Source organism: Nonomuraea sp. NPDC049607 (assembly GCF_040675375.1).
Lineage (GTDB): Bacteria > Actinomycetota > Actinomycetes > Streptosporangiales > Streptosporangiaceae > Nonomuraea.
Window position 1 is genome coordinate 1 of record NZ_JBFAOV010000031.1, and the last position, 57,671, is coordinate 57,671.

The following is a 57,671-nucleotide window of genomic DNA, read 5'->3' on the forward strand; positions in this document are numbered from 1 at the left end:
CCCGACTGGCCCGCGTCTGTTTCGCCCTTGCGGTGTCCGTCACGCCCCCCCCACGACAGGAGATACTCAGACCTCGGACGTCAAGGTGGTGCGATGAGTGAACCCGAGGTGACGCTGCGGCTCCCGGACGCGATCGAGCTCTTCAGCGATCTGAACGAGTTCGTCGTGTCGCTCGACCGGATCCGCTCCAGGATCGCCTTCGCCGACGCGAGCCCGCAGATCCTGGTGGACTACATGGTCGACCGTGAGCTGTTCCAGCGTCTGGCCAAGTGGCGGGGGCTCCTGGGCGACGCCGTGGAAGCGGTGATCGGGGACGAGAGACTGGAGGAGATCGCCGAAGAAGGGTACGTGTACCCCGGCAATCCTTGATCCCTCGAAGGGGGACGGCACCTACGGCGAGCACACCACGGTCGAGGGCCTGACCGGGTACCGGCCATCACCAGGCGCAGGCGACAGGGCGTCGTCACGTCACTGCACCAGGGTTCCTCTGACGCCGGAGACGATCAAGTCGAGGCCGGCCTGGAAAGCGCGGTCCCGATGCTCTCTGGGCCAGCCGTCGGCTCCCGTCTTGCGGTTCTGTTCCTCGATCGTGTAGCCGTTGGCGTAGGCCAGGACGGTGTCCACGGCGACGGCGGCGACGTCAGCGGGGATCCCCGCGGCGACCAGTGCCGCGATGAGACGCTCGAAGGTGCTGACGGCCTCGTCGCCCGGGTGCTGGAAACCGGATATGAGACGGGCGCCGTCGCGGTGGGCCAGCATGATGTCGCGCACGCCGGACGCCACGCCGCGCAACAGCTCGTCCCAGGGCGCGTCGGCGAGCGGCGCGACGTCGTCCGCCACGCTGACCAGGTGCGCGACCATGGCGTCCAGCAGGGCCTGCTTGCTGGGGTAGTGCCGGTAGAGGGCGCTCGCCCGCACCCCGAGCCGGCTCGCCAGCAGCCGCATGGTGAGCGCGTCGAGGCCCACCTCGTCGAGCAGCCCGATCGCCGCCTGCAGCACCTCGGTGCGCCGCTGCCCCATCGTGTCCTCCTGAAATCGGGGTTGACAGTCCTGCCCGAGCTACGTGAACAATGTACACGTGAACGTTGTTCACCTGCGAACGGAGGACCAAGATGACACGTGTCCTGGTGATCGGCGCAGGGCTCGGCGGGCTGACGCTCGCGCACGCCCTCATGCGCGCCGGCCTCGACGTGAACGTGTACGAAGCCGACGACGGCACCGGCGAGCGGGCTCAGGGCTACCGGCAGGTGCTGCGGCAGGTCCTGCTCGGCGACCTGGACGGCCGGGTCGCCTTCGGCAAACGCCTGAAGGACCACACCGAACAGACGGACGGAACCGTCACCGCGCACTTCTCCGACGGCACGCGGGCCACGGGCGACGTGCTGGTCGGAGCCGACGGCGGCAACTCCGCGGTGCGGCGCCGGCTGGTGCCCGAGGTCCGGCTCATCGACGCCGACCTGTGCGGGGCGATGGGCCGTACCCCGGCCACCGACCGCTTCCTGGAGCTCGTGCCAGGACGCGGCACGATGGTCAAGGGGCCGGGGATCACGCTGATGCTGGGACGCATGCAGTTCGGCAGGGAGCCCGGCGAGGCCGCCGCCGAACTCGTACCCGACCTGCCCATGCCCCGCCGGGAAAGCTACGTGCGGTGGGTGCTGCTCCTGCCGCCGGACCATCCGGCGACCGCCACACCGGACCGGGGGGACGCTCGCGACCTGGTGCTGGAGCTCATCGAAGACTGGCATCCCGACTTGCGGGACCTGGTACGCGGCGCCGAGCTGAGCGGCGTGGGCCGCTCCAAGGTCCACGACCGTCCGATGCCGTCGTGGCCGGTGGGCCGGGTCACGCTGCTGGGCGACGCGGCCCACCTGACGCTGGCCAGCGGCGGCAACGGCGCCAACACCGCACTGCTGGACGCCGTACGGCTGAGCGCCCGCCTGACCGAAATCGATCAGGGCCGACGGGACCTGATCCCGGCTCTGACGGAATACCAGCGCGACCTGCTGGAACGCGGGAACGCGGCAGTGGAGGCCGGCAAGCAGGCGGCGCACAGGTTCGTCCCGGCCGGGGGCGAGGCGCGATGAGGAATGAGCCGCGCATCCTGCACGATCAGGTTCTTTCTGCCGACGGAACCACGATCGGCTACCGCCGCCGTGGCCGCGGACCCGGGCTGATCCTCGTCCACGGCGCGATGCAGGCGTCGCAGCACTTCACGAAGCTCGCCGCCGCCCTGTCGACAGACTTCACCGTCTATGTGCCCGACCGGCGCGGACGCGGGCTGAGCGGCCCGCACGGGGCCGACTTCAGCGTCATGCGGGAGGTCGAAGACCTGCAGGCGCTCGTCACGGCGACCGGCGCGTCGCAGATCTTCGGTCTGAGCTCGGGCGCGCTCGTCGTCCTGCGTACGGCCCTGACCACGCCCGCCCTTGACCGGCTCGCCCTGTATGAGCCCCCGCTGTCCATCGACGGCTCGGCGCCGATGGACTGGGTGCCGCGCTACGACCACGAGGTAGCCGCAGGAAAGAGCGCATCAGCGCTGGTCACCGCACTGAAGGGGCTGGACGCCGAACCGTCGCTGTTCAGCAGGATCCCCCGCTTCGCCCTCGTACCGCTCCTGGCGATCGGCGCGCGGTTGCAGGGCGATGGGCCCGCCGACGAGGTGCCGGTCAAAGCGCTCATCCCGACGCAGCACTACGACATGCAGGTGGTCAGGGAGATGGCCGACACGATCACGGACTACGCGACGCTCGATGCGCGGGTCCTGCTCCTCGGCGGCACGAAGAGCGCCGACTACCTGCGCCTGGCACTCCGGAAACTGTCCGAGACGCTGCCCCGCGCCCGACACATCGACCTGCCAGGAATCGGACACTCAGGCCCGGAGGACGACGGATCCCCACTCGTCGTAGCCCAGGCCCTACGAGACTTCTTCAGCGAACAGTGACGAGGTCACGAATGCCGCTGCTCGATGGTCGACCTCAACAAGCCACCTCCATTCGTCACGAGCCCATCACCATGCGTACGCATGGGGAAGCTCCTGGACGTGAAGATCCGATGTCCCATCGGACAAGGGAGCAAGGAGATGAACAGAATCCAATCCGGCTACGCCGTCATCGAATCCCTGGAGCCGTGATGTTGGAAGACCCTCTTCACCTGTCAGGACGCCTACGGCTGGGCAGGCAGGAAGACTGCCAGCGTCTCCTGACCATGCTCATCGTGGGCGGCCCCTATCCCCCGATTACGCCGTACTGTGGGCCGATCGTCTCTGGATGATCGAGTTGAAGACGGAGACGTCGAGCCACCGACGCGGTCAACTCACCTCGTACTTTGCTCTCGCCGGCCATCACCATCCCGGTCTGAGCGTGGATCTCACCTCCTTGACACCGCCCTTCACCTTCACGCCGCCAGCCGGCCAGGACGACATCAGGTTCGCGCACGTCACCTGGGCCCAGATCTTTCCGCTGTTGCGCGAGGTGTGGGGCAACGGCACGGACACGGAACGTCAGGTCCTCACCATGCTGCTTCAGGCACTGGAGAGCATCGGATCGAACTGGTCCGACTGGCGGGCTCAGCGAGTCGGTACGCAAAAGGACGAGCCGCCGGCGATCGAGGACATCGCCATGGCGTTGGCCGAGGCCACCGCCCACGACGGACGGCAGCGGGCCGTGAACCACCCGACGGCAGACCTGGACCTGCTCCAACGTCTCCGCATGACCCTACGAGAAGCCATCTGCGTCGAGCCGGAGCAGTCCCCTCTCCGGTACGTGAAGCCATGGCTCTGGAACGCCGCAACCAGCGGCGGGATCGCGCTCTCACCCTCCGGCCGAGACGTCGGCTTCGAACTCCGCCTCTCCCGATACCGCAAGCCGGTGTGCTGAGGTCAGGGTGGCGCGATGAGCGAACCCGAGGTCATGCTGCGGTTGCCGGACGCGATCGAGGCTTCCCTTCCTACGCCGACTCCTCGACGACAACGGCCTGTCGCGACTTCGCCGCCACCTCTACGAATTCAACGTGCGTATTCGAGCATGCAAATTGTCGATGCGCCGGTACAGCGCTTGGTGGTCGGGCGGTTGAGTGCTCTTCCACAACCGCACCTTCCTGTCGGCACCTGCAGTGGCGAGCAAATGGCCGTGGGGGTGGAAAGCGACGGCCCGGACCGGACCTGTATGGCCGCCGAGAGGCCGCCCCACTTGCTTCCCGGAATCGACATGCCACAACCGGACCAATCCATCATCGCCGGCGCTGGCCACCAAGTCCGCTCCCGGGTGGAAGGCCACCGACCGGACCGGGCCGATATGGCCGATGAACGGACCGGCCATGGCGCGCCCGGACAGGGGATCCCACAACCGCACCGTTTCGTCGTCGCCGCCGCTGGCCAGCAAGTGCCCGTCCGGATGAAAGGCCACCGTCACGACTGCGCCGTTGTGACCCGCCAAAGGCTCACTTGCCGGCTGCCCGGACGTCGCCTTCCACAAGCGCACCATGCCGTCGTCCCCGCCATTCGCCAGCAGGTGTCCGTCGACGTTGAAGGCGAGGGCCCAGCCGGCGCCGTCGAGGTTGATCAGAGGCCCCTTCAACGGCCTTCCAGTTTTGGTGTCCCACAACCGCACGGTCCCGTCTATGCCACCGCTGGCAAGGATGTGCCCGTTCGGGTGAAAGACCACCGACCAGACACTGCCGGTATGGCCGTACAGCGGTTCCCTCGCTGGTTTCAGGCCGTCAAGATGCCACAGGCGGATCGTCTTGTCGCTTCCACCACTGGCCACCAGATCCCCGTCGGGATGGAAGGCCACAGCCACGACGGCACCTGCATGGCCTGACAGAGGCTCCCGCCACGGCTTCCCCGTCACGGTGTCCCACAGCCGCACGGTTCCGTCGCCGCCGCCGCTTGCGAGGATGTGCCCGTTCGGATGGAAGGCCACCGACCAGACGGCGCCGGAGTGACCTTGTGCCGGCGATCCCTCCTCCGGCCGATACAAATCCTCCTGCTCATGCAGGAGGTCGAGGGCCGGCCCTTGAGCGTCTTCGTTCCGGACCGTGGGCTCGGCCCCGGAATCCGGAAGGCTATTGCTCTGGGCACGCATATTGTGGGCGGCGATCCACAGAGCTTTGAACTCGGTGACGTCGCCCTTCAACGCCTCGACCACGAGCTCCAGATTGCCCCATCGAGGCAGGTTGACGCAGCGGATCACACCGTGCGCGGTGGAGTGGCTCATCGCTCCCGTCTGCTTCGCCAGAGTCCGGCTGCTGGGCTCGCCTGCGTGCAGATGCAGGTCCCGCAGGCGCTCACGTAGAACGGCCAGGGGATCCTCCGGCAGAGGGGCTTGCGGAGACATGGTGATGTCAAGATTCCAGAATTCTCGAGAACGTAAACCACATGTGGCACATCTCCCCACAGCGTCACCTGGGCTGGGGTTGTCAGTTTCTGTCAGCCGACGTACGGGTTCATCGGATCGCGTAAGACCTTGGCACGGATCGTCAACGGCTATTCGGCACGCCGCATCCTGAAATCGCACCCTCGGCGTCGGCCGAGGTGATGCCGAACTCCAGAAGGGAAGCTCCATGATGATGCTGCCCCACCTCGTCGCACTGGTCGTGGCAAGCGCCGCGTTGCTGACACTCCCCGCCGTCATCTACATGTTCTCGGCCGACTCCGGACGCCGATCCCGTGCGCTGCGCCTGCTGCGCCTGCTGCTGCGCCGTTAGCATCCGCTTGCTCCGGCGAAGGCCGTGTCGCCTCGACCAGTTCTCTCGGGTCCTGGTCACCACCGGCGGGCCCGTCACCTCCCGTGTCGAACAATCTGCGGGCATGGATTCCGCAAGACGCGCTGTCACCACGGAAGTCCTGACCACGCCGACCTACGCTTCCCCCATGGCTTTTGTTATCCCAGAGATCAAGGTCGGCCTGGCCGAGCTCGGTGGCGGGCCTGACGCCTGGTGCTCAAGATGCGGCAAGCGTGCGAGCCTGTACTACGTTGATCCGGCGACCGGTAGACCCACGTACGTCTGCACGGCCGACGCCGGCGCCGAGGTGGAGGCAATGCTCTTGCGCTCCCCCGACTAGGCGGATCACCACCGCGATGCCGGCTCTTCGAGCCTCCGCACCGAAGAGCCGTCGGAACAAGGCGTTCGTCGACGCCATCCCCACATGAACAGGGCGTCACTCTGCGACACGAAAGCCGTCGCGCGCTACCTGACGCCGAAGCAGCTCCGCCTCCTTGAAGATGCTCCTCCACAGCGGCAGCCCAGGCACGCGACGCCATGACCTCGGCCGTCCCGAGCAGGCCCCCGCGTAGGCGAAGGAGGGTTCTGCACCCGCAATCCTTGAGCCCCACAGGTCGGACGCTTACGCTCACGCCATGCCCGTGATCGCCGCATTCGCCGCCCTCCTGGTCATTGTCGTGTTCCTGGCCAGGCGCCGGCTGGCAGTGGTGACGGTACGCGGGGAGAGCATGGTGCCGGCGTTGCGGCCCGGCGACCGGTTGCTGGTGCTGCGCGGCAAGGCGGTCAGACGTGGGCAGATCGTGGTGCTTGAGGCGATCGGGCCGGGGATGCGGTGGCGCGAGGGGCCGCTGCCCGAGGTCACGTCCGCCGAGTGGGTGGTCAAGCGGGTCGCGGCGCTGCCGGGTGAACCGGTGCCGCCGGAGTGCTCCGGGCTGCCCTCGACGGTCCCGCCCGGAAAGCTCGTGGTGCTGGGCGACGGGGAGGTCAGCGCGGATTCGAGATTATGGGGACTTGTACCAGCTGACCGCGTGCTGGGGGTCGTCCTACGCACCCTTGTTAGTACGTCCTAACAGTCTCATACTCCATTATGTCCGGACATTTCCTGACAACGGGGCTGGGATATGCGTCTGGTCTTTTCTGCCGCAGGACTGGCCACGACGACCTTCATCATCTCCCCCCTGCACCACACCCTGTTCGCCGCCCTGTGCCTGCATCATCCCGGTTTCGCCGTACCCGGATCACCGTGGCGGGACCTGGCGCGCAGGACGCCCGCCAGAGCCATGCCGTTCGTACGACGCGTCCACCACGCGCCGCACAGCGTGTCCGGCTTCCTCTGGGCCGACCTGCCACTGCCGTCCGGAGCAGGCACACTCAACGACGAACTCGACGTCCAACCCGGTCTCCGCGACGTCGCCGACGCGCTGCGCGCCTTCTACGTCAGCTGCGTGGCCCCGGAATGGGACGCGATACACCGCCGCCTGAGCGCGCACGTGAACCGATACTCCGAGCTGATCTGCGTACGAGGCTTCGGCCGTACGCTGCCCAGACTCACCCCCAGGCTGAGCTGGTACGGCTGCGCCCTGCAGATCGACACGTCGGACATGTGCCCGTCACCGGTGGAGCTCGGTGACGGGGGCGTGGCGTTCTCGCCGCTGATGTGCGCCAGCCGCTGCTTTCTCGCGCTGTCGCCGCCCCGCGGCGACAGCAGGGCCGTCATCGCCTATCCGGTCAGCGACGAGGGCACCCGGCCCCCCGTGTCGGTGGACGCCCTGGCCCAGGTCGTCGGGCAGGCCCGCGCCAGGGTCCTGCGCTCGATCGGCGGCGGGTCGGCGACCGGCGAGCTGGCCAGGTCGCTGGCGGTGAGCGCCTCGACGGTGTCCGAGCACGTGACGGCGTTGCGGCTGGCGGGGCTCGTGAACACCTACCGCGAGGGCCGGGCGGTGCGGCACGTGCTCACCTCGCTGGGGCACGAACTCCTCGAATACAGCGCCTGATTTGTCGCATTTCGGTGGCGGTCCGAAAGGATTGCCCCTCCCCTGACCCGATGGTGATGATCAGGCGAATACAGCCCCTCTCACCCAGGAGGTCGGATGACTCGCACACTCAAGGCGTTGGGCGACCGGATGCTCGGCGCCCTGCTGCCCGCCAGCACCGCGGACGCCAGGGGGTGCCCCTACGAGTGCTGGTGCTACCACTGGCTCGACCACACCGCGTGGACCTGCGTGCGGCCGGACTGCACGACCTACGTGTCCTGCTACGAGTGCTGCTGACCCTCCACACCCCGCCCACGACCCCTCCGCGAGGGGCGTGGGCGGACCCCACCTGCGCAGGAGTGCCATGCCGTACATAGAGCTGGGCTGCAGGGCCGTGCTCTGCCTCGTCTTCCTGGCCGCGCTGGCGGGCAAGGCCAGCGGCTGGCGCGCCTTCGTGTCCTCCGTCCCCGGTCTGGCTCCCGGACTGCCCGCCGCGCCGGTCGCGGTGGCCGTACTGGCCGGTGAGAGCGCCGCCGTGGCGCTGCTCGCCACGGGCGAGCGCGCGGGATTCGTGCTGGCCGCCGCGCTGTCGGCGGCCTTCGCCGCCGCGATCCTGCTGGCCCTGCGCCGCGGCTCCGCCGCCACCTGCCGGTGCTTCGGCGTCACCGCCGCCCCGCTGAGCCGGGCCCAGGTCGTGCGCAACCTGCTCCTGATCGCGGTCGCGGTCACCGGCTGGGCGATGCCGGGCGGGCGTGTCGAACTCGCCGGGGTCGCGCTGGCGCTGGTCGCCGCCGCGGTGCTCGCCGCCGTTCTGGTGCTCTTCGACGACCTCGCCGACCTTCTCCTGGAGAGGAACCTCTGATGCCGTACGTCATCGCAGCCCTGGTCATCGTGGGCGTCGTGAGCGCGCTCAACCTGGTGCTGACGCTCGCGGTGATCCGCAGGCTGCGCCACGCCGAGCAGCACGCCGCGCCCTCGGGGCCGCCGCTGCTGCCGGTGGGCTCGACCGTCCCCGACGTGCGCGGGATCGGACGGCCCGCGGTGATCGGCTTCTTCGACACCGAGTGTCAGGCCTGCCCCGGGCAACTGCCGCCGTTCCTCCAGCTCGTCGCCAACGCGGGCTACTCCCCCTCGCAAGTGCTCGCCGTCGTGTCCGGACCCGACGGGGAGAGCTACGCGGACGCGCTGCGCGGCAGCGCCACCGTGATCACCGAGCCCGCCAACGGTCCGGTCTGCCTGGCCTTCCCCAACTCCGCCTTCCCCGCCTTCTACCTGCTCGACGACTCCGGCCGGGTCAGGTCGCGCGCGGTCACCGTGGCCGGGCTCGGCGCCCCCGTCACCGCATGACCCACGACGTCTCGCCCGGCGTGCTGCGGCTGGCCGGGAGGGCCGTGACGGTGTGGGGGCTGGCCTGGCGGGCCGCTCCGCTCGCCGCCGTCTGCTCGGCGCTCGCCGTGATCGTCGGCGGCACGACGCCGGTGGCCGCCGCCTGGTGCACCAAGCTCATCCTGGACGGTCTGGCGGGCAACCGGGCCGTCCTGGTGCCCACGATCATGCTCGGTGTGGTGGGCCTGGTCGCCGCGCTGCTGCCGCACCTGACCGAATACACCGACGGACGGCTGCGCCGCGGCATGGACCTGCTGACCCGCGAGCGCCTGTTCACCTCGGTCAACGCCTTCGTCGGACTCGGCCCGTTCGAGAACCCCCGCTTCCGCGACCGCCTCAGGCTGGCCGAGCAGGCGGGGACGGGCGCCGCCAACCAGATCCTGGCTCCCAGCCTGGCGCTGGTGCGCGGGCTGGTCACGCTGGCCGGGTTCGTCGCCGCGCTCATGGCGCTGAGCCCGGTCATGACCGGGATCGTCCTGCTGTCCGCGCTGCCGTCGCTGGGGGTGCAGCTGTCGCTGAGCAGGCGCAAGGTACGTCTCGGCTGGACGCTCAGCCCGGCGATGCGCCGCCAGATCTTCTACGCCGACCTGCTCACCGAGGTCGAGCCGGCCAAGGAGGTGCGGCTGTTCGGGCTCGGCACGTTCCTGCGCGACCGTCTCCTCGGCGAGATCCGCGCGGTCAACCACCAGGAGCAGGCCCTGGAACGGCGAGCGCTGGCGGGACACGGGCTGCTGGCCCTGCTCGGCGCGGCGATCGGCGGCGCCGGACTGATCTGGGCGATCGCCGGCGGCCGGCTCGGCGTGGGCGACGTGGCCGTCTTCGCCGCCGCCGTCGCCGGGGTGCAGGGCGCGTTGTCCGGCGGGGTCACCCAGCTCGCCCGGCTGCACCAGGCGCTGCTGGTCTTCGGTCACTACCGCGCCGTCGTCTCCGCCGCCCCCGACCTTCCCGTACGCCTCCCGCCGCGCCCTCTGCCCGCGCTCCGCTCCGGGATCGAAGTACGGGACGTCTGGTTCCGCTACGGCGAGGAGCAACCATGGGTGCTGCGCGGAGTGGATCTCACCATCCCGCACGGCGCCAGCGTCGCGCTCGTGGGACTCAACGGCGCCGGAAAGTCGACGCTGGTCAAACTGCTGTGCCGGTTCTACGACCCGACCCGCGGGGCAGTGCGCTGGGACGGGACGGACCTGCGTGACGCCGACCCCGCCGAACTGCGCTCCCGGCTGACCGCGGTCTTCCAGGACTACGTCGCCTACGACTTCACGGCGGCGGAGAACATCTCACTCGGCTCACTGGGCGCCTCCCCCGACCAGGTCAGGGCGGCGGCACGCCTGGCGGGGGTGGACAAGGCGCTGGACAGCCTGCCGCACGGGTACGACACGTTGCTGAGCAACCGCTTCCTCGACGCCGCCGAGGCCAGCGGCGTCGTCCTGTCCGGCGGCCAGTGGCAGCGCCTCGCCGTGGCCAGAGCGTTGATCCGGGGCGAACGCGACCTGCTCATCCTGGACGAGCCGAGCGCCGGACTCGACGCGGAGGCCGAACACGCCATCCACCAGCGGTTGCGCGAGCACCGGGCCGGCCGCACCAGCCTGCTGATCTCCCACCGGCTGAGCGCCGTCAAGGACGCCGACCTCATCGTGGTGCTGACGGACGGCAGAATCGCCGAACAGGGCACCCACACCACCCTGATGGCCGCAGACGGCGAATACGCCCGCCTCTTCACCCTCCAGGCCAGCGGCTACACCGTCGACATCCACTGAAGACTGTCGCCACCACCTCGCAAGAACTGGTAGCCGGATGGCGCTTGGCACCAAAGCCGAGAATAGGCTCGTGGAGTACCTGCTGCCTGACGAGGGACTTCAGTGTCGGCAGCTTAGTGGGACGGGGTCGCTGGGCGCTGCATTCGTCCAGGGAATGGGATGGCATCGTGATCGTGACAAGAGAGGGGGAACGACTCATCGAGCTCTCCGTCCTCAGCGTTCCTGGAACTGAGAACTGGGTCGCCGAGATCTGGGATCTAGCGCCGGACGGTGGAGAGCTCATGCACGTCCACAAGTCGACAACCGGAGAGATCCACGTGGCCGTGCTCGAGGAAGGGCTGGATCCTGCATTCATTGCGCGGTGGTCACGACGCGCGGCGGAAGAACTGCGCGACTACTGCCCCACACGCACCGGCGAGCTGCGACCGCCACCGGGAATCATCCGGCATTCAGGTATCTCCTGACGGACCTACAAAGGGCCGACCGCCAGGCGCGCGTCCTGCTCCGAGAACGAGACGGGGAGTTCCAGCCGTCACGGACGGGAGCGTCACCGGCGCCGCAGTCAGGTGTCGAAAGACGCTCAGATCACAGGCAACGCTGCGGCAGCAGGTCGGACGGCCCAGCCGAACTTGGCAGACCCGGGCGTCCCAGGAACTTGCCAGGAGCCTGAGGATCTGATCATTCGCCTGGCGCGGAGGAACCCGGTGTTGGGCCATCAACGGGTGTACGGCGAGGTGATGCGGCTTGGCACCCGTCAGCGACGGCCACCGTGCGCCGTACTCTGCGCCCCTCCTCCGCGATCAAAGTGTCCAGGTTTGCCCCCACAGGTAGTAGTGACGGGCGTGCCCGGGCATCCTTTGGCCTTCCCGGCGCCCTGGCAAGCGGACGGGAATCCCATGGATCCGGACAGCGCGCTCCCCGGTTCGATCCGGACAAGGACACGAACTGCTTCGATCTGGTGAGAAAGCGAAAGCCCGGTGTCCCGAACGGAGGGAACTGCGGGGGGTCGGAGCCGGCGATGAGGGCGTCGGGGTGTGAATGGGCGGTCGTAGGGGTGACCGCCCGGCGCGTGCGATAAAGCCCGGCCGGAGTCGGGGAAGCCACGCTCAGGTGGCCTGGAAACGTCCGGCGGTGGTCCTGGTGCGGCGGTTCCGCATGTCTGCGATCTTACGGGGCGACTTTGTCCGGGCTCCTTTGTCTGCATGGAAACAGAAAGGGCCGTGGCATGAAAGTCACAGAACAACGTTGGCATGTCCTGATGGCGTACCGGCCGCGACTGCTGGCCTTGGCGAAACGTATGGGGGCCGGGGCGGACGCGGAGGACGTCGTCCAGGACGCGTTGCTGCGTACCGCCACTTTCGCAGGACTGGAGGAGGAGCGGGCGTGGCCGTTCCTCGCCACCGTCACGACGCGACTCGTCGTCGACCACCACCGCCGGACGGCCCGTGAACAGGCGTTATGCCGCCATGCGGCGCTGATGCCGCGCCCCCACGGCTTCGAGGACGCCGTGGCCGACGGGGACGAGGCCAGGCGCGCGGCCCCTCTGATCGCGCTGCTCGACCCCGAGATCCGCCATGTGGTCCACCTGCGGATGGAGGGCGCCACCTGGGGGCAGATCGGCGTCGCGCGCGGCGAATCGGCCGCCGCCGTCGAGATGCGGTATCGCCGTGCGACAGCCCCCGTGCGGCGGGCCGTGAACCGCCCGGCCGGAAAACGGCGATGAATTCCGTCGAGCTTCCCGCCCAGGAACGTATTACCGATGAAAGGCTCGTTCAGGCCGATGTGCGATTCTCGGGAATCGCGGAAAAGGACAGCAATGAGAAGCCTGCGAAGGCGTATTCCGCTCGTACGGCATGCGTTTGTCGTGCTGCTGGCGGCGGCGCTCACCTGCTTGATGCTCGCGCCCGCGGCGGGAGCGGAGAGCAGGACGTCCCAGAAGGTCTCGTCGTCTCTGACGGATCCCGACACCGAACTGGCCACCACGGAGAACGGCGAGGAACCGCTGGACTCCATCTCCAGCGAGGATTATCTCGCGAAGCTCGCCCAGAACGATGTCGTCGTCTCGGCGGAGGAACGGACCCAGATCATGGCGAGTTCCTGCTGGATCTACACCGGCTACCGAGGCGGCAAGAACCGCGTCGGCCAATGGCTCTGGAAGTATTTCCAGAGAATGGACTACTGCCGCGACGGCTCCCGGATCACCAGCGCCCACTTCTACACCAGGTGGGCCGAGGTCTACATGGTGGGCTGGTCGTTCAAGGCTCACGAGTCGCTCGTGAGCAACGGCGGCCGGGGAGCGGCCCAATGGCGCAAGCGGACCCAGGGCGTCTTCTGCCTTGTGCCGTACTTCTCCTGCATCCAGGAATCGCACCCCTGGGTGGACATGACCGTCTACGGTAACGGCGCGAGGTCCTTCAGCGCCGGAGGCTGACATACGAGAGCGCCGGTCCGGGAAGAACCCCGGGCCGGTGCTCTGTGCCGTCGGCGGCGAACGGGAGCGTCATGATCTCTCACGGTAACGCGACGGTGAGATCCCGGCCCACGCCACGAACGCCTGCCGTAAGGACTCGGCGGAGGCGAACCCGCACCGCCGGGCGATGGCCGCGACCGACTCGCGAGTGCCGGTGAGCAGCTGGGCGGCCGCTTCGAGCCGCGTCTCGCGGACCAGCCGCGAGGGGGTCCGGCCGACGCACTCGACGAACAGCCTGCTCAGATGCCGCTCGCTCACCCCGGCGAGCGCGGCCAGACGGGCGACGCCGAGATCCTCGTCCAGATGGCTGACCACATGGTCGACGACCCGCCGGACCAGGACCTGGTCGGCGTGCGCGATCCGGTTGAACATGCTCACCTGCGCCTGGTCCCCCGGCCTTTTCAGGTACGTGACCATGCCCATGGCGACGCGGCGGGCCAGCTCGGACCCGTGGTCCTCCTCGATGAACGACAGCGTGAGATCCAGAGAGGCGGTGACCCCGCCTGACGTCGCGACCGTGCCGTCCCGTACGAAGATCGGCGCGGGGTCGACCCGTACGTGCGGGTATCGGGTGGCCAGCCGTCCGGCCTCGTACCAGTGCGTGGTGGCCCGGCGGTTGTCGAGCAAACCGGCTGCGGCCAGCACCGTCGCCCCGGTGCACACGGACGCGACCCGCCGCGACAGCCCGGCCAGCCGTACGACCTGACTGACGAACCGAGGGTTGGCGGCGGCGGTCTCGTGCCCTTGACCACCCGAGACGATCAGCGTGTCGATCGGGCCGCCCATCGTGTCGATCCGCCCCTGCCCGGGCAGCTCCAGCCCGGAGTCGCACCGTACGGGCCGGCCCATCGGAGTCGCGAACACGACCCGGTACGCCGGGTCGGCGCCCTGCCGGTTGGCGTAGTCGAAACCGGTCGTCACGCACGCGACGTCAACGAGCTCGATGCCGTCGAAACCGATGACGACCACCAGCCGTCCAGTCATGACTACACGGTACGAGCGAGCGACGGAACACGCACTGCCGACTTTCTCACCGTGGGCTCCGGCAGCACGGCGGCTCCGACGGCTGCGGGGACACGAGCACCGCCGTCGAGCGAGAAGTGGGTTGCCCGACGATCACTTCACACCTCGTGTCGAGGCCGGCCTGCTCATGAAGCTCCCAGGTGTCCGCCTTGACCCACTTCGTACGCCTCGCGGATCCAGCCGGCGAACCCCTCGTCAAGCTCGGCGAGATCAGAGATCCGGAAGGTATGAACGTACAACCGCTTCGTGTACGGGGACACGCTGCTGATACGAGCGTCGTCGCCGATCGTGCGCTGGATGTCGAAGTACCCTCGGAGCCCCCGCGTGTCCGGCTTCGCTCCGGCGAATCCTCGACGTGTGCCCTTGACGGTGATCATGCTCTTGGACACCGCGTACGTGAAGGGCCCGCATGCCTCGACCAGGCTGACAAATTCGTGGTACAGGGCTACCGATGCGTCGGGCTTGCCCTCAAGGTGATCGTCGATCGTCCATGTCCGCTGGCTCATGGACCGAGAAACTAGCAAGCGGTGGCGACAGTTTTCGGACTGCGGAGCCGTACTGATCGGGACGCGGGCCATGCAGCCGACGCTCCAGCCACAGACATGCTGCGGCGCGGACGGTCCGGTCCGTACGGCGGTGCATGCGCGCAGAGCCCGGCCCGGAGCCCCGCACCGGCCGGGACCGGCCGGGGCGCGGCCGTCATGGGCCGAAGCCTTGCGCGGAGGGGTGGGGACGCGGGCCCCGGGCGGATCGCGAGGCCGCATGGCGTGACCGCTCGGTCCACGTGCCCTCCAAGGGCTCTCTTGCCAGCAGTCCCATCTTGGTGACCTTCACGGCCGCCTGGAATCGGGTCTCCACGCCCAGGCGGTCCAGCAGGGTCGAGATCACGCGGCTGAGCGTCCTGGGCGATACGTTGAGCCTTCGTGCGATCGCCTCGTCCTTGGCGCCGATGGCGAGCATCCGGATGATCACCCTTTCCTGGGTGGACAGGATTCTGTCCACGCATTCCGCGTGATCCAGCACGTTCGCTATCGGGACGGCCTCGGACCAGTGGTATGCGAACACCGCGTACATGGACCTGACCACCTCCATGCTGTGGATGGCCACGACGCCGAGAGAGGTGTCCTGCGGGTCGATGGGCAACAGGGCCAGGTCGTCGTCCATGAGGGTCATGCCGAGCGGCAGATAACCGCCGACCCGGATGTCCGCCCCGTGACGCATCACCTCCATGCAGTAGTCACGCATCACGGGGTGCGCCACCACATGATCGGAATAGAGGACCCGCATCTTGACGCCGCGGGACAGGGCCCGCACCGTCCTCGACAACATCTCGTTCGTGGCGTCGATCGCGGGCGCGCTGGGATGGATGGCCAGCTCCTGCTGCTTCACCTGGGAGGATCGATGATCGAGGAACTCGCTCAGCTCCGTCGAGGTTCGCAGCAACTCGACGTTCACGCCGTTCCCGTGCCGCTCGCCGGGCGAGAAGTCCCGCAGCAGCATGTGCAACGCCTCGCGGAAATGACCGAGCCGCCGGTGGTAGCTGGCCGCGAGACTCCGCTCCAGGTCGAGCAGCCGGGAGAGCGCCACGTCGGGATTTACGATGATGTATCCCGTTGTGGCCTGCGTGGAAGGGACGAGCAGTCCGAGCTGTTCCAGGCACATGATGGCTGCCTCGATATCGACTGTCTCGGCACCCACCTCCGCCGCCACGGAGGGCGCGTCCCATGTCGCCCGCGATCCCGCGGTCCGGTAGAGCAGCGAGGCCAGCCCGTTGCGCACGTCCGACATCGTTGAATCTTTCACCAGACCCTCACCTTTCCAGGAACGGGTGTAGCGCAGGGTGGCCCGACTCACCCCGCCGATTCCGCACCTCTCCTGAAGAGGCGCCCATCGCTCCAGTTGTTCTCGATGAACTCCAGGCATTCGGCACGTCCGCCGGGCCCGAACGTGACCGTCCAGCCATCGGGCACCTCGATGTCCACCGGCCACAGGGAATGTTGTCCGGCGGCGTTGACGAGAGCCTCGTACTCGCGGCCGTGGTCCTCGAAGGGATTGGTCATCACGCTTCCTCCGTTGTCGTGCCGATACCCTCACGCATCCGTCTCCTCGGCGGCGGACGCATGTGCGACGAGCCCCCGCAGCGCCTGGAACCAGCGCTCGGCCAGTGATCGGACGGCCTCTTCCGAGACCGCCTCCGCGGCCCAGGTCCAGATCGCCACCAGCCGCGGCCCGTCGGCCGAGTCCTGGGTGATGGCGTTCAGCTCGACCTGGTGGGGCAGGGGCAGGTCCGCGGCGCGCGTGCCCTGGATGGCCTGCGTGCCCGGAGCGAGGGCCCAGCTCTCCTCCTCGTCGCCGAGCGTGATCCGCCCGAGATAGTTGAAGCCGATCCGCGGCCGTGGACGGCCGGCCAGGCTCGATGAGGTCCGTTCGTTCAGATGGCGCAGCAGGCCGAACCCGATGCCGTTGTCGGGGATCGCCCGCAGTTGCTCCTTGACCCGCTCGAAGGCGGTTCCCACCGCGGCCGCGCCGGCGCGCACCGCCTCCCAGTCCACCTGGCCAGGGTCGAGCCGGACGGGGAACATGCTGGTGAACCAGCCGACCGTGCGTGACAGATCCACATCCGGGACGATCTCCTCGCGCCCGTGCCCCTCGACGTCGATCAGGACGGCCGAGCCGGCGGCGCCGCGTTCGGGCCAGTGTCCGACGGCGAGCGCGAGTGCTGTGAGCAGTGCCTCGTTGACCCTTCCCCCCAGGGCGGCGGGCACCTTGGCCAGCAGGTCGCGGGTGGCCGCCGGGGAAAGGGTCAGTGTCAGATGGCGCGCGGTGGCGACGGCCTCGGCGTCGTGACCGCCGCCGAGCGGCGGGTCGGCGGTCTCCAGGACGTCGCGCCAGAGCTCCAGCTCCCCTTCCCGCGCCGGACTCGCCGCCTCGGCGCGCAGCCTCTCGGCCCACTGCCGGAAGGAGGTGGCCACGGGTGGCAGGGTCACCGGCCGGCCGGCGCCGACCGCCTCGTACGCGGCCGCCAGGTCCGGGAGCAGGATGCGCCACGAGACCCCGTCCACCGCGAGGTGGTGGACCATGATCAACAACCGGCCGGGGCGGGACGGACCCGCGGCGAACCAGACGATCTCGACGACGGCACCGGCCCGGACGTCCAGGCGGCGGGCGGCTTCCGACCGGTGTGCCGTGATCGTCCGCGCGAGCTCGTCGTCCGGGAGTCCCGCCACGTCGACCCGCCGGACACAGGACTCGCCGGGAAGCCCGTCCGGCGGATTCACGCGGAGTGACCATGCGCCGCCGGCTTGCGAGAGTTGCAGTCGCAGCGCGTCGTGATGTCTACGGACATGCCCCACAGCGGTGCGCAGGTGATCGAGATCGAGATCGGCCGGCACGGTCACGACGACGCTCTGGCTGAACTCGTCGACGGATCCGCCGAGATCGCGAAGCCAGTGCATGATCGGTGTGAGCGTCACGGGGCCCGTCCCGTCGTCCGCGGAGGGCGTCGACGGTTCGCCGGCGTCCTCCACGAGGGAGACGAGCCCTCTCACCGTCTGCTGTTGCAGCAACTGCCGCGGACTGAACGTCAGCCCTTCCTTCTTGATCCTGGCCAGCAGCTGGATCGCGATGATGGAATCGCCGCCGAGGTCGAAGAAGTTGTCGTCGACGCCGACCCGCTCCAACCCGAGCACCTCGGCGAACAACCCACACAACAACTCCTCCCGCTCACTCCCCGGCCCACGCCCCGACACCCGATAATCCGGAACCGGCAACGCCCGCCGATCGACCTTCCCATTCACCGTCACCGGCAACCGATCCAAAACCACCACCGCCGACGGCACCATCGCCTTCGGCAACCCCTCAGCCGCCCCCCGACGCACCCACCCCCCATCCAGCCCCACCCCAGCACGCGGCACCACATACGCCACCAACCGCCGATCCCCCACCCGATCCTCACGCACCACCACCGCCACCTGCGCCACCCCCGGCAACCCAGCCACCACCGCCTCCACCTCACCAAGCTCGATCCGCACCCCACGAACCTTCACCTGGTCATCCACCCGACCAACAAACTCCAAATCCCCATCCACCCGCCACCGCACCACATCACCCGTGCGATACATCCGCTCACCCGAAACAAACGGACACGCCACAAACCGCTCCGCCGTCAACCCCGGCCGATTCACATACCCCAACGCCAAACCCACCCCAGCCACATACAACTCCCCCGCCACCCCCACCGGCACCGGCCGCAACCACTCATCCAACACAAACGCCCGCAAATTCTCCAAAGGCCGCCCCATCGGCGGCACACCCTCCACCACCCCCAAAACCCCACTCAACGTCGCCACCACCGACGTCTCCGTCGGCCCATACGCATTGAACAACGCACGACCCCCAACCCAACGCCGCAACAAATCACCACCCCACGCCTCACCACCCACCACCAACACCCGCAAATCCACCAACTCCATCTCCGGCACCGTCACCAACGCCGCCGGCGGAATCAACCCATGACTCACCCGCTGCTCCACCAAAAACCGCCCCAACTCCTCCCCACCAAACACACCCACCGGACACACCACCAACGCCCCACCCCCACCAAAAGCCCACAACAACTCAAACACCGACGCATCAAAACTCGGCGAAGCAAACTGCAACACCCGACACCCCGGCCCCACACCAAAACGCGCCACCTGCACCGCAGCCAAATTCACCGCACCCGCATGCGACACCACCACACCCTTAGGCCGCCCCGTCGACCCCGACGTATAAATCACATACGCCGGATCATCCACCCCCAAAACCCCCAACCGCTCCCCCACCACCAAATCAGCCGACGAACAACCCCCCACCGGAAAATCAGCCAAATCCCGAATAACCAACCCCGCCCCCGAATCCGCCACCATAAACTCCACCCGCTCCACCGGATACGACGGATCCACCGGCAAAAAAGCACCCCCCGCCTTCACCACCGCCAAAACCGCAACCACAAACTCCACCGACCGCGGCAACACCACCGCCACCACACACCCCGGCCCCACACCCCGACCCACCAAAACCCGAGCCAACCGATTAGCCCACCCATTCAACTCCCCATACGACAACTCCACCTCCCCCACCACCAACGCCACCTCACCACCAAAACGCCCAGCCACACCCTCGAACAAACCACCAAAGGTCTGCTCGGAAACGGCGAGCTCGTTCTCGTTCTGATCGGTCACGAGGCGGCGCCATTCGTCGGCGTCCAGCACGTCGAGCCGGCTCATCGGCGTGCCGGGGGCGTCCGCCACCTGCGCCAGGACCCGCAAGAACCGCGCGAGGAGCATGTCCGCCGCGGGCCTGCCGAACATGTCGGCGGCGTATTCCAGCGTGCCGTGCAGGCCCGCCGGCCGGCCGCCGTCGTCGAACCGTTCGGCCACCTCCATCGACAGGTCGAACTTGGTGGTGCCCGTGGGGAGGACTTCCGTCTCGACGGCGAGCCCGTCCAGGTTCGAACGGGGTGCGGCGTTGTTCTGGAAGGCCAGCATCACCTGGAAGAGCGGATGCCGTCCCAGCACGCGCGCGGGGTTGAGCATCTCCACCAGATACTCGAACGGAAGGTCCTGGTGGGCGTAGGCCTCCAGGTCCACCTCGCGCGTCCGGGCCACCAGCTCCCTGAAGCTGGGATCGCCGCCGGTGTCCACGCGCAGCACCAGGGTGTTGACGAAGAACCCGACCAGATCGTTCAGCGCTTCGTCGGTGCGGCCGGCGATCACCGTGCCCACCGGGACGTCGGTGCCCGCGCCCATCCGGGTGAGCAGCGCCGACAGGGCGGCGTGCACCACCATGAAGACCGTGGCGCGGCTCTGCCTGGCCAGGCGCAGCAGGCCGGCATGCACCGAGGCGTCGCACTCGAACCGGAGCACGTCGCCTCGGCCGCCGGAGCCTTCCGGCCGGAGCCGATCAGCGGGGAGCGTCAGCTCCTCGGGAAGGCCGGCCAGCTTGCCGGCCCAGTACTCCCGCTGCCTGCTGATCAGGCTGCCGGGGTCGTCCTCGCCGCCGAGCAGCTCGTGCTGCCACTGCGCGTAGTCGGCGTACTGCACGGGCAGGGGCGCCTGGGCGGGGTCGCCGCCGCGGCGGCGCGCGACGTAGGCGTGGGACAGGTCCTGGACGAGGGGAGCCACCGACCAGCCGTCGCAGGCGATGTGGTGAAGGACGAGCAACAGCACGTGATCGTCAGGGGACACCGTGAAGAGGGACGCGCGCAGCGGCGGCTCGGCCGACAGGTCGAACCCGCGCGTCGCCGCCCGCCTGAGCGCCTCGGCCAGCGACGCCTCCTCCACCGCGACCTCGGCCAGTCGCGGGCCGGCTTCGGCCGGGCTCAGGATCCGCTGGGCCGGGACGCCGTCGAGATCGGGGAAGATCGTCCGAAGGCTCTCGTGCCGGGCCACGACGTCACGCAACGCCGCATCCAGCGCGCCCACGTCCAGCCGCCCCTTCATCCGCAGCGCGATCGGCACGTTGTACGTCGCGGCGTCCGCCTCCAGACGGTGCAGGAACCAGAGCCGCTGCTGGGCGAACGACAGCGGCACGGCCCCGGCACGCGAGGTCGGGGCCAGCACGGGCCCCGAGGTCGCGTCAGGCGCGAGCCCTCGGGCCAGTTCGGCGGCGGTGGGCCGGTCGAAGACGGCTCTGACGGAAAGCGCCGTGCCCAGCTCGGCGCGTACGCGGCTGATCAGCCTCGTGGCCAGGAGTGAGTCTCCACCGAGGTCGAAGAAGTCGTCGTCGACGCCGACCCGCTCCAACCCGAGCACCTCGGCGAACAACCCACACAACAACTCCTCCCGCTCACTCCCCGGCCCACGCCCCGACACCCGATAATCCGGAACCGGCAACGCCCGCCGATCGACCTTCCCATTCACCGTCACCGGCAACCGATCCAAAACCACCACCGCCGACGGCACCATCGCCTTCGGCAACCCCTCAGCCGCCCCCCGACGCACCCACCCCCCATCCAGCCCCACCCCAGCACGCGGCACCACATACGCCACCAACCGCCGATCCCCCACCCGATCCTCACGCACCTCCACCGCCACCTGCGCCACCCCCGGCAACCCAGCCACCACCGCCTCCACCTCACCAAGCTCGATCCGCACCCCACGAACCTTCACCTGGTCATCCACCCGACCAACAAACTCCAAATCCCCATCCACCCGCCACCGCACCACATCACCCGTGCGATACATCCGCTCACCCGAAACAAACGGACACGCCACAAACCGCTCCGCCGTCAACCCCGGCCGATTCACATACCCCAACGCCAAACCCACCCCAGCCACATACAACTCCCCCGCCACCCCCACCGGCACCGGCCGCAACCACTCATCCAACACAAACGCCCGCAAATTCTCCAAAGGCCGCCCCATCGGCGGCACACCCTCCACCACCCCCAAAACCCCACTCAACGTCGCCACCACCGACGTCTCCGTCGGCCCATACGCATTGAACAACGCACGACCCCCAACCCAACGCCGCAACAAATCACCACCCCACGCCTCACCACCCACCACCAACACCCGCAAATCCACCAACTCCATCTCCGGCACCGTCACCAACGCCGCCGGCGGAATCAACCCATGACTCACCCGCTGCTCCACCAAAAACCGCCCCAACTCCTCCCCACCAAACACACCCACCGGACACACCACCAACGCCCCACCCCCACCAAAAGCCCACAACAACTCAAACACCGACGCATCAAAACTCGGCGAAGCAAACTGCAACACCCGACACCCCGGCCCCACACCAAAACGCGCCACCTGCACCGCAGCCAAATTCACCGCACCCGCATGCGACACCACCACACCCTTAGGCCGCCCCGTCGACCCCGACGTATAAATCACATACGCCGGATCATCCACCCCCAAAACCCCCAACCGCTCCCCCACCACCAAATCAGCCGACGAACAACCCCCCACCGGAAAATCAGCCAAATCCCGAATAACCAACCCCGCCCCCGAATCCGCCACCATAAACTCCACCCGCTCCACCGGATACGACGGATCCACCGGCAAAAAAGCACCCCCCGCCTTCACCACCGCCAAAACCGCAACCACAAACTCCACCGACCGCGGCAACACCACCGCCACCACACACCCCGGCCCCACACCCCGACCCACCAAAACCCGAGCCAACCGATTAGCCCACCCATTCAACTCCCCATACGACAACTCCACCTCCCCCACCACCAACGCCACCTCACCACCAAAACGCCCAGCCACACCCTCGAACAAACCACCAAAGGTCTGAATCGCGCCCTCGTTCATTTCCAGCTCCGTTCGTCAGAGTAAAAGGTGAATCGGACGAGAAAAGGCTGCTACGGGGCCCGCACGGCTCCGGTCTCGGGATCAGGCATCGGCACGGCGGAGGAAGATCTGAGAACGCTCATCGCCGAGATCATCGCGACCACGCAACAGGCGGCGCCGATCACCAGGGTGAGCGACATCCCGGACAGGAACGCGGACTTGGCCGCCGCGACCAGCGTGGCGTCGCCCGTGTCCAGGGCGCCGGCGATGGACTCCCTCGCCGCCGCCGGGGCACCCGCCGGCATCGAGGACGAGTATTTCCAGGCCAGCACGCTTCCCAGCACCGCCACGCTCAGGGCCATCCCCAGTTGCTGAACGGTGTCGTTGAGAGCCGATCCGACCCCGGCGTGCTCCTCCGGCACGACCCCCATCAGCAAGGTGTACGCGGCCGGGCTCGCCAGCCCCGCACCGACCCCCATGATCACCAGGCCGGCGGGGAGCAGGCCCCCGTCCGCGCCGCTGTCGATGAACGCCAGCAGGACGAATCCCGCCGCCGCCCCGGCGAACCCCGCGGCGATGAGGGACTGGTTGCTGATCCTCTTGCCCAGCGCCCCGCTCGCCACATTGCCGAGCACGGACGCGACGACGTAGGGCAGCAGGTCCAGCCCGGCGGCGACCGGGCTGATCCCCCGTACGAACTGCAGGTACTGCGCGAGGACGAGCAGCAGCGCGCCCGAGCCGAAGACCACCAGGACGATCGTGAGCGACGCGCCGCTGAAGCGCCGGTCGCGGAACAGCGACAGAGGGAGCATCGGATGATCCGTGCGCCGCTCCCACCAGATGAACGCCGACAGCGAGGCGACGGCGAGCAGCGCCGCCACGAGTGAGCGCGGCGCCGCCCATCCCTCGCGCGGCAGCGAGATGACCACGTAGATCAGGGCGGTCATCCCCAGGGCCGATGACAGCACGCCGACCGGGTCGAGCCGGCGGGCGGGCCCCTTGGACTCGGGTACGAGCCGGACCGCAACGGCGATGACCAGCCCGGCGACGGGCAGGTTGAGCAGGAAGATCATGCCCCAGGGCGCGTGTTCCAGCACGAATCCGCCGACCAGCGGCCCGACGATGAGCCCCATCATGGCCGCCGCGCTCCACGCCGCGAACGCCTTGCGGCGTTCCCCGGCGTCGAAGACGTTGACCAGGATGGACAGGGTGCTCGGCATCAGCATCGCACCGCCCAGCCCCATGAAGGCCCGCGCGGCGATCAGGTGCCAGGGCTCGGCCGACAGTGACGCGACCAGTGAGGCGCCGCCGAACACGACCAGGCCGAGGATGAGGAACCGCCTGCGCCCGTACCTGTCGGACAGGCTTCCGGAGGTGAGCAGCATTCCGGCGAAGGCCAGGGCGTAGGCGTTGATGATCCACTGGACGTCGTCCGGCCCCGCGCCGAGGTCGCCCATGAGGACGGGCACCGCCAGGTTGAGCACGGTGTTGTCCATGACGAGAATCCATACGCACAGGCACAGAACGCCGAGGATCCCCCAGCGTCGAGAATCGCGAGCCATCCTGCTCCTTCCTCCGGCGTCCGGATTACGGCAGCACTTCCATCTGCATGGTCGACGCGCTGTAGACCCCGTCGAAGAGCCGCACACACCAGCCCTCGTATTCGTGCGGCACGACCCCTGAGGCGGCCGTCACGGTCCAGGGGATGTCCTGGGACTCGCCGGGGTCGAGGTCGCACCGCGCCGACCAGCCCGCCGGCAGGTTCAGGAAATTCCCGGCCGAGATCGCGAAGCCCACCATGCCCGCGAGCCTCCTGCCCGTGTGGTTGGACACGGTGGCCGTCAGCTCACGGGGCCGGTCATGCCTGAGCCAGACGACGTGCTCGGCCTCCCAGGCGACGGTGGAGCCGGAGGTGGACCACCACAGGTCTCCGCACCGCCGGCACTGAACCGTGGAGATCCTCAGCTCGGGCTCGATGCGATGCGCGAACGTGGCCAGGAAGGCGCTGTCCAGCTTGCACTTCGGACAGCGCTGAGGCTCCTCGCTCACCTTGTCGAAAGCAGGCAGAGCGGTTTGCGTGAAATGCCACCAAGAGGACTGGATCTGCTGGATCAACGACGTCGCGACCTCGGCCTGAACCGCCGCCAGTTGCCCTGCCACCGCGACCAGCTCCGTCTCCGGAGGGGCGGTACGCCGACCACCGGCCGCGGCCTTGATCCCCCTGCGCAGCTCGGCGATCCTTCCCTCCGGCACCCCGACGTCGAGCCAGCGCAGCCGCAGCAGCCGGGGAATGACCTCTGTGTTGATGTAGGCCAGCTCAGCCAGCCCCCGGTTGTCGCGCTCGTCCGGAAGGGCCCGCCGCCGACGAGGCTCCGGCGCGGCGTCGGGGTTCAGCACGAGCGTAGGGTCGCCCAGCAGCCCGAACCGCGACATCTCCCCTCCCACGAGCATGGCCTGCTCGTTGACCTGCTCCAGAACGTGGCCGAGCGAGCCTCCGGCGGCCAGGCCGGCTCGCATCTCGTGCATGAAGCCGGCGTCGTCGAGGTGCTTGCCGATCGTGCCGATGACCGCGACCGCCGTGCCGGCCATGAAGCCCACGCCGAACCCGACATCGCCGGGGAAGACGTTGTTGCCGACCGCCACCGACATGCAGCTCTGCGCGAGGACCACGCTGGCGTCGAGGTCGGCGACGGGGAGGCGCTGCTCGTCCTTGAGGTCCTTGCGGTAACAACCGGCTCCTCTGAGGCATGACACGGCGCGGTGCTCCCCGTTCAACACGGGAAGGGGTTTCCCCAGGTAGTCGGATCTGCCGCACAGGATCGCGTCAGGCAGGTTCGCGCCGCACTCCATGCCATGGGTGCGCATCGCCAGAAGACGCACCGGCTCGTCCTTCAGCGAGAGGAGTTCGTCCCACGCGACCGCGTCGGCGCTGTCGGCCTCCTCGTCCTCCGGATGCAGGATCGTGAAGTCGCGCGCCTGGCCCAGGGCATGAAGGGTGAGCGTCCGGTACACCAGGCAACTCAGCGAGGAGGCGTCTCTGGCGGTCACGACACCGAGGCGCGGCGCCAGACAGCCGGGCCAGTCCCCCAGGGCGGCGAAGTCGTCGACGAGGCCGACCAGCGCGATCGGCTCGTCCGCGTGGCGGCCGATCGCCCCGGCGAGCTCACTCAGGCCAAGGTGGGCATGCGGCCTGTCCGTCGCCCTGGCCAGCAGGACCGCCGCCGCCTCGCTCTCCTCGCCGCCCACGGACAACACGACGCCGTCCCGCGGGCTGCCGTCGATCGCCGGCCACTCCGGGCGTCCGCGACGCAGGAGCACGCTCCGGTAGCGCTCCACACTCGGTCCGTCCAGCACCGGGAAGGGCCGGCCCGGAGCCCAGGACCGGGACCGGGAGACCAGGGCGTCCCCGGTCGACACGACGATCGCGGACTCCTCGCGACTGCTCATCCGAGCCACCTCCTGCCTTCCGTGCGTCAAGCGGCTGACGCGCCGTCGAATCGGGCCGCGTGCAGGGCGAAGTCCACGGCCGCCTCCGCGTGCAGGCGGGCGCTGGGGAACACCGGGATGCTGGTGTCCTTCTCGCTGATCAGCAGCTCGATCTCGGTGCAGCCGAGGATGACGCCCTCCGCGCCCCTCGCCGCGAGGTCGGCGACGATCTGCCCGAAGACCTCCCTGGAGGATTCCTTGAGCACCCCCCGGACCAGCTCGTCGAAGATCACACGTTCGACGACCAGCCGCTGCTCGTACTCCGGCACGACCACCTCGAAGCCGTTGGCGGCCAGGCGGTCCCGGTAGAACGACCCCTCCATGGTGAAGCGGGTGCCCAGGAGGCCGATCTTCCGCATTCCCCGGTTGCGGACCTCCGCGCCCACGGCGTCCGCGATGTGCAGCACCGGGACGGTCACCGACCGCGCGACCTGCCCGGCGACACGATGGAAGGTGTTGCTGCAGATGAGCAGCGTGTCGGCGCCCAGGCCCTCCAGCTTCCGCCCGGCGTCGCCGAGCAGGGCGCCGACCTCGTCCCAGCGTCCGGCGAAGATGAGCTCCTCGCAGCTGCTGAACTCGAAGGACCAGATGAGACTGCGCGCGGAGTGGGTTCCGCCCAGCCTGGCACGGACCTCCTGGTTGATGATCTGGTAGTAGATCGCAGTGGACTCCCAGCTCAGCCCACCAATAAGACCGATGGTACGCATATGACTCCATTCCGTTACATAGTCGGGGCGGCAGCCTGGAGGACGGTGTCGCGCGGACGAGAGGTCAGTGTTCGCCGTGCTGCCGCGTCGGGTGCAGGAGGCGCGGCTGAAGCTCCGTGACAAGGCGCTGCGCGGGGTCGTCGAAGCCGGTACGGGAGACGGTGACGGCGTGACGGCCGAGTGCCGCCGGGCGTGCGACCGGGTCGGCGTCCACGACCGCACGCGGCCCTTCGGCATCGTCCGGACGGCTCCGCCCCGGCTTCCCCCCACCTTCTTTCGCGGCCCGGTTGGACAGGAACGAACCGGCGAGCACGAGAAACATGCCGCACCACTGCACGAACGACAGCCGCTCGTCCAGCGCTATCAGTGCCACCACGGCCGCCACCAGGACCTCAAGGCTGGCGAGAACGCTGGCCAGCGGGGACGACAGGCGCCTGACCGCGCCCATGCCCGTGAGGTAGGCCGCGATCGTGCTCACCAGCACCAGCCACGCGAGCACGCCGACAACGGGTACCTGCCAGCCGCCGACCGGTACGTCCTCCAGGAATGCCGCCCAGCGGATGTTCCATGGCGCGGCCACGGGGGTCAGGACGAGGGCGCCGCCACCGAGCCCCCAGACCAGCAGGCCGAGCACGTCGACTCCGGCCAGCGATTCACTGAGCAGGAAATACGTGGCAAGACAGCAGGCGGCGGACAGAGCGAACAAGAGGCCGAGCGGGTCGAGTCCCGCACCCGCCCGCACCTGCACGACCGACGCCAGTCCCATCGTCACCAGAACGGCGCCGAGAACGGCGTGCGAGGAGATCCTCCGCCGCCACATGACGCGCACCCAGAGCAGTACGAGGACGGGCGCCAGATAGACGATCAGAAGGGCGATGCCCACCGGTATCCGGGAAAGCGCGGCGAAGAACATGCCCTGCGCGCCGGCCACCGCCAGCAGACCGTACGCGGCCATGGCCGGCAGCACCGACCGGGGGACGCGCAGAGCGTCCCGCCGCCGCAGGAGCACGAACGGCACGAGCAGGCAGGAACCTATGAGCAGCCGAATCCACACCGCCTGCAGCGATCCCAGGCCGACATGACCGAGGGCCTTCGCCGCGACCCCGGCGAAGCCGAAGCAACAGGCGGAGGTCAAGGCCATGATCAGGCCCACGGCCCGCACTCGATGATGCACTGGACAGCCCTTCGACTAGCTCGTCCGGGAAATCTGGCGACCCACCGCCGCGGCGGTCCGCTCCCATTCCCGGGGGCCGGGAGGCAGCACGCGCAGGGTGAACTCCGAGTCGGTCAGGCCGGCCCACAGGGAGAAGTCGGCGATCGTCGCTCTGGCCTGGTCACGTACGACGACGGAGATCGGTACGGTCAGCGGCGGGGCGGCGTGGTGACGGAAGCTCTCCGCGATGGCCAGATCCCCGCGGAGCGCCGGCTCCAGGATCTCCACCCAGTCCGGGTCGTCCAGCAACGCGGAATCGGTGTCGCCGGCCCGCTTCAGGTAGTCCACCAGCTCACCGGTGGCCGCGTCGGACGGCGGATATCCCATTTCCGTCTCCGCGAGTGTCTGGGGCGCGCCCACACCCTGCACGATCAACATGCGCGGGCCGGTCTTCCCGGCGGCCTGGAGCCGCTGTGCGAGCCGGAAGGCCACCAGCGCGCCGAGACAGTCGCCGAAGAAGACCGACGGAATGTCCATGGCAGGGCCGACCGCCTCGTGCAGCGCCGCGCACAGGTCCTCGATGTCGGTGAACGGCGCCCGGCCGAAACTCCGCTCCCTGCCGGGGAGCAGAGGCACGCACAGCTCGATCTCCGGCGGCAACGCCTCGGCCCAGCTCGCGAACATGGCCGGGCCGCCCGCGATGTGCGGAAAACAGAAGAGCCGAGTTTCAGGAGCGGGCGAACGCTCATGCTTGATGATCGATATACGCGTCATGTCGCGCTCCTATTCCGGATAACGTGTCATCGGGTCACCGGGCGCCACCCCGAATTCCACGTTCTGGTCGAGCCCGGCAATCGTCGGCCACCGGTAGAAGAGGCGGGCCGTCACTTTCCCGTCGAGTTCGTCACGCACCCGATTGACGATCTTCATGGCCATGATGGAGTTTCCGCCGAGGTCGAAGAAGTTGTCGTCCGCTCCGACCTCGGCCACCTCCAGCACGTCCGCGAATATCCTCGACAATGCCTGCTGCCGTTCGTTTTCCATGGGTCACTTCGTCCAAATGCGGGGCGGCTTCATCGATGAACACTTTAGGCAGCACCGGACGATTCGATGGGTAGTTCCATCGGCAGAACGAAGGCAACTCCCGCCCCCTCACGAAGAGGGGCGACGGCCTTACAACCGGCAGGCGGGGGTGCCGCCGGGCAGCCTGCTCCTGTTGCGCGCGATCCAGCGATAGACGAGAGCGGCCGGAGCGGCGATCGGCCGCAGCTCCATCAGCCGTCCGGCGATCGGCCACGGCCGACGTCCGTGCCGCAGGACTCTGGCGAACGCCCGCGCGCCCCCGGCGCGGGTCTCGGCCGGGTGCAGCCACCACACCTCGCGCGTCACCTGCTCGACCGTGAGCGCCAGCGCGTCGAGGTCCTCTCGCTGCCAGGGACGGTAGTCGACGCCAGGTGCGACGTGCCGCGACAGCAGCCGCACCACCGAGGTGCAGAAGCCGCAGTCGCCGTCGAAGATGAGCGTCCCCCGCGGGTCTTGGAGCCGGTCGTTCATGACACATCCCTCGGAATGCAGGTCGTGACCACCGCGGCCACGGCGCAGGCGGCGCAGGCGGCCAGCAGGGCGATCGTCAGGCCGGTACGCGACGGGTAGAGGTGCACGACGCCGCCCACCGGGACTCGGGCGTTGTAGTTGGCGAAGACGGCACTCGTCAACGCGCTGGAGAGCGCGGCGCCGAGCTGCCGGACGAGGGTGTTGAACCCGTTGGCCGCGGCTATCTCGGCAGCGGGGGCGGTCGCGGCGATGATGGCGGGCATGGCGAAGAATGCCAGGCCCAGCCCGACGCCGACGACGGCAGGGGCGAGAACGATCCAGGACGATCCCGACAGCGGGATGATCAGCGCGTAGCCGGTGCCGACGACTCCGCAACCGAGCAGGAGCACGCCCCTGCTCCGCAACCTGACGACGATCCGCGTGGACACCGGGGCGACGGCCACCATCGCGATCCCGGCCGGAGCGAGCGCGAGCCCCGCCTCGACCATGGACCACGCCGCGCCGTACCCCGTACCCGGCGGTGCCTGCAACATCTGGGGCACCACGAGGGACAGCACGAACATCGCGAAGCCGACCAGCAACGTGACCACGTTGGTCAGGAGCATCGGCAGAGCGCGCAGGGTGCGCAGGTTGACGAGCGGCTGGCCGACGCGTGACTCGTACCGCGCCCAGCAGGCGATGACGACCGTGCCCACGACGGCGGCGCCCAGGATGGCGGGGCTCGTCCACCCCCAGTCGTGGCCCTTCGACAGGGCCACGAGAACGCACACCAGCCCGGCCGACAACGAGGTGGCGCCGATCCAGTCGAAACGCCCGCCGTGCCGGATGCCGCTCTCGGGCACGAAGAACGCGACCAGCGACACCTGGACCACGCCCAAGGCGACCACCAGCCAGAACAGCGCATGCCAGTCCGCGTGCTCGGAGATGAACGCCGCCAGCGGGAACCCGACGGTCCCGCCGAGCCCGACCGAGGCGCTCATGGCGGCGAGTCCCCGCCCGAGCCGCCGCGCCGGAAGCTGGTCCCGCATGATGCTCAGCCCGAGAGGCAGCGCCCCCGCCGCGCAGCCCTGCAGGGCGCGTCCGCCGATCAGCGTCGCCGCGGAGCCGGCGCAGCCGCAGATCACCGAGCCGACGACCATCAGGCCCAGGCAGTACAGCAGCACCCGGCGTTTGCCCAGCATGTCGCCCAGGCGCCCGCAGATCGGCGTGGACACGGCGGCGACCAGCAGCGTCGCCGTCACCGTCCAGTACACGGACGCCGGCGTGGTGCCCAGCATCTCCGGCAGGCTCGGCAGCAGCGGCACCGGCAGGATGTTGATGAGCGAGACGGTGAAGCCCGACAGGGTGAGCGACGGTATGAACGCCCTGCTCCGCGCCTCACGAGGTGGGCTGTCAGTGGACGGCGGCGACGTCATTCGCCACCTCCAGGCGGCCGGCCACCGATCGGATGTCCGGCTCGGCCATGAAGTCGGCCAGCGGATACTGGTAGCCGAACCGCTCCCGCATCAACGTGATGACCCGCAGCGCCTTCAGCGAGTTGCCCCCGGCGTCGAAGAAGGACCGGGTCACCGGCATCGCGCGGAGTTCCAGCTCGGCGCACCAGATCTCGTGCAGCGCCTCCTCCACGGCGGTGACGGGCTTGTCCCCGTCGGCTGCCCCGTCCTCCTCCACAGGGTCGGGGAGGTCGGCGGGGGACAACTTCCTGTTGGCGTTCATCGGCAGCTCGTCCACGCGTATCCACTTGTCCGGCACGAGATACGACGGCAGCAGCGCGCGCAGGCTGTCGCGCAGCTCGACGTTCCACGGCCGCTCCTGCGAGAACGTCCCGGGCTCGATCACCACGTAGGCGACCAGCTGCGGATCGCCGGAGGCGTCGGGGCGTACGAGCACCGCGCAGTTCTGGACCTCGGCCAGCCGCCCGAGCGCCCATTCGGTCTCCCCGGGCTCGACCCGGTGGCCGCGGATCTTCACCTGCTGGTCCTGACGGCCGTGGAACTCCAGATCGCCGTCGGCACGCCACCGTACGAGGTCGCCCGTGCGGTAGACCGGCCCTTCGGCGCCGGGCAGGAAGCGCCTCTTCGTGAGGGCGAGATCGTCGAGGTACCCGTGGGCGACGGCCGCCCCGCCGACGTACAGCTCGCCGATCGCGCCGATCGGCACCTCCTGCCCGTTGCCGTCCATGACTTGGACGCGCACGTTGTCGATGGGCCGGCCGATCGGCACGAGCGGGCTGTCGAGGTCGGTGACCTCGTGACTGGTGACGATCACGGAGGTCTCGGTCGGGCCGTACTGGTTGAACAGCCGGACGCCCGGATGCGCGTCGAGGAACCGTCTCAGCGCGGCGGTGACGGTGAGCGGTTCGCCCGCGCTGAGGACCTCGCGCAGGGACGGCGCCTTCAGATCGCACTCGGCCAGGTGTTTCAGGGCCGTGCAGGGCAGGTGGAGCCGCTGCACGGCGTGCCGGTTCAGAGCGGCGCCCAGCGCCTGCGCGTCGCCGCGCACGCCTTCCGGCACGACGACCAGTGCCGCCCCGGAGGCGAGGGTCCCGAAGATCTCCTGCACGCTGACGTCGAAGGCGACGGAGGTCCATTGCAGGGTGCGCAGCGGCGAATGGTTGCGCAGTTGCCAGCGCGCCAGGTTCACCGGGCCGCGGTGCGGCACCTGCACCGCCTTCGGCCTGCCGGTGGAGCCGGAGGTGTAGACGCAGTAGGCGATGTCCTCCGGCGTGCTGGACACCCGCGGCGGTTCCGCGGCGAACGAGGTGCGGACGGTGTCGTCGACCACGAACGTCGGCTCCCATGGAGAACCGGCGAAGCCTTCGTCCACGACCAGCAGAGCCGCCTTGCTGTCCTCCAGGCAGAAGTCGATGCGGCTCTTCGGCAGTGAGACGTCCAGCGGGACGTACGCGGCGCCGGCCTTGAGCACGGCGAGAAGCGTGATGATCAGATTCGCGCCCGGAGCCATGCGGACGGCTGCCCGGTCCCCTCGGCCGAGGCCCCGCTCCGCCAGGGCGCCGGCCAGGGCGTTCGCGGCCTCGTCGAGCTCCCGATAGGTGAGCCGTCCCTCGTCGCCGACGATCGCCGTCGCCTCCGGGGTGCGCCGGGCCTGCTCCTCGACGAGGTGGTGCAGGCACAAGGGCGGCTCGGGCGCCTTCGCCGGAGCCTGGCGAGCCTCCAGGACGTCGCGGTCGGCCGCCGTGAGCCGGGTGAGCGCGGACAGCGGCGCCGCGCCGTCGGTCAGCGCCCGGTCGAGCACCTCACGGGTGTAGTCCAGGACGCGTGCCACCGTGGACGCGTCGAACAGCGCCGAGTCGTACTCGACCGCGCACCGCAGTCCGGTCTCGTGCCTGGTCAGGTAGAAGGTGAGGGCGAACGGCGCCCGGTCCGCCGGGGCGTCCACGATCTCGGCGCGCACGCGCGGCGGGTCGAAGTCGAGACCGGTCGCCCTCTCGTACTCGATCATCACGTCGAACAGGGGGTTGGCGCCGGCGACCCGCTCGGGGTTGAGCGCGGTCACCAGGTCGTCGAACGGGACGTTCTGGTGCTCGTAGGCGCGTGCGCACCGGTCGCGGACACGCCGTACCAGCTGGGGGAAGCTCGGGTCGCCCGTCACGTCCATGCGCAGCGCCAACGTGTTGATGAACATGCCCACCTGGTGCTCGGTGCCCTCCGGCCGGTCGGTCACCGCCGTGCCGAGCATGAAGTCGTCCTGGCCGGCCATCCGCGCGAAGACCGCGCCGAGCGCGCTCAGGATCACCATGAACGTCGTGGCCCCGTGATCGCGGGCATACGACTCGACGCCCGCGGCCAGCCGGTCACCGAACTCGCGGGTCAGACATGCGCCCTGAACCACGTGAGAGCCCGCGACGGCGCGATCGGTCGGAAGGGCGAGGACCTCGGCACCGGCCAGCTCCCCGGTCCAGAAGGCGAGATCGCCGGGGGTGTGCTCGGGACGGGCTGCCACCGAGGCGGCGAGCGCGGGAAGATCCGCGGGCCGACCGGGCCAGGCCCGGTAGAAGGCCGCGAGGTCCCGGGCGAACACTCCGGTGGAGAAGGAGTCGAAGACCATGTGGTGCGCCAGCAGGAACAACAAGTGGCGGCCCTCACCGAGCACGGCCAGGGTGGCGAGGACCAGCGGCCCCTCGGACAGATCCGGCCTCCGCCCGCGCAGCTCCCGCGCCAGCTCGGCGTGCGCCTGTTCCACGGTGCGGCCGGTCAGGTCCGCGACAGGGCACCGCACCGGACCCGGCGCGTGGAACGACTGCTGAATCCGGCCGTCGACCTCCCGGAACCGGGAGCGTAGCTGCGGATGGCGGGCGATCACCTGCCGCAGGGCGTCGAGCAGCACTTCGACGTCGAGCGCGCCCTCCAGCAGGATTCCCTTCGGCTCCCAGTAGTCGTGACGGCCGGGATACATCTGCTCGACGATCCACAGCCGCCGCTGCGCCGGGGAGGCCGGAGCGGGAGGTTGCGCCCGCTGCTCCACCTCTTTCCGCGCGGGTGGCGCGGCGGCCCGCGCCCGGAGGGTGGAAATCCCCGGCAGCCCCGCGAGCATCTGCTCGCCGGGCAGCCCGAAGTCGACGAAGCAGGCGATCTCATCCACGCCGGCGGCGATCAGCGAGTCGGCGATCGGGCGGCAGCTCTCCGGAGTGCCGATCAGCGCACGGTCGCGGCAGTAGCGCTCGTACGCCTCGTCGAGCAGGTATTCCACGTCCGCCTGGTCGGCCCGGGTGACGTCCCCTTCGATGCCCAGGCTGCCGGCGAGGTCGCCGAGCAGATGCAGCGAAGCCCGGAGATACTCGCGGAACGGCCCGGCCGCTTCCCGGCGGACCCGGTCCAGGTCGTCGCCGACATAGGTGTGCATCAGGACGACGACCCGGCCGGCGGCCGGATCGAGACCATGCTCGGCCCGCGCGTCCCGGTAGCGGGCGATGTTCGCCGCGAGCTGGTCGACGCTCTGTGACATGAGGTTGGTGACGATGCCCAGATCGTTCTCGGCCGCCCGGCGGTAACTGTCCGGGTTGCCGACCACGGCGACGTAGAGCGGAGGCCGCTGCTGAACCGGACGCGGGAACAGCCCCACCTCGATGCTCTCACCCGTGCCGGAGGTGACGGAGATCTTCTCGCCCGCCCAGAGCCGCCGCACGGTGCCGAGCCGCTCGACCATCAGGTCACGGCGGTCGGCGTAACTCGCCGGCGCCAGCGCGAAGTCGTTCGCGTGCCACCCCGAGGCCACGCAGAGGCCGGCGCGCCCCTGCGAGAGGTTGTCGACCATGGACCACTCCTCGGCGACCCGGATCGGGTCGTGGAGCGGCAGGACGACGGAGCCGGCGTGGAGCCGGACCTTTGACGTGCGGGTCGCCAGCGCGGCTGCCAGCACCGACGGGTTGGGGAACAGGCCGCCGAAGGAGTGGAAATGGCGCTCGGGGATCCACAGGGCGTGGAAGTCGTGGCGGTCGGCGTACTCCGCGGCGCTCACGATGTGGGCATATCTGGCGTTCGCGTCCTGATCTGGATAGTTGCCGAAGAAGTAGAGGCTGAAGTCGCACGCTTCCGTCGCGGCGGCGTCCGGCCGCGACCGTGCGGGAGCGGTCGTGACGGGGACGGCCGCGGCGGGCGGTGGAGCCACGGCCCGAGCCTCCGGGGGCACGACCTGAGCCGGTGGCTGCGGCGCCGGTCGTGCGGCCAGCACGTCGAGTTGCCGTGCGATCAGCCCGGTCACCTTGTCCACCATGCCCTCGGCCAGCCTGAGCTGCGCCGCGTACACATCGGTGAGCTCGGTCGCCGCGACGTCGGGCCCGTTCCCGGGGGCGGGCGGCGGCGGGACGTCCACATCGACGCCTCCGGTCACGGAGTCGGCGAGCTTGCGTGGCGTGTCGGCCTCGTCGAACAGGGCGCGCAGCGGCACGCGTACCCCGAACTCCCTGGCGACCTGCCTGGTCAGCGAGACCATCGACAACGAGTCGCCGCCCAGCGCCACGAAGGTGGCGTCCACATCGACGTCGCCGGGGGCGAGGCCGAGCCGCTCCGCCGTCAACGACCGGATGATGGTGAGAGGACCGTTCACAGCTACCTTCTCCTCGTGCCCGGTGTAGGGGATGTCCGTGCGCTGAAAGGGATGGCCCGGCAGGGCGGCACGCCGGCCTTCCGCGGCGACCCGGCTCCACGCCACCGGGCGTCCCGCCACGTGCAGCTCGCCCACGGCGAGCGCGAGCGCCTTGAGTGGTTCCGTCCCACGTCGCTGCGCCGACGACCAGTCCAGGTCCGGCGTCAGCCGGCGCCCGAGAGCGGCGAGCTCGTCTCTCGGGCCGATCTCCAGGAATGACCGGCATCCGGAGTCCCGCAGCGAGGACACGGCCCGGTCGTAGCGCACCGCGTTCCGCGCCTGTCGTACGAGGTAGCGGGGATCGGGTGCGTCACCGGCGGGCAGCACCGCGCCGTCGACCGACGAGACCAGCGGCACCCTGAGCGGCGACAGTGTGCGGGCGGAGACGGCACGCTCCCACTCCTCCAGCATGGGGTCGAGCAGGGCCGAGTGAAACGCCCGGTTCACCTCCAGGCGGCGCCAGTCCAGTTCCGCCTCCGTCAGGAGCCGTTCGCAGCGCCGGACCGCCGTGACGGTGCCGGAGAGCACGAACTCACGAGCTCCGTTGTGCGCCGCGATCTCCAGCCCGCTGTCGCGGGCGAGACGCTCGATCAGCGCCGCGTCCCCGCGTACGGCCAGCATGCCGCCTTCCGCGACGGACGATTCCATCAGCCGGCCGCGCCGCGCGGTCAGCAGCACGCCCTCGCGGACGGAAAGGGCGCCGCCCACGCACAGCGCGGAGATCTCGCCGAGGCTGTGCCCGCACACGTACTCCGGCTCCACGCCCCAGTCGCGAAGCTGGGCGGCGAGCGCGACCTGGAAGGCGAACGACGCCGGTTGCGCGAGGTCGTTGGGAAGCGGGCCGGTTCCCCGCCGGCCGAGCAGCGCGTCCGAGAGGCTGACGCCTGTGTGTTCCAGGTGGGCCTGCTCGCACTCGTCGAGCACGCTCCGGAACACCGGCAACGACGCGTGGAGGTCACGCGCCATGCCGTGGTGGGCGTTGCCCTGTCCCGAGAAGACGAAGGCCAGCGAGCCGTCCCGCGGCGGCGCGGAACCGGCTGCCGGGACCTGGCAGGCGCGTAGGGAAGGCACGAGTTCCGCCACGGACGCGGCGACCACGGCGGCGCGTACCTCGAAGGCGGGACGGCGCGCCAGCGAGGCCACCACGTCGGGCACGGTCACGTCCGGATGCCGGACCAGCCAGTCCGCGATCCGGGCCGCCGTCCGGCGGACCGCCTCCTCGGTACGCCCTGACAGCGGCACCGGGTAGGAGCGCTCACCTGACGTGGAGAGGACGCGCGCGGGCGGCTCCTCCACGACCACGAAGGCGTTGGTGCCGCCCACGCCGAGCGAGTTCACCCCGGCACGCAGCGGCTGCGAGCCTTCGGGCGTCCAGGGCACCGGCCGGGGCGAGGCGGCCAGGGTCAAGGGGCTGCTTCCCAGGCTCAGCGCCGGATGGGGCGTCGAGAGGTTGGGTGTGGGCACCAGTTCGCGGTGCCCGAGCATCAGCACGACCTTGATCAGGCCGGCGATGCCCGAGCACGTGTCGAGATGGCCGACGCTCGATTTGACCGATCCGAGCGCGCAGAAGCCCACGCGTCCCGAGTCCGAGCGCAGTGCCCGGCTGAGAGCCTCGAACTCGATGGGGTCGCCGACCGGGGTGCCCGTGCCGTGCGCCTCGACATAGCCGAGGTCGTCGCCGCGGAGGCCGGCACGTCGCAGCGCGGTGCGGACGACGTCCACCTGGCCCTGCACGCTCGGGGCGGTGAAACCCGCCTTGCGCCGGCCGTCGTTGTTGACGGCCGTGCCGGAGATCACCGCGAGTACGGGATCTCCGTCCTCGATCGCCGCCGCGAGGGGCTTGAGCAGGACGACGCCGACCCCGTTTCCCGGGACGGTGCCGTCCGCCCCGGCGTCGAACGGCCGGCACATCCCGGTCGGGGAGAGCACGGACTCGGGGTGGTGGACGTACCGCGAGTCCTGCGGCAGGTTGATCGCCGCCGCGCCGGCCAGCGCCATGTCGGCATCGCCGGCGCGTAACGCCTGGATCGCGAGGTGCACGGCGGTGAGAGACGTCGAGCAGGCCGTCTGGACGCCGATCGCCGGCCCGGTGAGGCCGAGCCGGAACGAGACGGTCGAGGCCAGGAAGTCGCTCTGCCTGCCGATCGCGGCCTGCATGGCGTCCGTGAGCCCTCCGGCCGGCCGGCCGCCCGAGGCGGGCGACTGGTACCCGAGCAGGGTCATCCCCTCACCGGCGAACACTCCGACGCGGGCGTCCGCGCCATCGGCGGCGTATCCCGCCCCCTCCAGCGCCTCGTAGGCGCATTCCAGGAACAGCCGGTGCCCGGGATGGGTGAGGGTGGCCTCCTTCGGGCTCATGCCGAAGAACCGGGGCTCGAACGCGAAGACGTCGTCGAGCATTCCACGGCGCGTCAGTCCGGGAGAGGCCGTCGTGCAGTCCTTTCCCCGGCGCAGGTTCTCCCAGTACTCCCCGGCCGTGCGGGCTCCCGGGAACCTGAGCCCGATCCCGATGACGGCCATCCGCGGGTCCGGGGCGGACGGCCGCCTCGTGCCGCGGTCCGGCTCGCTCGTGCGCCGGTCGAGGAACGCCGCCAGTTCGGCGATCGACGGGTGCTCGAAGAGGGCGTGGACGGGCAGCTCGCGCCCGAGCACCTCGTCGAGGCGCGCGTGCAGGCGCACGATCGAGACCGAGGTCAGGCCGAACTCGTGGAAGGGCCGGTGGTCGTCGGCGCCCCCCGGATCCACGGCCACGCCGAGCGAGGCGACCTCCGAGCGCAGCAGGCGGAGCAGCTCCGGGGACGCGGTGGCGTCCTGCGGAGGTCTTTCCGAGGGCCGTCCCCGGGGCACCATCGCGGCCAGGTCGGCGCGTCGCAGCTTGCCGCCCGGTGTGCGCGGGAAGTCCTCGGGCGCCAGGGGCACGAGGTGGTGGGCGAACAGGCCCAGCCGGCGGACGACGGTCCGTCCCACGTCGCCGGCGATCTCGTCGGCCGTGCGGTCGCCGGGCGAGCAGGCGAAGAAGATCGCTAGCCGTTCGCTGCCCAGCGCCTCGTCGGGTACCCCGCAGGCCGCGACGGCTCCCCGCGCGACGCCGTCGACGGTCTCGACGACCGCCTCGATCGCCGTGCACGAGTGGTTCTCGCCGTTGATGACGATGACGTCCTTGTGCCGGCCGACCATCACGAGCCGACCGTCCAGGACGTACGCCAGATCCCCCGTGGCCAGCCAGCTCTCCGGCCCGCCTCGGCCTTCGGGGAACGCCCGCGCGTTCGCCTCGTCGTCGTGGAGATAGCCGGGCGTCACCCGTGGGGAGCGCACCTGCAGATGGCCGATCTCGCCCTCCGTGAGCAGCCGCTGCCGGTCGTCCACGATGCGGATGGCCGAGCCCGGCGCGGGCCGTCCGAGTGCGACGTAGGAGGCGCACTCCTCGTGCGGCACGTCGGGCCCGGCCGGCGCGACCCTGCCGTGCAGGCTCGATGAACGCAGCCGATGCACGCCGCCCGGCTCGCCGTACCGGCCGAACGTGATGCCCGTGCAGGTCTCGGTCATGCCCCAGGCCGGGACGAAACAGTCGCGCGGCAGGCCGTACGGGGCCAGCGCGTCGAGCAGGTCGTCGACGGCGCGTACCGTGATCTGCTCACCGCCGCTCACGATCGTCCGTACGTGCCTCAGATCCCAGCGGGGCCGCTCCCCGCCGCCCGCGAGCGCGGAGCACAGCAGCCGGAAGGCGAACGTGGGCGCCCACGCGTGGTGCGCCCCATGCGCGCAGATCAGGTCGAACCAGCGCACCGGGCGGGCGAGGACGACCTCCGGCGGCACGTGGACGTTGGTCATCCGCAGGAACACCGGCAGCACGTGGTAGAGCAGCAGGCTCGCGCTGAGGTCGAGGGGCAGCCAGTTGAGCGTCTTCTCCTGCTGCTCCCAGCCCACCATGTGCCGATTTCCGGCGGCGAAGTCGACGAGGCCCGCGTGCGTCAGGGGAATGAGCTTCGGCTTTCCCGTGCTGCCGGACGACAGCATGAGCAACGCCGTGTCCGCCCCGCCGGGCGCGGGCGGCGGCGTCAGGTCCGTCACGGCCGCCGCCCGGCACTCGGCGACGTCGATCGGGCGCAGATCGTCCTCGCCCGCCAGCGTCCGGACGCCGGCCGCGTCGGTCAGGACGCGAGGACGGCCGAGGACGTCACACGCACCGCGTAGCCGTTCGACCGATCGGGTGCGGGAGGCCGTGTCACGGCGCGCGTCCACGGGCAGCGGCACGAGCCCGCCCAGCAGGCAGGCCCACAGAGCGGGGAAGTAGTCCGCCAGGTCCAGACCGTACAGGACGATCGTGTCCCCGGGCGCGCAGCCGGCCCGCAGCAGCCCGGCCAGCACGGAACGCGCGGCTTCGAGCAGCTCCGGATAGGTGAGGACGGTGCTGGACAGGCCGTCGGGCGCGACGATCACCACGCCGTGGTCCGGCGCCTCGCTCGCGGCGCGCAGGAGGGCGCCCGCCAACGTGTCCGCGAGGGCGGCGCCGTCGTCGGCCACCGGCGGACCTTCCACCTGGGCGGCCGCGGTCGTCGTCATGGGCAAGTCGCCGGACATATCGGGGCCTCCCTCAGTTCTCTCGGCGCCAGTAGGCGCCATAGCCGTCGATGTCTCGGATCTCGTCCTCGATCCCGTGCCTGTCGCGGAAGTCGTAGACGGCGTCGCGGCAGGGTTTGAGGAAGTAGTCGTCGACGATGACGAAGCCGCCGCGGGAGAGCTTGGGGTACAGGTGCTCCAGCGCGTCCATCGTCGAGTCGTACAGGTCGCCGTCCAGCCGCAGCAGGGCGAGCCGGTTCATCGGAGCGGACGGAAGGGTGTCCTTGAACCAGCCCGGGAGGAAGCGGACCTGATCGTCCAGCAGTCCATAGGCGCGGAAATTCTGTTGCACCGTCTCCAGCGGCACGCCGATGAAGTGGTTGAACTCGTGGGTGGCGAGCCGTGTGTCGTCGGGGTGCGCGTCCGGCGTGGGTTCGGGCATCCCCTGGAAGGAATCGGCCACCCACACGAGCCGGTCCTCTATCCCCCATGCGGCCAGTACGGCTCGCATCATGATGGTGGTGCCCCCGCGCCAGACGCCGGTCTCGATGAGATCGCCCGGGACGCCGTCGCGGAGCACCCGCTCGACGCATTCCTGGACGTTGTCGAGCCGGCGTAGCCCGACCATGGTGTGGGCCTTGCTCGGCCAGTCCAGACCCGCGCTGCGATTGACCCGGTCATAGGTGGAGCCCGGGCTCCAGTCGCTGGGCACGGGCGGGTCCTCGTAGATGACGTTGGTCAGCGTCTTCTTCATGAGATCCAGGTACAGCCGGGCGGCCCGCTCCTCGGGCGCCGCGGTCCAGCCGAGTTCGGTGAGCACCAGAGCGGCGCACTCCGCGGGGTTCTCCATCGTGAAGAAATGTCCTCGCCCGTTCACGCGGCACATGCGCACCGGCCGGCCGACCGCCAGTTCCCAGTCGGCGGGATCGGTGTCCGTCGTGATGGGATCCGCCGAACCCGTCAGCACGGTGACGGGGCAGTCGAGCGGGCCGGTCGGCGGTGTGTAGCGATACTCCGACAGAAGCAGACCGTCGCGGCGGACGAGCTCCGCGAAGTACTCGGCCGCCTCCCCGTCTCGGGCGATCTCGGGCGGCAGGCCGTCGAGCCGCTCAAGGAAACCGAGGGCCCCCGCGCCTTCGAGCGGCTCGTCCGGGCGCGTGCCCGGCCGCTGCCGCGGGGCGGGACATCCCGAGACGATCAACCGCTGAGCCGGGGGATGCCCACGTCCCGACAGCACGCGTACGGCTTCGTAGGCGATGAGCGCGCCCATGCTGTGGCCGAGCACCGCCCAGGTCCTGCCGGCCGACTCCTTCTCGATGACGCCGGCGACGTCCTCCGCGGCCTCCTGGATCGACGCGTACGGCGTCTCGCCCGCCCTTGCGCCCTTCCCGGCCAGTTCTATCGGCCGTACCTCCGCGCTGTGCCCGAACGGGCCGTGCCAGCCCGCGAAGGAGCTGGCAGATCCGCCGGCATGGGGAATGCAGAACAGAATGGAATGGAGATGCGTCAATGTCGTTAACCGTTCTCACGGGACGGGCGATGGATCGAGGGCACTCAGCGCAGGCGTACGCCCTGGTCGGCGAATCGCTCCGTCACCTTCTCGATGAAGCTCTCGAGCATGGCGTTGACCTCGTCGGCCGGCCGTACGGGCTCGCTGTTGCAGGTGATGACGTACGTGACCGAGCGCTCGCCCGGAGCGGCCCCGTGCGGCAGGAAGACGTCGCCGACTCTGATGCTGCGCACCCAGGGAGGACCGGCGGCGGTCATCACGTCCAGGACGTCCTGGCTGAGCACCGGGCGGGGCATGACGAAGTCGACCATGCGCTCCACGCCGGGGTCCTCACGGAACGGCGGGCGCCCGGCCGGCTCCTTGCGCAGCTTCCACGCGTCCAGGCGCAGCTCCAGGTAGCAGGGACGGTTGCCGCCGAGGCCGGCGCGGCGGCGCACGTCCGGATGCACTTCCGCGACGAGCCCCGCGTGCCGGCCGTCGAGGAGGATCTCGGCGCCGCGGTGGGGGTGGAGGACTCCGGCCAGCGGATGCGCCGGCGGGACGGGGCGGAAGGCGACGTCGGCACCACAACGCAGCGCGATCTCCTCCACCGCGCCGCGCAGGAAGAAGACATCCGTCTCGCCCGGCTTGCCCGACCACTGGTCGGCGGCGCGGCTGCCCAGTGCCACGGCCCAGATGACCTCGTGTTCGCGGCAGAGGCCGTTGTCCGCCGTGGCGTCGGGCTCGAAGACCCGAGTCACCTCGAACAGGCGCACGTCGCCCTGCTTGAACCGCAGATTGGCGCTCACCGCCGCCACGGCCTGCGCCAGGCAGTTGTTCTTCAGCATGGAGTAGCGGCGGTCCTCGGCGTTCAGTATCCGCACGTGCCGGGCCAGCGGCTCGGACCCGGCCGGTGAGAGCAGGCGCAACGTCTCCTTGCCGTAGAAGCCCTCGGTGAACGTCTCGTAGAAGCCGAGGCCGGCGAGGGTGTCGCCGATCGCCTGGACCAGCTCTTCCTTCGGCGTGAGCGGGGCGCCGGGGCTGGCCGGCAGTGGCCGGGCGGGCAGCGTGTCGTAGCCGATATGGCGAGCGAGCTCCTCGTAGAGGTCTTCCGGCTCTTTCACGTCCCAGATGCGCGAGCCCGGCACGGAGAACTCCCCGTCGCCCTCGTGGCGGAAACCGTACTCGCCGAGCCTGCCGGCCATGTCCGTCAGGCCGAGCTCGACGCCGAGGAAGTCGGAGCAGGTCAGCGGGTCGAGCGCGATGCGCGGCGGTGGGGCCGTCCACCGTACGGGCACGGTGGACGGCCCGTCCCGCTCGGCGGCGCCGGCCTCCTCCAGCAGGCGGATCACCCGGCCGGCGCCCCGAAGGACGGCGGTGGGGTCGCTGCCACGCTCGTATCGCTGCGACGCCATGGTGGAGACCCCGATCGCGGCCGCGGCCTTCCTGACCGCCACGGGATCGTAGGCCGCGGACTCCAGGAGCAGCCGCCGCGTCTCCTCCCGCACGCGGGACTCCTCGCAGCCCAGCACGCCCGCCACCGCGAGGATCTTCTCGTCGTCGGCCACCACGGGCAGGCCGGCGGGCAGCGGTCGGGGCTTCCGCTCCCCGATCAGATGGGCCTGCTCACCGGAGCGGCTCGCACGGATGCGGACAGTGCCGCTCACCCGGTCGGCGTCGAAGACGTGAGTCGGCTGGCCGAGTTCCAAGGCCGCGGCGTTGGCCGCGTCCACCGGCGCCGATCCGGTCAGGAGGTCGCCGGCGGCCAGTCTGGCGGTCACAGGGGCGCCCAGCTCGGCCTTCGCATCGAGAACGGTGAGCGGGGTCAGCGAGTACGCCAGGCACGCCGCCGACTCCACGGCCACCTCGATCGTGCCGTCGCCGATCTCCGGCTCTTCGACCGGCGGAAGCGCCACCGGGAGGCGCAGCCGGGCGCCGAGTTCGGTGGCCACCCCCGCGTAACAGCGGTGGTCGCCACGATTGGCCAGGAACTCCAGCGTCACGTACGAGTCCGAGCCGTCGGATTCGACGCCCTTGACCTCAAGACCGGACTCGTCCAGCGCCGCCCGCACCCGGGCGAGGTCATGGGGCAGCTCCGGCAGGAACGCGCGCAGGCCGGCGAGGGAGAATTTCATGAGACGCCTCGATGCAGGTAGGCCAGCTGACGGTGGTCGGCGGAGTACAGCGACCTCACCTTGGAGATGCCGAGCCATTGCGCGGCCATTCTGGTCGTGCCCCAGCCGAACGCGATCCCGCGCATCCCGTCGCCGTCGAAGCCGAATTCGCGAAGCACCGCCGGATGAATCATCCCGGCGCCGATGATGGTCACCCAGCCGACGCGGTGACAGGCCTCGCACCCGTCGCCGCCGCAGGCCGTGCACGCGATGTCCAGCCCGAGCGATGGTTCGGTGTAGGGGTAGTACTTGGGTTTGAACCGCATCCGCACGCGGTCTCCGTACAGAGCCCGTACCACGAAGACGAGAACTTCCTTCAGATGCCCCAGGGCGAGCCCGCGCTCCAGCCAGAAGCCCTCAAGCTGGTGGAACATCGCCATGTGCGTGGCGTCCACCGCCTCGTTGCGGTAGACCCGTCCCGCCGCGACGATCTTGACCGGCGTCCGCGGCCGGCCGCCCAGCACTCGGGCCTGGATGGTGGTCGTGTGCGAGCGCAGGAGCAGCCCGGCGTCGAGCCAGAAGGTGTCCTGCAGGTCCCTCGCCGGATGGTGTTGCGGGATGTTCAGCGCGTCGAAGTTGTGGTAGGCGTCCTCGACCTCCGGACCGTCCGCGCGCTCGAATCCGAGCCGGCGCAGCACGTCCAGGCAGTGGCGCTCCACCTCCGTGAGCGGGTGCCAGGCGCCACGCCGGGGCACCTGACCGGGCAGGGACAGGTCGAGCCATTCGTGCTCGATCTGCCGGGCGGTCTCCTCCGCCCGCACGCGGCCGGTCTTCTCCTCCACTTCCACGCGCATGCGCAGTTCCAGGCCGTTGAGCATGACCGCGCGTTCCTTGCGCTCGTGCTCAGGCAGCTTCGCCAGCTCGCGGAACTCCTCTTTCACCCGGCTGCGCCGGCCCGTGTGCCGGGCCTGGACCGCCGCCAGCTCTTCTCCGGTGACAGCCTCCGCGAGGTCGGCCGAGAACCGGTCATATATCTCTGCTGCAAGGTCCACTTTCACTCCACAGAACGCACGTCGCCGGCATCGCGGGCCGCGGCCTATACCGTGCCGCGCAATGTCGCGCCGAAATTCCCGGCCAGTTCCTGGGTCACGGTCCGCAACGCCTCCTTGATCTGCTGCGGAGTCAACGGGTGGCGGGTCAGGAGGCTCAACGAGATCGTCACGGAGTGCTCGTCCTCGTCCAGCGAAGGCCCGCACCACACGTCCGAGACGGACGAGTCGATCCTGAGCACGTCGGGAAGCGCGACCCCCTCGGCGGCTGCGCAGAGCATCTCCGGCGACACGTCCCGGCGGCACCGCAACGACAGGTCGAACGAACGCACCGCTTCGGGCAGCATGCGCAGCTGTGCGAGGTCTCGCCGGAAGGGGCGCACCAGGTCCAGATCAGGAGTCTGCACGGCCGTGATCGCGCCCATCCTGGCCAGCAGCTCGTCCTCGGGCACCCGCAGCTCGGACGCCAGGGCGTCCAGCGTCACCAGGGCCTTGCGCATGATGTAGCCCTGGGCGCGGCCGGACATCTCGATGTCGTGGGCGTACAGCCGGGCGAGCAGCCCCAGCAGGTCCGCGAGCTTGGCCTGCTGCTCCGTCTCCACGGGCGGGAGCACCCCGGGCGGCATCACGTCGATCACCCACCTGCTGCGGGCCAGGCACGCGGCGAGCGTCTCGACGCCGATCCCGAACCCGTAGCCGACGGTCCGGCCGTCCCATTCGAAGGCGATGAGATTTCCCAGGTCGCGCCATTTGCCGCCGGACTGCTCGATGGCGAAGGTGGCGCCCCGCCCGGTCATCCGGTCCTCGCCGAAGCCCCAGCGGTAGTAGCGACGCGGCTCCTCGTCGTAGGCCAACGGCGTCGTCCAGGCGTCCTGCCAGGCGGTGTGCAGGTCATGGTCGTCGGCCGCCACCTTCAGCAGCACCTGCGAGCCCTTCAGCCCGTGCAGGTCGCTGAAGAACCGCCTGATGGTCTCGGCCAGCGAGTCGAGGGCGGCCACGGGCGCGAGCACCGCGAGCATGTTGAACTGCAGGACGAAGTCGGCCGAGAACGCCTCGCTGAAGGTGGTCTTCAGATTGTGCGCCCTGACGCACGGCTGGGTGACCACGAGCGTGCGATCGCCCAGGACGACGTCACCGCGTAGGTAGGGCTTGAACGCGACCACGGCGGAGTTGGTGAACAGAACGGTCGGGTCGTCGCGCGGTACGGCCGGCTCGGCGGACAGACGCTCGGCCCCGGCTCGGAGGAAGTGATCGGTGAAGCCGGCGGTCAGATCCACAAGGGTCTGTTGTGAACGACTCGCCCGCCGTACATCGCTGTGACTGACTTGGCCTGGCATGGCTGGATCTCCTGGCTTCGGGCCCGTCTCTACACGAGCAGTGCGATTCCCTACGAGCGGTCGGTCTTCGGCGACGGGGCGATGAACAGCGCCGGGTACAGCGCCCACAGATGCCAGAAGGAGATGCCCAGGAAACGTTTGGTCGCCAGATGGAAGGCGACGGCGCCGAGCGCGATCAGACGTCGGTTCTTCCATCGGGCCACCAACAGCGGCAGGAAGGCCGCCTCACCGACGACGGTCGCCACGCTCAGCACCCGCATCAGCGGGTCGTTGGCGCTGAGGCGGTGTCCCTCGGCCGTTCCCAGCACGGCCAGCGAGCCCTTGAGGGTGCCGCCCTCCACCATCCATTTGAGCTTGCCGTGAATGAGCTTCGACAGCCCCGCCTGGCTGTAGATCGAGGCGGCCCCCAATTGCATGGCGGCGAGCGCGAGCGACTGAAGCTGCGACTCCTCCTTCGACAGAGGGCCGGGCGGCCGCTTGTCGACGCTCAGCCACTTCGAGGTGTCGACCGCGGTCGCCGCGCACAGGAACAGGTTCAGGTGACTGTTGTAGTTCCACAAACGCGGATGGAACTGGGCGACATAGCAGTTGAGCGCGGCGAAGCCGGCCGCCGCGGAGACCCGCACGAGGGCATGGCGCACGCCGATCGTCCACAACCCCACGGCGGCCAGCGACAGCAGACGCAGCGCGTTGAACTGGAAGGCGCTCAGCCGGACGCCGCGACGGTCCTCCGGTTGGCACGCCTGAAGGGTGTCCTGGTGCTCCTCGAAGAACGACCCGGCGGGCATCTGCACGATCGTGCGGATGACCGCGAGCCCCAGACTCACGCGCGCGAGCGGCAACCGGTCGGCGGCGTCCTCCTGCCCGAAGAGGATCGCCGAGAGCCTGCGCACCATCACCCCACCTCACAGCGGTAGAGCACCTGGTGGTCGTAGAGAGGCCCGTCGTCGGTCATCGAGTAGTCTCCGACGTCGATACTGACCATGATCACCTCTAGTCCGGTGAAACCGCGTGGATGCGTGGGCCGTTCCGATCGCCGCACCTCGTCGTAGTTCGGCCAGGGCCGCGTGTTGAGCCGGTCCAATATCGTCCGGCAGAACCGCTCCTTCACCTCGTCGTCCGTGTTCTCCAGCAGGACGGTGGCGAAGATGTCCACAACCCGGAAGAACTCCAGCGGCATCAGGCCGTAGACCTGGCGGAGGCCGGTCCATTCGTCGCCGTCCCTCAGCCGGATCCGTAACTGGGGGAACCGTCGGGGCAGCGCGCGGTTGAACATGTTGTTGGAGCAGAAGGGCCATCGATTGCGGTCGACGACCGTGTGGAAGAACTGGCCCGCCAGCACCGCGAGCAGGAAGGCCGCCGCCATCGCCGGCTTTCTCCCGACCGGCGCCGACCGTTTCGTCGCCTTGTTCATGGCATGCAGCCGTCCTCTCTGACCGCCGGGTCCAGCACCGTCAGACGCTGCCGCTCGCCGGCGTGCAACACGGCCCGCGCCCCGAAGGGCACGCACATCACGGGGTCGGTGTGGCCCAGCGGAAGCCCGCTCAGAACCGGGCCGCGGAAGCCCCGTGCCGCCCGGTCCACGACGGCCGCCAGTTCGGGGAGCCGGTCCATCGCGGGATCGGTGAACCGGCCGAGCCCCAGCGCGACGATCTGGTCGAAGACCCCGAGGTGACGCAGGTGGGTCAGCTGCGCCTCCACTTCGCCGACGTCGCTGCCCGCGGTCTCCACCAGCAACATCGCGCCCCGCAGGTCCGGCCAGAAGTCCGTACCGGCCAGCCTCAGGAGGGTGTCGAGATTCGCGCCGATCAGGAAGCCCTCCGCCTCGCCTTCCCGCAGGACCCGTACCGGAGCGGCCCGATCCTGGCGTCTCGGCCGTTCGTCGTCGCAGTCCCAGGCGAGGAACTCCAGAACCTGCTCCTCGGGGAACGGGATGTCACCGATCGGGCGGGAGTCCGCCACGGTGCGCTCCAGCATCGCCTCGGTGTAGGACAGGCACCCGCCGGACTCCCCCCACTGGGGAAGAAGCTGGGGGCCCATCACGACCCCCACCCGAGCGCGTTTCCAGATCGCCAGCAGGAGCGCCGTGGCGTCGCTGTAGCCGATCAGCAGCTTCGGGTGGCGCCGGATCAGGTCGTAGTCGAGCAGTTCCAGCAGTTGGTTGGCGTTGTAGCCGCCGATGGAGGTCATGATGGCGCGGACCTCGCCGTCGGCGAACAGCTCGTGCAGGTCCTGGACCCGCTCCTCGGGGGTGCCGGCCGTGTGACCGGTGTCCTTGAGCCAGTTCCGCCCCTCACGCACGCGGTAGCCCGCCGCCTCCAGCGCGCCGATCGCCCGGGTTCGGCGCCGGGGGAATCTGGCGGCGTGCGGCATCGAGGGGGAGCAGAGTCCGATCACGTCTCCGCGGCGCAGGGCGTGCGGAAGCAGGGGTGCGGGCGGGCTCGGGTCCGGCTCGTCCACCAGAGCCCGCCTCGTCGAGAAGTGCATCGCCTACGACGCGGGACCTTGGCGGGCGACGAAGAACAGGTTGTTCCCGCGTTCGGCCAGGTCCGGCTCGCTGAGCATGCGACGCTCCAGCTTCAGGATGCGTTCGTAGCTCTGGGGGTCGGACAAGCTCCGGGAGACGCCGGCGCTGGTGCCTTCGAGCTGGGTCTCCTGGTAGCCCGGATAGATGAGCGTCGGGAACCCCGTCCTGACCGGGACGGTCAGTCCGAGCCCGACCAGCGTCTCGTGCAGCAGTCCGGGCGTGAACAAGTGCATGGCCGGCATGTCCGGAGTGAACCGCCCGCGAGCGTCGGACACCGCCGACTCCGCGTCCTCCAGCATGCCGACGTGCAGGTTGAAGAAGGCCGCGTGATAGCGGTTGGGCAGCACCAGGGCCAGCTGGGCGTCGGGCGCCATCAGCGTGGCGAGCTGCCTGAGCACCTCATCGGGATCGGCCACGAAACCGAGCACGTTGTGGAAGCTGATGATCAGGTCGAACCGGTCGCCCGCCAGGTGCCGTTCCACGTCCATCAGATCGCCGTTCACCACGGTGAGACGGTCGAGATAGCCGTCTTCCTCCGCCTTGGCCGTGGCGTGCCGTGTCATGTCGGGGCTGAGGTCGAAGTGCACACAGGTCAGGTCCGGGCGCTCCCGCAGAATCCGCTGGGTCCACCGGCCCGTGCCGCCGCCCGCGTCCAGGAGCCGCCCGCCCACCGGGACGTTGGGAAGCACGTACTCCTGCAGCGCCTCCCAGAGAAGCTGGTCCGACAGCCGCCAGTAGACCTGCTCGTCCACCTGGTCGTAGCCGTCGGCTTTCTTGCGGAAATAGTCGAGCACTTCGTGCTGCGTGGAATCGTGCGCGGGGACGTCGATCAGTGCCATGAGAACTCCGTGTCGGTATTGATGCTTCAGGGCAGGATCTGCTGACCGTTGAATCGCAGCAGCAGCGCCAGGTCCCGGATGTCGTCGTGTTTCATCACCCAGAGGAGGAAGCGTTCGACCCCGAGCCCGAAACCCGATGTACGCAGCGGATGGCGGTCCTTCATGGTCATGTACCAGTGATATTCGTCGGCCGACACCTCGTGCAGGTCGAGCGCCCGTTCAAGTTCGGCGGCGTTGGCGTGCCGCTCTCCCGAGCCGACCGTTTCGCCGATGCCGAAAAGCAGATCGGCGCTCAGCGCCTTGGTGGGATCGTCGGGGTCGAACGCCTGATAGAACGGCACGCTGAGGTGGTCCATATGGGTGACCCATACGTATCCCCCGAATTGCTCCATCAGTTCCCGTTCTCCCGCACGGGTGAGAGTGCGGCACTGCGGTCCCATTTCCCGCACGAACGCCGGATCGTGGCGAAGCCGGGCCACCGCCTCCTCGAACGCCACGCGAGGCAGGGCGGCCGAGCCCGCGAGCTCCTCCAGGTGCTCGACGCCGCCCGCGACGTCCAGAACGGCCTGACGGCCGTGCTCGAGCAGGCCGGCGGCAAGATGGCGCAGGTAGTCCTCCACCACCCGGATGACGTCGTCCAGACCTCCGGCGATCTCGGCCTCGCTGTGGAAGAACTGGCACAGGTGCGTCTGGTCGGCCTGCTCGCCCCTGAAGGAAGGCATGAGGTAGTACGCCCCGCCGGGCGAGAGCCGGCAGCCGAATTCGAGCATGAACTGCATCGAGTCCGCGAGATAGGTCGAAACGCCTTCCAGCTCGACCTTCACCGGCGTGCTGTCGCTGCCGCGGCCCATCGGGCTGGAAATGGAACCCGTCGTGATCGGCACGTTGAGATAACGGGCGCCATTGGCTGTCCAGAAGTCGGTCGTCCGATGGGCGACGATATCCTGGAACAGCGTGAGATGCTGGTACCAGGAATTCTCCAGGACGGCGAGATAATGCTTTGCCGGCTCTGCCCAGGAACGGGGCGCGAGAACAGTCGGTTGTGACATGGCAACCTTTCATGAGGCCGGGACGGCGCTTTTCGGGGGAATGGCGGCTTCCGCGCATTCATCGTGTGTCACCGAAACAGCGGGCGTCCAGCGTCTGCCAAGGCGTGTAGCAGCCATGGCGAGAGATTGCCAGCAGAGCCGGCGTACGGCAGTGGGCGGCAGCGGGCTCGACTTTTCCCAGCTCACGACAGAAAAAGGCCGCCAGCCGGCCCGTCGCTCGATGACCGAGAACGGACCGGCCGGCGGCGGACATCACCCGGCCCCGGCTCGCCGGGCGCGGCCTCAAGTCAGATCAGGGATTCTCCACCCTGACGCGTCGTCCGTCCGGAACCATTGAGGCATCTCAGATCCACGCCACATCCAGATCTCCATGAAGATGTGACGGGGCTCGCCGCCGTCCAGGCGGATCATGGAAACCTGCCGGACGGCCCCCTCCGGAGGGCAGGGCCGCGCCTCCACCTGGCCTGGCACGGTGCTCATGAGCGCGTTCTCAATGACGTGCGCGATCGTGGCCCCCAAGTCGTCTTCCGGCATGAAGGCGTCGTTGTCGGCGCCGGCGTTGTGGTCGTCGGCGTTGTCGGCGTCGGCGGCGGCTTCGGTCGCCGCCGCGATGAACAGCGAGCGGGTGCCGCCTTCGAGAGCGAGACCGTCGGCCAGCAGGCGAACGGTCTCCAAACGGGGCCGATGCACCCGTCCACTTTCCAGATCACGAATCGCACGCACACTCAACGTGGACAGATCAGCCAGTTGTTGTTGAGTGAGCCCGGCCCGAATCCGAAGCTTGCGGAGCAGCGAGCGGAGCGACTCTTGGTGCGGCGAACGCCCGACTGAGAGTTTCATTCCATCCTTCCATGCTCGAAGCCAGGGGTTTGACACCGGAGCGAGGGCCATCCGATCAGGTTTCGGTCAACGGATCGGCCCTGAGCAACGTGTCCATCGCCAGCGAGATCACGTCGGCCCCGCAGTGCGCGACCACCCATCCGGCCGGATCGTCATCGTCGGCCAGCACCGCCTCCAGCAGGGCGCGGGAGCCGCTTTCCACCTGCGGAAGGTCGGCGCCGTTCAGGTACAGGACCAGCGATATCCCGCCGGCGTCACTTCGGAGGTAGGCGTGGCAGACGCTGATCGGGCCTCTGAACGCGGTCAGGGAAGAGCGCAGCCGCTCGGTGTCGAGCGGCGGGCTCCCCGGGATCGTCGGAGCCAAGCGAGCTGTAATCACATACATGACGAAACATCGGCAACGATTATCCGGGACTCAGCCCCAGATGTTTCCGTTTACACCGTCGGCCACGTTCATGACTGCATTGCCGGCGGGCGCGTGACCGGCCAGGGCCACCACCGCGCCGCCCGTTCCGAGCACGGCCACGGAAACGAGGAGGGCAGCGATCTTCGCGGTGAACTTCGTGGGAAGCTGCATTTTCGATCCTTTTCTGGTGAGGAACTGCCGTGTGGTGCGATCAGTATGCTCAGCGGAATGGACCGTGTTGAAGTGCCGGCGCGTGACCTAAAGGTGTCTGACCTGATTAGGTCTGACCGCCGCACGGGGCCGGCAGCGGGCGACGCCAGGGGCGGATCTCCATGTCGCCGAGGCGGGGTCCGCGACAATGCGATCGGGCTGATGGCGGATCCCGGCCCGGGCGAGAAGAACGCGTCCATGAGGTCGGCCGCCCGCTTCCGCGGTGGGGGCCCAATTGGCGTCTACAACTTCCCCGGCGACGGCGGCCCGCACCTGCCGGTGGCGCGTCCAGGCCGCGTCGCGGCCGCCCCGAAGGCTGAGGCGGCGGGTCAGAGCCAGCCTTGTCGCGCCGCGCGCAACCCCGCTTCGAAACGGCTACGGGCGCCGAGCCGCTCCATGATCGCCGCCATCATGCGCCGCACCGTGCGCTGAGACAGGCCGAGGTGATGACCGGCCGCCTCGTCCGTCATTCCTTCGGCCAGCAGCTTGAGCAGGTGCCGTTCCTGCGGCAGCAGCCCGGCCTCGTCCTTGTGCGGTTGCGACCCGATGGGCGTCGCCGCGTTCCAGATCTGGTCGAACAACGCGAGGACGGCGACCACGGTCCCGCTTTCCGACACCTGCACGGCCCCGACCTGGGTATTCGACGCATCCACCGGGAGAAAGGCGACCCGGCGATCGTAGATCAACATCCGGATGGGCAGGGTCGGCACCGTGCGGACCTGCGCGCCCATCTCGACCAGCCATTCCGCGTACGCCAGCGTGGGGCCGTCGTTTCGCATGCTGTCCAGCCCGATCGTGCGAATGTCCACCCCCCGGTCACGGACCTGCCTGTCCAGGCACTTGGCCGCCTCGATCAGCTGAGGGTCCTGCGCCCCGCCGGGCATCATGCTGGCCACTTCACAGACGGCCTCGGCCGACAGTCTCTCGATGCGGGCCTGGATGGCATCCATCCCGAGCAGCCAATCGGCTCCAGGACGTTGCCCGTCCTGTTGGGCGTCGGAGTATTCGCTGACGATGGCCGCGATGGCGGACTCGGCCTCGGCGATCTGGTTCTGCTGACGCGCCAGCTCGGCCTGGCGTTGCTGGAGGAGCACCTGCAACCCCACCTGCGGGCTGACCGGCCGAAAGCTGCCGGGAGATTCCCAGGAGGGCAGGAGTAATGCCAGCTCGGCCAGATGATCGAGCGCGGTTCGGACCTGATCATTAGTTGTGGAAAGCTCACTCGCCATCGCCTCGACGTCTAAGTCCTGACGCAGAAGGAGCAACCGGTAAACCTTTTCCGCCAGTGGATACAGCCCGAGTGACACCAGCATTCAGCACAACTTTCGACGACGATTCTCGCAGGGATCACATCATTCTATTGATCGAACAAGCACGAACAACCCCCAAGATTTCCCCGGCAATTGGCTATAATGTGCGCCAGAAGGACGACGGTCCGTGATCGCCCGGACACGAGATATGACGCCGCCCTCATGATTGTCGTAAAGATCGGCCCCTGGTACGACGCCCTGAGCACAGCCGGCCACCCCGCGCCGTAAAAGCACCGGCGCCGGGCGGCCGGCCGGCCCGCCAACAGTTCCGCCTCGTCACTCCTACGTGGAGACGAACGAGGTCTGGCAACCCGGTACGGTCCAGGTCATGCAGCAGACGGTTCTCTCCTGCGCTTCGGCGTTCTCCGCGGCGGGAAGCTCCTGAAGAGCGGCCACATCGGTGGACACGGTCTCACCTCCCTTCTGCGTGCGGGGGACGCAGGGCGAACTCATCGGGCATGAACCACCGGCGGCCACCATGGCGCAGCCGTAGCAGGAACCCGATGATCCCGCCCAGGCCCAGGTTGTAGCTGAAGGGCAGGTCCCGCCCGTCCGCGGCGCGGATGACTTTCCGTCCGTTCGCGCGGACGTGCCCGCTGTGGATACGGGCCGCGTGCTCGGCGGCCCAGGTGAGATAGCGTTCCTCACCCAGCAGGCCGGCCAGGTCGAGCAGCAGCTCGCCGTTCCCCGCGTTGCCGTGACAGTGATCGGGGCCGAGCACCCATCGCTCGTTCCGCACCGCTGTCGCGGCCATCTCCGCCATGCTGAGAAAACGAGCGTCGCCGGTCGTCCGCCACAATCTGGCGAAGAAGGCGCCGATGCCGCCGGAGCCGTTGCACCACCATGCGGTGTCCGGCTCCGGCGCCCCCGCCCGGGTGGCGTCTTTGGGGCCGACCGGCCACCGGACGGCCTCGCCGACCCGCTCGGCCCGGGCGTACAGCGCCGTGCCGCAGGTCTCGGCCATCTCGACGTAGTCGGCCCGGCCGAGGGCATGGCCGGCCGAGAGCAGGAACGTCGCGATGCCCGCGACGCCATGCGCGAAACCGTAGTGCGTGAGACCGGCCAGCTTGGACGCGAAGCCTTCGGGGATCGGCCACACAACTTCGTCCGCCCGGCGTTCGCAGGTCTCCATCAGCCGATCGCCGCACAATTGTGCTCGCGCCCGGAATTCGGGGTCGCCCGTGGCCTGCCAGAGCGCGAGTTGCGCGACTCCGGCACCCGCCGTGCCATGCGTGTAGTCCGGTATGTACCACCGCAGCGGAATGCGCCTGGCATAGGCGAGGGCACGTTCGGCGAGGCCGTCGTCACCGAGGACGCGGGCCGCCTCGTACAACGCCCAGGCGCTGCCCGAGCGGCCGAAGAACAACCCGGGAAGAACGCGCGGCTCGCGCTCCAGCTCCGCGCACAGCCATGCGGACGCCGTGGCCAGAGCGTGCCGGTGTCTCTGGTCGTCGAAGACGCGCACCGCGCCCGCCAGCACCATGATCACGCCACCGGCGCCGGCGTGCACACCGGCGGCGTCCCCCGTACGGTTCTCGTGCCGCACGGGCGGCCAGAGAGGTCCGCCGCCGGGCGTCATCCGCTCCGCCGTGTGGTCCAGCAGGTCACGCAGGAGACCGTCCTGCTCGTCCGGGGTGAGGGCCGCGATGGGCTCGGGCGCGGCGCCGCGGTCGCCGCGCAGAGCGGCTCGCACCCGGTCGAGACCCCACCGCGCCCCCGGCTCCGCCGCCGTCAGGCCGAGGATCACAGGTGCCAGGCGACGGAGGGGGTCGTTGCCGTGCATGGCGGTTCGTACCAGCAGCTCCATGCGCTCGTCCGCCACCCGGACGGGGTCGTCGTCAGCCGTGAGCACCAGGTCGACCCGGGCGCACAGGTACAGCAGGCACGCGCCGAGGCTGTAGAGATCGGCCGTCCGCGAGGCGACCGCCGAGGAGCCGCGTGCCGCGATCTGCTCCGGCGCCGTGTAGCCGGGCGTCATCACCGGCGTGGCCGGGCTCCCCGGCCGGGTCACGAACTCCACGTCCACCAGGCGCAACGTGCCGTCCGGAGTGACCACGACATTGCCCGGGCTGAGATCTCGGAGCACCAGGCCGCTTCGGTGGACCAGCGCCACCAGGTCCACCAGCCGCGCGGCCACGGCCCGCACGTCCGCCGGTCGCGGGCGGCGGATCTCCGTCCCCTGTGACTCCTGTTCCACCCATTTCCGCAGGGACCGCCCGGGGATCTCCTCCTCCGCCAGGAACAGGTGGTGCTGGTACTCGAACAGCGTCACCTTGCGGGGCGTGACGCCGAGTGGCTCCATGAGGTCGAGCATGTCCGCCTCGTGCCGCAACCGGGCGTGCGCGTCCGAGATGTGCGGACGAGCCTCCTTGAGGATCACCCGGTGCCCGCTCCGCCGATCCGTGGCCCGGTAGACGCCGCCTCGGTTGGAGTGCCGGATCGCTTCGTCCACCTGGAACCGGTCGGCGATGAACACCGGCCCGCCGTCTCGCGCCGGCGGCGACGTCATCCCGGGAAACGGCGGCGGCGCCCACGGCGGAGGCGTGAACCGGGCCTCACGCCGGTCCTCCGCCCAGGTGCCGTCGGGGGCCACGAGCGCCGGCACGTACGACCCGTCGTCGTCGAGCCTGGACAGGGCGTCCGTGAATCCCCCGTATCGGTAGTGGACCAGGCTTCCCGGGCAGTAGGGCCGGTCGGACAAGATGGCCGGCCCGGCCTGCCCCGCGACGGCCCCGTGCAACTCCTCCACGAGTACGCGGAAATGTTCGTCGTCATCGGGATAGACGGTGATGAATTTTCCTCCGCCGGACCGGGGAAAACGCATGGACGTCAGTTCTGCGACCTGTTCCAAGCCTTTGGCGAATTTGAAACAGGCCCGTCGGCGCAGCAGCACCTCGGCCGCATTCTCCAGCACCGTCGGCGCCGATTCCGTGGTCGCCGAGACGTGTATCTTCCACCCCTGGAGCCGGCGACTGAACCCCGGCGGTTCCACATAACACCAGAATGACTCCGCGCGTATCTTCCAGCGCTCCGGCGCGGTGATCTCAGCCAGCGGGCCGGACAACCGGCCGGTCAGGTCGCCACCGTTCGCGCTGTTCAGCATCGCCTCGCCACTCCCTTTGTCCAGGGTCGGCCGCCAAGGAATGCCCAGCATAGGCACTGGCCGCGGCGGGCCGTCAAGCTGCCCATGGCGGCAGTTCATCGGCAAACAACGGTCCGGCCTTCAGCAATGTCGCCGGGGTGCGATACAAATGTTCACATGCAGCAGGAGCGCCATTTTCTGGAGAATGAGCAGGGTGTTCCGGAAATCAGCTACGTGCACGGCGAACGGGACGGCCGGCCGTGGGCGCACAAGGTCGAGATCATCGGCCCGCGACCGGCCGCGACGGTCGCCGCGAAAATGCGCGGCTGGTACGTCACGGTCTCCGAAGATTTCGGCGCGGAATTGACGGCCCGCGGTGCCCGCCTGATCCGGCACGCGCACGTGATCTCCTGCGATCTCGGCGCAGCGGCGGCCTGGCCCCCCGCGACGGCGCCGGAGGGATTCCGGTTCACGCCCTGCGATCGCGCGCCGGAGGAGGTGCTGCCTGCCTGGCGGAACGCGTTCCCGCCCGGACATCCGGATCATTCTCCGCGTACCGACGAAGAGGTGCTGCGAGAGGAGTTGGCTCCCCTTCTCCGGGGCGAGCTGATCGGCCCGCTCCTGCCCTGCAGCTCACTCGCCGTGGACCTGACGGATCGGGTGGTGGCGGGGGTGGTGGTCAATGACTGGGACGGCCTCTCGTGGGTCGCCAACGCCTTCCGCCACCCTGCCGGCACGCCCCGAGGTCTGGGTCTGACCCTCTTCCGTCACGTCATACAGAAGGCGGCGGCCGACGGCCTGGAATCCCTCACCGCCGTGGTCAGCCAGGCGAACCCGGCGCGGCACATCTGGCCGCGGATCGGCTTCCGTACCACCGAGACGTCCATGACGGTCCTTCTCTGAACCCACCCGTTCGCGGGAAGAGAGCCGAGGCGACCATCTGCCTTGGCGTGACGTCGCCACTCCTGACCGTGGACTTCGCCTCCACGCGGATCCAAGATGACACTGGGCAGCTCGTAAAGATCTCCGGACATCCCGCCACGCTTCCGGCGGGGCCCATCCACCAGAGCGTCAGGTCATGAGAGCTTGGAGGGCGATATGACTCGCCTGACCCCCTTCCGCGAGGGCGCGAACGTACATCCGATCAGCCGGCGGTCCGAAACGGCGGACGTGCCGTGACGATCAGGGCCGCCGTCGTCGGCGGCAGTCCCCTCCATCAGCAGGCCGTGGACGACCTGC

At 69.3% G+C, this 57,671-nt stretch carries 47 protein-coding genes (1 of these 47 running past the window's edge); 17 read left to right on the forward strand and 30 right to left on the reverse strand.

Annotated elements, in window-relative coordinates; genetic code table 11:
* The first annotated feature begins 93 nt into the window (after positions 1 to 93).
* Positions 94 to 369: a hypothetical protein gene (locus AB0J97_RS39490; RefSeq protein ID WP_364098807.1), complete on the forward strand. Its 276-nt coding sequence runs from the start codon at positions 94 to 96 to the stop codon at positions 367 to 369.
* 99 nt (positions 370 to 468) lie between these two features.
* Here the strand turns inward: AB0J97_RS39490 and AB0J97_RS39495 are convergent, their stop codons facing one another.
* On the reverse strand, positions 469 to 1,020 hold the full coding sequence (locus AB0J97_RS39495; RefSeq protein ID WP_364098810.1) for a TetR/AcrR family transcriptional regulator C-terminal domain-containing protein: 552 nt from the start codon (positions 1,018 to 1,020) through the stop codon (positions 469 to 471).
* A 92-nt stretch (positions 1,021 to 1,112) separates the two neighbouring features.
* Here AB0J97_RS39495 and AB0J97_RS39500 point away from each other — a divergent pair, with 92 nt between their 5' ends.
* From AB0J97_RS39500 to AB0J97_RS39510, 3 genes are all read left to right on the forward strand, one after another.
* Positions 1,113 to 2,084, forward strand: coding sequence for an NAD(P)/FAD-dependent oxidoreductase (locus tag AB0J97_RS39500; protein WP_364098813.1), 972 nt, complete (start codon positions 1,113 to 1,115; stop codon positions 2,082 to 2,084).
* Positions 2,081 to 2,941 carry an alpha/beta hydrolase gene (locus AB0J97_RS39505; RefSeq protein WP_364098816.1) on the forward strand — a complete coding sequence of 287 codons (861 nt, stop codon included), beginning with the start codon at positions 2,081 to 2,083 and terminating at the stop codon, positions 2,939 to 2,941. The genes AB0J97_RS39500 and AB0J97_RS39505 overlap by 4 nt, the downstream gene beginning before the upstream one ends.
* A gap of 325 nt (positions 2,942 to 3,266) precedes the next feature.
* Positions 3,267 to 3,875 carry a hypothetical protein gene (locus AB0J97_RS39510; protein WP_364098819.1) on the forward strand — a complete coding sequence of 203 codons (609 nt, stop codon included), beginning with the start codon at positions 3,267 to 3,269 and terminating at the stop codon, positions 3,873 to 3,875.
* A 120-nt stretch (positions 3,876 to 3,995) separates the two neighbouring features.
* On the opposite strand, the gene AB0J97_RS39515 is transcribed toward AB0J97_RS39510, so the two are convergent.
* Positions 3,996 to 5,213, reverse strand: coding sequence for a WD40 repeat domain-containing protein (locus AB0J97_RS39515; RefSeq protein WP_364098822.1), 1,218 nt, complete (start codon positions 5,211 to 5,213; stop codon positions 3,996 to 3,998).
* A gap of 346 nt (positions 5,214 to 5,559) precedes the next feature.
* Between AB0J97_RS39515 and AB0J97_RS39520 the strand changes: the two genes are divergently transcribed.
* From AB0J97_RS39520 to AB0J97_RS39570, 11 genes are all read left to right on the forward strand, one after another.
* Positions 5,560 to 5,703 carry a hypothetical protein gene (locus tag AB0J97_RS39520; RefSeq protein WP_357700380.1) on the forward strand — a complete coding sequence of 48 codons (144 nt, stop codon included), beginning with the start codon at positions 5,560 to 5,562 and terminating at the stop codon, positions 5,701 to 5,703.
* A 166-nt stretch (positions 5,704 to 5,869) separates the two neighbouring features.
* Positions 5,870 to 6,061: a hypothetical protein gene (locus AB0J97_RS39525; protein WP_357700378.1), complete on the forward strand. Its 192-nt coding sequence runs from the start codon at positions 5,870 to 5,872 to the stop codon at positions 6,059 to 6,061.
* A gap of 295 nt (positions 6,062 to 6,356) precedes the next feature.
* Positions 6,357 to 6,791 carry a S26 family signal peptidase gene (locus AB0J97_RS39530; RefSeq protein ID WP_364098827.1) on the forward strand — a complete coding sequence of 145 codons (435 nt, stop codon included), beginning with the start codon at positions 6,357 to 6,359 and terminating at the stop codon, positions 6,789 to 6,791.
* 51 nt (positions 6,792 to 6,842) lie between these two features.
* Positions 6,843 to 7,715: a winged helix-turn-helix domain-containing protein gene (locus AB0J97_RS39535; RefSeq protein WP_364098830.1), complete on the forward strand. Its 873-nt coding sequence runs from the start codon at positions 6,843 to 6,845 to the stop codon at positions 7,713 to 7,715.
* Between the two features lie 96 nt (positions 7,716 to 7,811).
* Positions 7,812 to 7,991 carry a hypothetical protein gene (locus AB0J97_RS39540; protein WP_125645566.1) on the forward strand — a complete coding sequence of 60 codons (180 nt, stop codon included), beginning with the start codon at positions 7,812 to 7,814 and terminating at the stop codon, positions 7,989 to 7,991.
* Between the two features lie 67 nt (positions 7,992 to 8,058).
* Positions 8,059 to 8,556, forward strand: coding sequence for a MauE/DoxX family redox-associated membrane protein (locus tag AB0J97_RS39545; protein ID WP_364098834.1), 498 nt, complete (start codon positions 8,059 to 8,061; stop codon positions 8,554 to 8,556).
* A complete protein-coding gene (locus AB0J97_RS39550; RefSeq protein ID WP_364098837.1) occupies positions 8,556 to 9,041 on the forward strand; it encodes a hypothetical protein in 486 nt (161 codons plus the stop codon). Before AB0J97_RS39545 ends, AB0J97_RS39550 begins: the two co-directional genes overlap by 1 nt.
* A complete protein-coding gene (locus tag AB0J97_RS39555; protein WP_364098840.1) occupies positions 9,038 to 10,837 on the forward strand; it encodes an ABC transporter ATP-binding protein in 1,800 nt (599 codons plus the stop codon). Before AB0J97_RS39550 ends, AB0J97_RS39555 begins: the two co-directional genes overlap by 4 nt.
* Before the next feature lie 167 nt (positions 10,838 to 11,004).
* The gene (locus AB0J97_RS39560; protein WP_364098843.1) at positions 11,005 to 11,301 is read left to right on the forward strand and encodes a hypothetical protein; all 297 of its coding nucleotides are present in this window, start codon (positions 11,005 to 11,007) and stop codon (positions 11,299 to 11,301) included.
* A 794-nt stretch (positions 11,302 to 12,095) separates the two neighbouring features.
* Positions 12,096 to 12,560 carry a sigma factor gene (locus AB0J97_RS39565; protein ID WP_364098846.1) on the forward strand — a complete coding sequence of 155 codons (465 nt, stop codon included), beginning with the start codon at positions 12,096 to 12,098 and terminating at the stop codon, positions 12,558 to 12,560.
* Positions 12,561 to 12,701: 141 nt separating this feature from the next.
* The gene (locus AB0J97_RS39570; protein ID WP_364098849.1) at positions 12,702 to 13,268 is read left to right on the forward strand and encodes a hypothetical protein; all 567 of its coding nucleotides are present in this window, start codon (positions 12,702 to 12,704) and stop codon (positions 13,266 to 13,268) included.
* 69 nt (positions 13,269 to 13,337) lie between these two features.
* Here the strand turns inward: AB0J97_RS39570 and AB0J97_RS39575 are convergent, their stop codons facing one another.
* From AB0J97_RS39575 to lanL, 28 genes are all read right to left on the reverse strand, one after another.
* Entirely contained in the window at positions 13,338 to 14,291 is a 954-nt protein-coding gene (locus tag AB0J97_RS39575) for a helix-turn-helix domain-containing protein (RefSeq protein ID WP_364098852.1), read from the reverse strand.
* A 164-nt stretch (positions 14,292 to 14,455) separates the two neighbouring features.
* Positions 14,456 to 14,836, reverse strand: a complete 381-nt coding sequence (locus AB0J97_RS39580; protein WP_364098855.1) for a DUF5655 domain-containing protein — start codon at positions 14,834 to 14,836, stop codon at positions 14,456 to 14,458.
* Positions 14,837 to 15,029: 193 nt separating this feature from the next.
* A complete protein-coding gene (locus AB0J97_RS39585; RefSeq protein ID WP_364098858.1) occupies positions 15,030 to 16,109 on the reverse strand; it encodes a LuxR C-terminal-related transcriptional regulator in 1,080 nt (359 codons plus the stop codon).
* A gap of 71 nt (positions 16,110 to 16,180) precedes the next feature.
* Entirely contained in the window at positions 16,181 to 16,390 is a 210-nt protein-coding gene (locus tag AB0J97_RS39590; protein ID WP_357700347.1) for an MbtH family protein, read from the reverse strand.
* A 30-nt stretch (positions 16,391 to 16,420) separates the two neighbouring features.
* A complete protein-coding gene (locus tag AB0J97_RS39595; RefSeq protein WP_364098861.1) occupies positions 16,421 to 22,636 on the reverse strand; it encodes an amino acid adenylation domain-containing protein in 6,216 nt (2,071 codons plus the stop codon).
* Between the two features lie 50 nt (positions 22,637 to 22,686).
* Positions 22,687 to 24,177 (reverse strand): MFS transporter, encoded by a 1,491-nt coding sequence (locus tag AB0J97_RS39600; RefSeq protein ID WP_364098864.1) that lies wholly within the window; start codon positions 24,175 to 24,177, stop codon positions 22,687 to 22,689.
* A 25-nt stretch (positions 24,178 to 24,202) separates the two neighbouring features.
* The gene (locus tag AB0J97_RS39605; RefSeq protein WP_364098867.1) at positions 24,203 to 26,062 is read right to left on the reverse strand and encodes a hypothetical protein; all 1,860 of its coding nucleotides are present in this window, start codon (positions 26,060 to 26,062) and stop codon (positions 24,203 to 24,205) included.
* A gap of 26 nt (positions 26,063 to 26,088) precedes the next feature.
* A complete protein-coding gene (locus AB0J97_RS39610) occupies positions 26,089 to 26,808 on the reverse strand; it encodes an aspartate/glutamate racemase family protein (RefSeq protein WP_357700337.1) in 720 nt (239 codons plus the stop codon).
* A gap of 64 nt (positions 26,809 to 26,872) precedes the next feature.
* Positions 26,873 to 27,961: an EamA family transporter gene (locus AB0J97_RS39615; RefSeq protein ID WP_364098870.1), complete on the reverse strand. Its 1,089-nt coding sequence runs from the start codon at positions 27,959 to 27,961 to the stop codon at positions 26,873 to 26,875.
* Between the two features lie 36 nt (positions 27,962 to 27,997).
* Positions 27,998 to 28,735 carry a thioesterase domain-containing protein gene (locus AB0J97_RS39620; protein WP_364098873.1) on the reverse strand — a complete coding sequence of 246 codons (738 nt, stop codon included), beginning with the start codon at positions 28,733 to 28,735 and terminating at the stop codon, positions 27,998 to 28,000.
* Between the two features lie 9 nt (positions 28,736 to 28,744).
* Positions 28,745 to 29,005, reverse strand: a complete 261-nt coding sequence (locus AB0J97_RS39625; protein WP_364098876.1) for an acyl carrier protein — start codon at positions 29,003 to 29,005, stop codon at positions 28,745 to 28,747.
* Between the two features lie 129 nt (positions 29,006 to 29,134).
* Positions 29,135 to 29,515, reverse strand: coding sequence for a DCC1-like thiol-disulfide oxidoreductase family protein (locus AB0J97_RS39630; protein WP_364098879.1), 381 nt, complete (start codon positions 29,513 to 29,515; stop codon positions 29,135 to 29,137).
* Positions 29,512 to 30,930, reverse strand: coding sequence for an MFS transporter (locus tag AB0J97_RS39635; protein WP_364098882.1), 1,419 nt, complete (start codon positions 30,928 to 30,930; stop codon positions 29,512 to 29,514). The genes AB0J97_RS39630 and AB0J97_RS39635 overlap by 4 nt, the downstream gene beginning before the upstream one ends.
* Entirely contained in the window at positions 30,908 to 40,201 is a 9,294-nt protein-coding gene (locus AB0J97_RS39640) for an amino acid adenylation domain-containing protein (RefSeq protein ID WP_364098884.1), read from the reverse strand. The genes AB0J97_RS39635 and AB0J97_RS39640 overlap by 23 nt, the downstream gene beginning before the upstream one ends.
* Positions 40,202 to 40,214: 13 nt before the next feature.
* On the reverse strand, positions 40,215 to 41,690 hold the full coding sequence (locus AB0J97_RS39645; protein WP_364098887.1) for an alpha/beta fold hydrolase: 1,476 nt from the start codon (positions 41,688 to 41,690) through the stop codon (positions 40,215 to 40,217).
* Positions 41,691 to 41,734: 44 nt separating this feature from the next.
* The gene (locus AB0J97_RS39650) at positions 41,735 to 43,804 is read right to left on the reverse strand and encodes a phenylalanine--tRNA ligase subunit beta (protein WP_364098890.1); all 2,070 of its coding nucleotides are present in this window, start codon (positions 43,802 to 43,804) and stop codon (positions 41,735 to 41,737) included.
* A complete protein-coding gene (gene pheS / locus AB0J97_RS39655) occupies positions 43,801 to 44,835 on the reverse strand; it encodes a phenylalanine--tRNA ligase subunit alpha (protein ID WP_364098893.1) in 1,035 nt (344 codons plus the stop codon). Before pheS ends, AB0J97_RS39650 begins: the two co-directional genes overlap by 4 nt.
* A gap of 44 nt (positions 44,836 to 44,879) precedes the next feature.
* Positions 44,880 to 46,109, reverse strand: coding sequence for an alanine--tRNA ligase-related protein (locus AB0J97_RS39660; protein ID WP_364098896.1), 1,230 nt, complete (start codon positions 46,107 to 46,109; stop codon positions 44,880 to 44,882).
* Positions 46,110 to 46,219: 110 nt separating this feature from the next.
* Entirely contained in the window at positions 46,220 to 47,065 is an 846-nt protein-coding gene (locus tag AB0J97_RS39665) for a hypothetical protein (RefSeq protein ID WP_364098899.1), read from the reverse strand.
* Positions 47,065 to 47,583: a hypothetical protein gene (locus tag AB0J97_RS39670; protein ID WP_364098902.1), complete on the reverse strand. Its 519-nt coding sequence runs from the start codon at positions 47,581 to 47,583 to the stop codon at positions 47,065 to 47,067. The genes AB0J97_RS39665 and AB0J97_RS39670 overlap by 1 nt, the downstream gene beginning before the upstream one ends.
* Complete coding sequence (locus tag AB0J97_RS39675; protein WP_364098905.1) at positions 47,580 to 48,629, reverse strand: S66 peptidase family protein; 1,050 nt, start codon at positions 48,627 to 48,629, stop codon at positions 47,580 to 47,582. The genes AB0J97_RS39670 and AB0J97_RS39675 overlap by 4 nt, the downstream gene beginning before the upstream one ends.
* Positions 48,630 to 48,659: 30 nt before the next feature.
* Positions 48,660 to 49,535: a methyltransferase domain-containing protein gene (locus AB0J97_RS39680; RefSeq protein ID WP_364098908.1), complete on the reverse strand. Its 876-nt coding sequence runs from the start codon at positions 49,533 to 49,535 to the stop codon at positions 48,660 to 48,662.
* Positions 49,536 to 49,561: 26 nt separating this feature from the next.
* Positions 49,562 to 50,584 carry an amino acid--tRNA ligase-related protein gene (locus AB0J97_RS39685; RefSeq protein WP_364098911.1) on the reverse strand — a complete coding sequence of 341 codons (1,023 nt, stop codon included), beginning with the start codon at positions 50,582 to 50,584 and terminating at the stop codon, positions 49,562 to 49,564.
* A 282-nt stretch (positions 50,585 to 50,866) separates the two neighbouring features.
* Positions 50,867 to 51,424, reverse strand: coding sequence for a helix-turn-helix transcriptional regulator (locus tag AB0J97_RS39690; RefSeq protein WP_364098914.1), 558 nt, complete (start codon positions 51,422 to 51,424; stop codon positions 50,867 to 50,869).
* Between the two features lie 55 nt (positions 51,425 to 51,479).
* Entirely contained in the window at positions 51,480 to 51,788 is a 309-nt protein-coding gene (locus AB0J97_RS39695; protein WP_364098917.1) for a hypothetical protein, read from the reverse strand.
* Positions 51,789 to 51,839: 51 nt separating this feature from the next.
* On the reverse strand, positions 51,840 to 52,001 hold the full coding sequence (locus tag AB0J97_RS39700; protein WP_364098920.1) for a hypothetical protein: 162 nt from the start codon (positions 51,999 to 52,001) through the stop codon (positions 51,840 to 51,842).
* 368 nt (positions 52,002 to 52,369) lie between these two features.
* The gene (locus tag AB0J97_RS39705; protein ID WP_364098923.1) at positions 52,370 to 53,353 is read right to left on the reverse strand and encodes a LuxR C-terminal-related transcriptional regulator; all 984 of its coding nucleotides are present in this window, start codon (positions 53,351 to 53,353) and stop codon (positions 52,370 to 52,372) included.
* 409 nt (positions 53,354 to 53,762) lie between these two features.
* Positions 53,763 to 56,453: a class IV lanthionine synthetase LanL gene (gene lanL, locus AB0J97_RS39710; RefSeq protein WP_364098926.1), complete on the reverse strand. Its 2,691-nt coding sequence runs from the start codon at positions 56,451 to 56,453 to the stop codon at positions 53,763 to 53,765.
* Between the two features lie 156 nt (positions 56,454 to 56,609).
* On the opposite strand from lanL, the gene AB0J97_RS39715 reads away from it, so the two are divergent.
* Positions 56,610 to 57,335: a GNAT family N-acetyltransferase gene (locus AB0J97_RS39715; RefSeq protein WP_364098929.1), complete on the forward strand. Its 726-nt coding sequence runs from the start codon at positions 56,610 to 56,612 to the stop codon at positions 57,333 to 57,335.
* Positions 57,336 to 57,607: 272 nt separating this feature from the next.
* Positions 57,608 to 57,671, forward strand: partial view of a Gfo/Idh/MocA family oxidoreductase gene (locus AB0J97_RS39720; protein ID WP_364098932.1) — the 5' end (the start) only. The gene runs 860 nt beyond the window's last position; only the first 64 of its 924 coding nucleotides appear in the window; it begins with the start codon at positions 57,608 to 57,610; its stop codon lies off the right edge, out of view.

What these genes read in the sequence shown, in the direction of transcription:
- AB0J97_RS39490 (WP_364098807.1), top strand. Translation starts at nt 94, where the DNA reads ATGAGTGAACCCGAGGTGACGCTGCGGCTCCCGGACGCGATCGAGCTC.
- AB0J97_RS39495 (WP_364098810.1), bottom strand. Translation starts at nt 1,020, where the DNA reads ATGGGGCAGCGGCGCACCGAGGTGCTGCAGGCGGCGATCGGGCTGCTC.
- AB0J97_RS39500 (WP_364098813.1), top strand. Translation starts at nt 1,113, where the DNA reads ATGACACGTGTCCTGGTGATCGGCGCAGGGCTCGGCGGGCTGACGCTC.
- AB0J97_RS39505 (WP_364098816.1), top strand. Translation starts at nt 2,081, where the DNA reads ATGAGGAATGAGCCGCGCATCCTGCACGATCAGGTTCTTTCTGCCGAC.
- AB0J97_RS39510 (WP_364098819.1), top strand. Translation starts at nt 3,267, where the DNA reads ATGATCGAGTTGAAGACGGAGACGTCGAGCCACCGACGCGGTCAACTC.
- AB0J97_RS39515 (WP_364098822.1), bottom strand. Translation starts at nt 5,213, where the DNA reads ATGAGCCACTCCACCGCGCACGGTGTGATCCGCTGCGTCAACCTGCCT.
- AB0J97_RS39520 (WP_357700380.1), top strand. Translation starts at nt 5,560, where the DNA reads ATGATGATGCTGCCCCACCTCGTCGCACTGGTCGTGGCAAGCGCCGCG.
- AB0J97_RS39525 (WP_357700378.1), top strand. Translation starts at nt 5,870, where the DNA reads ATGGCTTTTGTTATCCCAGAGATCAAGGTCGGCCTGGCCGAGCTCGGT.
- AB0J97_RS39530 (WP_364098827.1), top strand. Translation starts at nt 6,357, where the DNA reads ATGCCCGTGATCGCCGCATTCGCCGCCCTCCTGGTCATTGTCGTGTTC.
- AB0J97_RS39535 (WP_364098830.1), top strand. Translation starts at nt 6,843, where the DNA reads ATGCGTCTGGTCTTTTCTGCCGCAGGACTGGCCACGACGACCTTCATC.
- AB0J97_RS39540 (WP_125645566.1), top strand. Translation starts at nt 7,812, where the DNA reads ATGACTCGCACACTCAAGGCGTTGGGCGACCGGATGCTCGGCGCCCTG.
- AB0J97_RS39545 (WP_364098834.1), top strand. Translation starts at nt 8,059, where the DNA reads ATGCCGTACATAGAGCTGGGCTGCAGGGCCGTGCTCTGCCTCGTCTTC.
- AB0J97_RS39550 (WP_364098837.1), top strand. Translation starts at nt 8,556, where the DNA reads ATGCCGTACGTCATCGCAGCCCTGGTCATCGTGGGCGTCGTGAGCGCG.
- AB0J97_RS39555 (WP_364098840.1), top strand. Translation starts at nt 9,038, where the DNA reads ATGACCCACGACGTCTCGCCCGGCGTGCTGCGGCTGGCCGGGAGGGCC.
- AB0J97_RS39565 (WP_364098846.1), top strand. Translation starts at nt 12,096, where the DNA reads ATGGCGTACCGGCCGCGACTGCTGGCCTTGGCGAAACGTATGGGGGCC.
- AB0J97_RS39575 (WP_364098852.1), bottom strand. Translation starts at nt 14,291, where the DNA reads ATGACTGGACGGCTGGTGGTCGTCATCGGTTTCGACGGCATCGAGCTC.
- AB0J97_RS39580 (WP_364098855.1), bottom strand. Translation starts at nt 14,836, where the DNA reads ATGAGCCAGCGGACATGGACGATCGACGATCACCTTGAGGGCAAGCCC.
- AB0J97_RS39590 (WP_357700347.1), bottom strand. Translation starts at nt 16,390, where the DNA reads ATGACCAATCCCTTCGAGGACCACGGCCGCGAGTACGAGGCTCTCGTC.
- AB0J97_RS39595 (WP_364098861.1), bottom strand. Translation starts at nt 22,636, where the DNA reads ATGAACGAGGGCGCGATTCAGACCTTTGGTGGTTTGTTCGAGGGTGTG.
- AB0J97_RS39600 (WP_364098864.1), bottom strand. Translation starts at nt 24,177, where the DNA reads ATGGCTCGCGATTCTCGACGCTGGGGGATCCTCGGCGTTCTGTGCCTG.
- AB0J97_RS39605 (WP_364098867.1), bottom strand. Translation starts at nt 26,062, where the DNA reads ATGAGCAGTCGCGAGGAGTCCGCGATCGTCGTGTCGACCGGGGACGCC.
- AB0J97_RS39610 (WP_357700337.1), bottom strand. Translation starts at nt 26,808, where the DNA reads ATGCGTACCATCGGTCTTATTGGTGGGCTGAGCTGGGAGTCCACTGCG.
- AB0J97_RS39620 (WP_364098873.1), bottom strand. Translation starts at nt 28,735, where the DNA reads ATGACGCGTATATCGATCATCAAGCATGAGCGTTCGCCCGCTCCTGAA.
- AB0J97_RS39625 (WP_364098876.1), bottom strand. Translation starts at nt 29,005, where the DNA reads ATGGAAAACGAACGGCAGCAGGCATTGTCGAGGATATTCGCGGACGTG.
- AB0J97_RS39630 (WP_364098879.1), bottom strand. Translation starts at nt 29,515, where the DNA reads ATGAACGACCGGCTCCAAGACCCGCGGGGGACGCTCATCTTCGACGGC.
- AB0J97_RS39635 (WP_364098882.1), bottom strand. Translation starts at nt 30,930, where the DNA reads ATGACGTCGCCGCCGTCCACTGACAGCCCACCTCGTGAGGCGCGGAGC.
- AB0J97_RS39640 (WP_364098884.1), bottom strand. Translation starts at nt 40,201, where the DNA reads ATGTCCGGCGACTTGCCCATGACGACGACCGCGGCCGCCCAGGTGGAA.
- AB0J97_RS39650 (WP_364098890.1), bottom strand. Translation starts at nt 43,804, where the DNA reads ATGAAATTCTCCCTCGCCGGCCTGCGCGCGTTCCTGCCGGAGCTGCCC.
- AB0J97_RS39665 (WP_364098899.1), bottom strand. Translation starts at nt 47,065, where the DNA reads ATGGTGCGCAGGCTCTCGGCGATCCTCTTCGGGCAGGAGGACGCCGCC.
- AB0J97_RS39670 (WP_364098902.1), bottom strand. Translation starts at nt 47,583, where the DNA reads ATGAACAAGGCGACGAAACGGTCGGCGCCGGTCGGGAGAAAGCCGGCG.
- AB0J97_RS39680 (WP_364098908.1), bottom strand. Translation starts at nt 49,535, where the DNA reads ATGGCACTGATCGACGTCCCCGCGCACGATTCCACGCAGCACGAAGTG.
- AB0J97_RS39685 (WP_364098911.1), bottom strand. Translation starts at nt 50,584, where the DNA reads ATGTCACAACCGACTGTTCTCGCGCCCCGTTCCTGGGCAGAGCCGGCA.
- AB0J97_RS39690 (WP_364098914.1), bottom strand. Translation starts at nt 51,424, where the DNA reads ATGAAACTCTCAGTCGGGCGTTCGCCGCACCAAGAGTCGCTCCGCTCG.
- AB0J97_RS39700 (WP_364098920.1), bottom strand. Translation starts at nt 52,001, where the DNA reads ATGCAGCTTCCCACGAAGTTCACCGCGAAGATCGCTGCCCTCCTCGTT.
- AB0J97_RS39705 (WP_364098923.1), bottom strand. Translation starts at nt 53,353, where the DNA reads ATGCTGGTGTCACTCGGGCTGTATCCACTGGCGGAAAAGGTTTACCGG.
- lanL (WP_364098926.1), bottom strand. Translation starts at nt 56,453, where the DNA reads ATGCTGAACAGCGCGAACGGTGGCGACCTGACCGGCCGGTTGTCCGGC.
- AB0J97_RS39715 (WP_364098929.1), top strand. Translation starts at nt 56,610, where the DNA reads ATGCAGCAGGAGCGCCATTTTCTGGAGAATGAGCAGGGTGTTCCGGAA.